Below are 48346 nucleotides of genomic sequence, written 5' to 3'. Positions count from 1 at the left end.
ATTGGTTATTGGTTATTGGTTATTGGTTATTGGTTATTGGTTATTGGTTATTGGTTATTGGTTATTGGTTATTAGTTGTTGCTCCTTAGTTATTAGTTGTTGTTATTTGTCATTGTTCTTGGCTCAAAGAGAATTGGAAGTCTATTGCGGTTCGATCGCGTGGTGAGGTATGCCCGGTTTGGCCGGTTTGGCCGGTTTGGCCTATGCCCGAAAGCACCTCATCTTTATGAGAAATGCTATATCGTTATTTGTCCGTGCGGGCAAATCGATCAACCTAAATACAAGTTGACAGCTAGGGTCATTAAAAATGTTAGTTGAGCAGCCAAGACAATTAAGTAAATTACGGCTCTACCTTTAAAAATAGAGAGCATTAAACCGATGCCTTTGAGGTCAATCATCGGGCCGAAAACGAGAAAGGCTAACAGCGAACCGCTGGTAAATGTGGCGGCAAAAGACAGGGCAAAAAAAGCATCTACTGTAGAACAAATCGATACGACTGCGGCTAATAGCAGCATGGCGAGAATCGAGGAAACCGGGCCTTGACCGAGGTTGAGAATTAGTTCGCGGGGTGCGCCAACTTGAATGATGGCGGCGATCGCGCTTCCGATGACCAAAACTCCTCCCAACTCCCGCAACTCCTGTACCATACTATCTAAAAGCAGGCGCAGACGCTCTCTAGAAACGCGGTGAAACATCGAAGAAGGTTTAGAGGTTTTTTCGGTTTTGCCTGTTGCTAAGGGCTTCCACTCCTCTTGTAGCAAAGATTCGATCGGCACTGCACCCCCCTGACCGAGCATAAATGTTCCAGACTGCAACAATAGCGGAGTGCTGTCTTGGGCGAGGTTTTGTTCGGAAAACTCTGGTTTTGGGAGGGGAATTGCGCGGGCTACAGAGGGGTGTAACAGAGGCCGCAAGTCTGCTTGGGCGCTGAACACCCAGCCGATGATTGTGGCGATAAACAGAGAAAAGACTACCCGCAAAACTACTATTTCTGGCTGATCGCGAAATGCTGTCCAAGTCGCCCAAACTACGATCGGGTTGATGGTGGGGGCTGCTAGCAAAAAGCCGATCGCCGCTGGTGCGGGTACTCCCTGCATCAGCAACCTGCGGGCTACGGGCACGTTACCGCACTCGCACACGGGAAACAAAAAGCCGATCGAACTCCCCATCAAAGCGCCCAGCAGGGGGTTTCGCGGGATGCGGGATACGAGCTTGCGTTCGTCTACAAACCCCAGCAGCAAACCTGAGAATAAAACTCCCAGCAGCAGAAAAGGTATTGCTTCTACTAACAGGCTGAGAAAAAGGGTAAAAGCATTGTTTAACTGATTCGTTAGGGCTGGTTGCATCGATCGCCTACTGGTAAATTGGTATTTAGTTTCACGTATTTGGCGGACTCCCTGTCGATCATACCTTCTGCACAGCACTAAGTTTAAAATTCCGTTGAAACTTTTTGGCGATCGTCCTCAATGTTATAGAAACCATTAAAAGTTGCAGATTCCAGCACCGGACACCGCAATATCCGATCCCTAGCAATGGTCGCCTATAATATCTATATCTCCACAGGAAAATAATAGTTGTTAAAATTAATTTTATATTTTTCCTATCAATCGGATAATTATTGATTTAACTGGCGCGAATTATCACAAAAAGTCACAAAAATTTAATCAATTAAAACATCACCAAATATTGCGCCAAATTGGCCTGTTGCAACGAACAAATCATAAAAGTAGCAAGCTTGTTTAGACAGCCAGACTCTATGGGTAAACCGAGCAGGGGTATTTGAGAATCGCGCCGCAATAATGATTTTCCTGTATCATCAATTAATGATAACTTCCAGCGCAATCGGGTTATTGTTAACGACAGGTTAAGCTTTTTAGCCCAAGGTTAACGAATAGTTAAATACTCTAAATAACAGTTAATACGCCTCAAGCCAATATAAAATAAAGTCAGGCATAATTACCAAGGCGCATCTATCTCGGCCATCCTCAAACTTGCCTAATACTTGGAGTGGTAAAATCCCCTTTGCCACAAACAGTTTTTTGTGTAATTTAAAATGCCGTTTGCCAGAGGGATGTCGGCAAAAGCACTCAGCTACTCACCGACTGAGCTTTGGTAACTGAATGTCTGCTGGCAAATAAAAACCAAAAAAGCGTGCTGATGAATTTATGTTAAATACTTCTTGCGTAGAAATACCAGTACAACCCGTGTCCGAAGCTGACTCTGGAGAACTTCGTTTAGACTCTACTCTCCAAGAATTATCGCTTTACGATTTTCAAGTAGAAGCTATGGATTTCGGGATGAAAATTTCCCAGATGTTAGAAACTAATCCGCTGTTACCGGGAGTCATTTTGACAAATCAAGGTAAATTTGTCGGCATGATTTCCCGGCGGAGATTTTTAGAATTTCTCAGCCGTCCTTTTGGAAGAGAATTATTTTTAAAACGACCTATCAAGGCTTTATATCGCTTTGCTGAAATTGAGACTTTGATTTTTCCTAGCAATACTTTAATCGTGGATGCAGCGCGGAAGTCGCTGCAGCGCTCGAAAGAACTGCTTTACGAGCCGATTGTGGTTCAAGTGTCGCCCCAAACTTATACTTTGGTAGATGTACGCGAACTGTTAGTGGCCCAGTCAAAAATTCACGAATTAGCGACAAAATTGCTGAGGCAGCAAACTCAATCTCAACTAATTCAAACCGAAAAATTAGCCAGTTTGGGGCAGATGGTAGCTGGAGTAGCTCACGAAATTAGAAACCCTGTCACCTGCATCAGCGGAAATCTCGGCTTTTTGTCTAACTACTCGAAAGACATCATGGAGTTGCTGTCTGCTTACGAGCAAATTGTCGGGCCTAGCGAAAAAATTGACGCACTCAAAAAAAATATAGAATTTGATTTTTTGCACGAAGATTGGGTGGAAATTCTCAAAAGCATGAAGGCTTCATCAGAGAGACTGAGGGAACTTGTCACCAGCCTGCACACCTTTTCTTACATGGACGAAACTCACTTGAAAGAAGCTAACCTCCACGAATGTATTGACAGTACGCTGCTAATTATGAAAAGCCGTCTGAAGTACGGGTTTAAAGTAGTTAAAAATTATGGGGATTTGCCTTTGGTCAAGTGTTACTCTGGTCAGTTGAGTCAGGTGTTTATGAATATCATCAGCAATGCGATCGATGCTTTGGAAGAAGTAAAAGAAGAAACAGGTTTTGTCGCTGCGATTACGATTGAAACTGAGGTAATAGACAGTTCTGACGGAGACTTCGTGAATTCGGAATTATTGCAAAATTATGTTTTGGGCGATCGACCAAATGCAAAACAGCTATCATCCGCCAGCCAAAACGCCGGTTTCAGCCCAGAAGCAAGCGAAAAAAATCAAAATAACGCTTGGATAGCGATCAGAATTGCCGATAACGGGCCGGGAATTCCGCCAGAAATTCAGCGCAGGATTTTTGATACATTTTTCACCACTAAACCTGCTGGGAAAGGTACGGGTTTGGGGTTGGCAATTACTCATCAAATTGTGACGGAGAAGCATAAAGGCAAGTTGAATTTGCATTCTACGCCCGGTACGGGGACGGAATTTGAGATTTTGTTGCCATTGATTTGAAGGAAGAAGGAAGAAGGAAGAAGGAAGAAGGAAGAAGGAAGAGGGAAGAAATAGAAACTAATACCATTTTTCTTTCATATGTGGTATAGATGAAGTCTTAGCCCCCCCGAAGTCGCGGGGGGGGGTTGGGGGGGTAATATCTAGCGCTACTTTATGAAATTGGTATAATTACAGCAGATTCCACATTTATGAAGTACGCCGGCCTATCCTCAACTCCGCGTAGGGACACGGCACTGCCGTGTCCCTACACTTCACAAACCTGGAATACGCTGTATGTAGGGTGCTCTTCGGCGCACGGCCGTGCGCCGAAGAGCACCCTACTGTTACGCTCTTAGCTGAACGGGCATCACCAAAAATGTAGCATTGACTCCGCCCAAAGGTTGAAAAATTACAGGAGCCAGAGCGCCGTTTAATTGCAGTTGAATTTCGGGAGACTGAGCTGTTTTCAAAATGTCAATTAAGTATTTCACGTTGAAAGCAATATCGATGCTGTCTCCCGAAATCTGCGCCGGCATTGACTCTTTGCCGCTACCGACATCTTTGGCATCTACCGATAAGGTGATTTCCTGATTTTCCTCGTCGATGCTGCATTTGAGGATATTATTTTTTTGGTCGGCAAAGACTGCTATTCTTTCGACGGCTGCTAAGAGCGATCGCCTTTCCAAGGTAATTTGCCGCTCAAAAGACGGTGGAATCAACTGCCGGTATGCGGGATATTGCCCTTCTAAGGTGCGAGTTGTCAACCGCTGGTCTGCCCATTCAAACACTACTTGACCATGTTCAAAATGCAGCGTAACTGGTTCAGTCCACTGCCGCATTACTAGCATTCTTTCTACTTCCCGCAATGCTTTAGCCGGAACTGTCACCTCAAATTCTTCTTGGGTTTCTTCGCCTTCGACTTTTTCATTTACAGTTTGAACTACTGCCAATCTGTGGCCGTCTGTCGCTGCAAATTCCAAGCAATCTTGCAATACCTTTAAATGCACGCCTGCAAGTACCTGTTTTGCTTCGTCGGGGCTTGTGGCAAATAAAGTTCCTTTGAGTCCTTCTATCAAGGCTTCGGGTGGCAGTTTGAGGATTGTTCCGGCTTCGATTGCTGGCAATTCTGGAAATTCTTCCGGGCCCATGCCTCTGACTTGGTAGCTGCCTGAACTGCAAGTGAGATATGCTACGGTGTCTCCCGCTTCATCTTCTAAAGTAATCTCTCCATCTGGGAGTCTCGAAACAATATCGTTGAGCAATTTAGCGGGTATGGTAAAACTGCCGCCGCCGGTCACTTCTGCTGCGAAGCTGGTGCGAATTCCTAAACTGAGATCGAAAGCTGTCAAGCTAACCCGCTGATTTTCCTCATCCGCTACTAAGAGCACGTTGGCTAGTACCGGATGTGTCGGGCGGGAGGGAACGGCCCGACTTACCAACGAGAGGTTGGCGTTGAGGTCACTTTGGGTGCAAACCAATTTCATGGGAGGTTAATTAACCGGATTTGAGACGAAACCAAATCCTATCACAGAAAGTCGGCGGGCTGACTTTTCTCTGTCAGGGCTTATTTCTGGGGCTAGAAACCGGGTTTATGGGCAAAATTTTGTGAAGGAAGGAGAAATATACTTAGAAATCGGGTTTCTGAGGTTAACGCGCTGAGGACTAGATTTTTTTTAATTTGTTGAATTATTTTTATGTCGATCGCCCTGTGGAAACTGTGGAAAAAAAAGTTAACTGTTTGCGGGATATGACTTGTAGTTTCCAAAAACTGTGGAAAACTTGTGGAAAAGCTGCTAAATACGATCGCCCATTTTAGTAAAAAAATGGTTTTGGGCGATCGAGTAAAGTTTTCCACAAACAAAGGGCAAATTTTCCACAGGTTTTTCCACAGGCAGGGGGCAGAGGCATTGGAATGACTGCTGACTAATGACTAATGACTGCTGACTAATGACTAATGACTAATGACTACTGACTTTTTATTAACTTTTGCGACTGACAACGTTAATTCGATCGCTCAACTGACGCAAAGTTTGAGCCAAATTCGGGTCAGTGTTCCGCAACTGAGCAATTTTGTCGCAACTGTAAAGCACCGTCGTGTGGTCTTTTCCGCCGAACACTTCGCCAACCTTCGGCAAACTCAAAGCAGTATGCTGCCGAATTAAATACATCCCTATTTGACGGGCGAGACTAATTTCGCGCCGGCGGGAAATACCTTTCAAATCTTCGACAGAAACATCAAACGCCTCAGCCACCACTGCAATTACCGCATCGGGAGTCGCCTGTACCGTTTCAGTTTGCGGATTCAAAACCGGGGCGATATTCTCAACTGTCATCGGCAAACCGGTAATGGAAAGATATGCTACGGCCCGAATCAAAGCTCCTTCTAATTCCCGAACATTGGAAGTATAGCTAGAAGCAATGTATTCAATCACATCTCGCGGCAACCGCATATTTTCGTACTCACCTTTTTTCTGCAAAATTGCCATCCGCGTTTCCAAGTCGGGCAATTGAATATCAGCAATTAATCCCATGGAAAATCGGGAACACAAACGCTCTTGCAGGCGGGGAATTTGCTGCGGCGGGCGATCGGAAGCTAAAACTACTTGATTTCCAGATTCGTGCAAAGTATTAAACGTGTGAAAAAATTCTTCTTGAGTGTATTCTTTGCCTTCAATAAATTGAATATCATCTATTAATAAAACATCCGCTGCCCGATAATGATCGCGGAAACTTTGCATACTGTCTTTGCGAATTGCGACAATTAAATCGTTAGTAAATTTTTCAGTAGAAACGTAAAAAATCTTGGCGTTGGGGTCAATTTCCAAGCGATAATGACCGATCGCCTGCATCAGATGAGTTTTCCCCAAACCAACGCCGCCGCACAAAAATAAGGGATTGAATTCTCGGCCCGGAGACTCGGCTACTGCGAGGGCTGCTGCGTGAGCCATGCGGTTGTTGGAACCGACGACAAAGCGGGAAAATACGTATTTGGGGTTTAAATTAGCGGGTTTAGGCGGGTGAAGCGATTTGTTTTCGGGGACATCGGTGGCGATGGGGGAGGGCGAAATTGTGGCGGAGTCGCTGCTGTCGCCTGTTTCATTTCCCCCGGCAATTGTCAAGTAAATGTCTACGGGATAGCCGAGAATTTCTTCGACTGCATCAGCAAGGATTTCTCTGTAATATTTTTGCAACCAATTGCGAGCAAAGGGGTTGGGGGCGCTGACAATCAAACAGTTATTTTCGAGTTGTTCGGCTCTGGCAGTTTTGATCCAGGTCTCAAAGCTAGGTCTGCTCAGTTGTACCTGGAGACGTTCAAGTATCTGTTTCCACAGATTTTCGAGGGGAATGTCCATCGATTACCTCTGCCGATCGGCATTTAAGAGATTTTCAAGTCCAAACAGTTCAGTTTAGTCGAGTTGGTGGTTGGGAAGCTAGAGCGGCCCAAGATTGGGCGGTTTCAACCGTATCTCTTAGCAAAATCAGCGAAAATCGGCAATCAAAAATCCAAAATGAGAAGCTGAATGTTAAAGTTTAAGGGAGTCTGCCGTAGCTTGCGGGGCTCCCAGCCATCGCCCAAAAATTTTGCGGCTCTGCGGCGATATAGCAGGTATCAAAGAGCTGCTAAGCAAATATTTAAATGTGGCAGGAAAGCCTAAAAACGTGGCTATGAAGAGTTCTACAGGCAAGTTTTGGAAGCAACCGGCAATTTACATATTGCTGCTGGTAACGGGGGCCGGAGCCGCCATGTTGGGCGATCGGCTGACGGTTTCTCAATTACGTCCTAATTCTGGTGATTCGAGACAAGAGGTGATGCAACCGAAATTGCAACTGCCTCCTAAGACGGAGGTTAAAGGTAGCAAAGTATTGCCGCAGGTTCCTTTGTCGGGCGATGCAGCTAATGTGAATTTCATTGTGGCTGCGGTGGAAAAAGTAGGCCCGGCGGTGGTGCGGATCGATGCTTCGCGCTTGGTGAAACCGACAAATAGATCGCTTTCGCCGGAAGATTTTTTTGGTGCAGAACCGAATTCGGGCGGCAGGGGCGGGATCGAACGGGGTACGGGTTCGGGTTTCGTGATCGGGGCCGACGGCGTGATTCTCACTAACGCTCACGTTGTAGAGGGTGCAGATACGGTAAATGTAACTCTCAGGGACGGCCGCAGCTATCAGGGGCGGGTGTTGGGGGCGGATAAGGTGACGGATGTGGCTGTGGTGAAGATTGAGGCGACTGCTCTGCCTGTGGCGGCGATCGGCAATTCTGATAAGCTGTTGCCTGGGGAATGGGCGATCGCCATCGGCAATCCTTTGGGTTTGGACAATTCGGTGACTGCGGGGATTATTAGCGCTACAGGGCGATCGAGCTCTGATGTGGGCGTACCCGACAAGCGCATCGGTTTTATTCAAACAGACGCTGCAATCAATCCGGGGAATTCCGGCGGCCCGCTGCTGAATGCTTCGGGGGAAGTTATTGGGATGAATACGGCGATTATTCAAGGCGCTCAAGGATTGGGCTTTGCGATTCCGATTCAGGCGGCGCAACAGGTGGCGAAGGAACTGATTTCGACGGGGAAAGTCGAACACGCTTATTTGGGAATTGAAATGGCGACGCTGACTCCTGATGTTAAGCAGCAAATTAACAGCAATGCTAACAGTAATCTGCGAGTTGCAGTCGATCGGGGTGTGGCTATTGTGAGCGTTGTTCCTAATTCTCCCGCGGCGGCGGCAGGTTTGCGGGCTGGAGATGTGATTCAAAAGATTAACAATCAGCCGATTATTCAGTCGGAAGCTGTTCAGGATTTCGTGCAAAATGCCAAGGTTGGCGGCCTGTTGCAAATGGAGATTAATCGCAACGGGCAAATAGTTAATTTGACTGTGAAACCGGGGAGTTTGCCTGTTCAACAAGTTCGATAATTTGTTAGTTGTTAGTTGTTAGTTGTTAGTTGTTAGTTGGTAGGGGCGGTGGATGGTGCGTGCCCGCCCTCTTAGTTGTTAGTTGACTGTTGTTATATCAAATCCGGTAGCATCGGAATGATTCAGATATATATATTCTCGGACTCTGTGTACTCTGTGTTCTAGCGCCGGTTAAATCACCTGACGATGCAAGCGGAAACGATATTAGTTGTTATTAATAGGAATAAATTCTTAATGAGTCTCTCTACAAAATGAACACCAACTAATAATTGATGATAGAGATTGTAAAACAGAGACCCGAACCAAGGATTTTTCTTGATTTCTTTATGGAATAGTTCAATCTCAATTGTTTATTGATTTTCACGAGTAAAGACTAATAACCAATAACCAATAACCAATAACCAATAACTAATAACCAACAACCAACAACCAATAACCAATAACCAATAACCAACAACCAATAACTAAAAAATATGTCAGAAATATTGCAAATTTCACAATTAGGAAATCCGGTATTACGCCAACCGTCGCAAGTTGTCGAGAATGTTAAGGACGATCGCATTCAACAGCTCATCGACAACCTAATCTCTACTGTCCAACAGGCGAACGGAGTAGGGATTGCGGCCCCCCAAGCGGCGAAGTGCGATCGGCTGTTCATCGTCGCATCCCGCCCCAACCTGCGCTATCCCCAAGCCCCTAAGATGGAACCGACGGCGATGATTAATCCCCGGATTCTCGCTGCATCCACAGAAACAGTCAAAGACTGGGAAGGCTGTTTGAGTATTCCGGGGATTCGCGGGTTGGTGCCCAGAAGTAGGGCGATCGAGATAGAATACACCAGTAGAGACGGCAAAGTCCACAGACAAGAACTTACAGACTTTGTAGCCCGGATTTTTCAACACGAATACGACCATTTAGAGGGCATCGTATTTTTAGACAGGGTGGAAAATACCCGAGAACTGATGTCAGAGGATGAGTACCAGCAGCAATTTGTCAAGCTCCTGTGATAATTGATATAATGGCGATCGGTAACTAAGATTGATGTTGTGAATAGGAGGGCGAATGTCTATTAACTTGGAAAAAGGCGGGAGAATCAATCTATCTAAAGAAGCACCGGGGCTGAAAAATGCCGGGATCGGTTTGGGATGGGATACCAATGCTACAGACACCGGCGCAGCGTTTGACTTAGATGCTTCCGTGTTTATGTTGGGTTCTGCTGGCAAAATTCCCAGCGAAAAATACTTTGTTTTCTACAACAACAAACAGTCGCCGGACGGTTCTGTAATACATCTGGGAGATAGCACAACCGGAGAAGGATTGGGCGATGATGAAACCGTTACAGTCGATTTAACCAAAGTCGATCCTTCTGTAGAAGAAATTGTGTTTGTTGTCACCATCCACGAAGCCGAATCGAGAAGGCAAAACTTCGGTCAAGTGCGGAATGCTTTTATCAGGATTTACGATACCACTACTAACACAGAAATCACGAAGTACGATTTGGATGAGGATTTTTCTCGCGAGACTGCGGTGGAGTTTGGCAGACTCTACAAGAAAGATGGCGAGTGGAGGTTCCAAGCAGTTGGAGATGGCTACAATTCAGGCTTGCAAAGCTTTGTAGACAAGTATGCCGGATAAAAGGTCGATATAAAACAATACGGTTCAGATCAAGTCGATCCCCCCTTAGCTTTCCCCCTACTCCCCCTTAAAAAAGGGAGGGGACAAGAGAGTTATCTTTCGTCCCCTTTCTTAAGGGGGATGCTGCAAGGGATATCCTGGGAATAAACAAATCGGACGTACTGTTGAAACCGCCCGGTCTTTTGATCAATCCCATATTGCACGATAAACCTTACAAAATCACAAAACAATGGCTATCAACTTGACAAAAGGACAATCAATTGTTCTCAGCAAAAGTGAATACGACTTATCCCGATTGACAATGGCTTTGGGCTGGGATGTCGCGCAAGTTAAAAAAGGTCTTTTCGGCAGAAGTAGCGGTGCAAATTTTGACCTAGATTCCTACGCTTTGCTACTGGGGGAAAATGGCAAATTAAAAGCTTACAAAGAAGATGTAATTTATTACTCTCATTTAGAATCAAAGGACAAAACAGTTGTACACTCCGGCGACAATCTCACCGGGGAGGGAGACGGCGACGACGAACAAATATTGGTGAAACTCAGCTCGTTGCCAGCACAATATCACAAAATTATCTTGGGTGTAAATATTTACAATGGTAAAGAAAGAAAACAGCATTTTGGCATGGTAGAAAATGCTTACGTCAGGGCTGTAGATGCAGCCGGTAAAGAAATCGCTCGCTATCGCTTGTCAAATGACCCTTCCTATGAAGGCAAATTAAATATGTTGATGGGAGAAGTTTATCGAGAAGGTAGCGAGTGGAAATTTAAGGCTTTGGGAAATCCTTTGACTGAAGATATGAACGGTGTTGTCGGTTCGTTTATGCGGTGAGATTAAAAATGTTTTTCAACCGCAGATAAACGCGGATAAACGCCGATGTAATTTCATCGGCGTTTATCTGTGTTAATCCGCAAATATCTGCGGTTGAAAAAGTAACTCTAATCGGGAGCATCTCACTTTTGCAGCCAAGCTAGAAATTGGAGGTAGGAGGCAGGAGACAGGAGACAGGAGGAAAGAGGAAGAAAGAAGGAGTCAAAAGAAGTCTTTTTACAAATATGAGATGCTCCCCTCTAATCAATCTTTGACAGGCCGCATTGTTGGGAACATCACGGCATCTCGGATGCTTTGAGTATTGGTTAAAAGCATTACCAATCTGTCTACACCGATGCCCATTCCGGCACAATTTGGCATTCCTAAAGATAGCGCTTGGATGAAATCTTCATCCATTGGATGCGCTTCGTCATCTCCTGCATTTTTCTGTGCTAATTGTTCTTCAAACCGCTTTCTTTGCTCTTTCGGATCGTTCAATTCTGAGAATCCGTTGGAGTATTCTGTGCCGTTGATAAATAGCTCGAAACGCTCGACAAATCCGGGTTTGCTGCGGTGTCCTTTGGCGAGGGGACTGACTTCGACTGGGTAGTCGATGATGAATGTAGGTTGAATTAGTTTGGGAACAACTAATTTGTCAAAAACTGCGTAGAGCACGTAGCCTAAACTCTGTTTTTCTAGCTGAGATAGGTGCATTTCTAGTTTGGTTGCGGAGGATATTGCACTTTCTAAGTCCAAACTGTCAAAATCCAGTCCAAACTCGTCTCTGACAGCTTCTACCATTGTTTTCACTTGCCAGTGTTTGCCGCTAAAACCGGGATATTTTTCGCTGTAGTCGTATTTACGTTCTAAACTGATTGTTTCTCCCTGATTTTCTATTTCCCGCACATCGCCAAATACTTCTGCTGCTGCGAAACAAATCACGTCTTCGACAACTGTTAAAATGTCGAATACATCTGCATAGGCTTGGTAAACTTCTAAGGAGGTAAATTCGGGATTGTGGGTGCTGTCAATGCCCTCATTTCTAAAGGCTTTTCCTAGTTCAAATACTCGCTCGAAACCGCCACAAATTGCTCTTTTTAAGAACAATTCGGGGGCGACGCGCAAATACAAATCTACTTCTAAAGCATTGTGGTGGGTGATGAATGGTTTCGCGGCTGCACCGCCGTAAATAGCTTGCAGTGTTGGCGTTTCTATTTCGTAAAAGTTGGCTTTCCAAAGATAGGAACGGATGCTTTGGACGATGCGGCTGCGTAGCATGAAACGGTTGAGGGCTTCTTGGTTGCTTGCTAAGTCCATTTCGCGGTGGCGGCGGCAAACTTCGGGGTCGTTGATGCCGTAATAAGCATCGGGAAATTGGATCGTAGCTTTTGATAAAAGCGTGAATTCCCGGACTAAAATAGAAAGTTCTCCCCTGGGGGTGCGGCAGCCGATACCTTCTACGCCGACAAAATCGCCGACATCAAGCAATTTTTTGATTTGTTCAAAGCTCAAACCGACTTCGCCGGTGACGATGGCTTTTTCGATTTTGAGTTGAATTTTATCTGTGGTGTCTTTTAAATCGATGAAGCCAATTTTGCCGCTGTCTCGCTTGGAAATAATGCGGCCGGCTAATCGCAGGGGAATTTCTTCGGGGTCGCTTTGTCCGTTTTCGAGTTCTTTTCCTGGCTGACTAAATATTTCGCGAACTTGTTGGGCTGTGTGCGATCGCGCGTAGGATTGACTGGGATACGGTTCTATGCCTTGCGATCGCAGTTCGTCTACTTTTTGACTGCGGACTTCGGCTTCACTCAGAGTCATTAGTTATTGCCTAGTTAAAATTACCAATATCTTAGATCTTGCACTGCATTGTCACATTCACAGGCTTTCTGGTCTGTTCCACAACTCAATTCTTTGGTGGGTAGGCCGAGGGCGGATGCCCGAAAGCTCGATCGCAACAGGTGCAAGATGTCAGAAACACCAAACTCTATCATAACTGAGCTGCCTGACGGGGCCAATTTGCTAAATAATTCAGATACACGCTGCTTTTTGTACCCTGGCTGCTGAAATATTTGCGATCGCAAATTGTTATCGACAGCATAAAGCGGGCGAAACATTAAAAAATTAAGTTGTCTGTCGGTCGCAACAGGTGAGATGATATGTAGTGCAGTCTCACGGCAGTTCCACAGAAACTCAATAGCAGACACGCGAGCGATCGAACTCGACTCATCGCACTTCTGCCAAAATTGACCACACAGATCGTGTCCGGTCGGTCGATCGTACTATTTGGTTTGGGGCGTTTACTAAAACTCTGGTTTTGATGAGGATTATTGGTTAACTCGCCCCTACAACAATCACGGTCAATTGACCGAATATGAGCTCGCACACACTCTCTCATACATATAAAAACCAGAATTATGGCTGTTGCAACCCAATCAATCGAAGAACTCTGCATTAACTCTATCCGCTTTCTCGCCATCGATGCGGTAGAAAAAGCAAAATCAGGACACCCAGGACTACCGATGGGCGCTGCGCCTATGGCCTTCGTACTGTGGGATCGCTTCATGCGGTTCAACCCTAAAAACCCTAAGTGGTTCAATCGCGATCGCTTCGTACTCTCCGCCGGCCACGGCTGTATGCTGCAGTACGCCCTCATGTACCTCGCCGGCTACGATAGCGTCAGCCTCGACGACATCAAGCAATTCCGTCAGTGGGAATCCAAAACCCCCGGACACCCGGAAAACTTCGTCACCGAAGGCGTAGAAGTCACCACCGGCCCCCTGGGACAAGGCATTGCTAACGCCGTCGGTTTGGCAATGGCAGAAGCTCACCTCGCTGCCAAGTTTAACAAGCCCGATAGCACCATTGTTGACCACTACACCTATGTCATCATGGGTGACGGCTGTCACATGGAAGGTATTTCTGGCGAAGCTTGTTCTTTGGCCGGACACCTCGGACTTGGCAAATTAATCGCCCTCTACGATGACAATCACATTTCCATTGAAGGCGACACTAACTTGGCCTTTACTGAAGATGTCGGCAAGCGTTTTGAAGCCTACAACTGGCACGTCATTACAGTAGACAATACCAACCTAGACGAAGATACTAACGCAGAAGCAGTTCACAAAGCTATTGAAGAAGCCAAAAAAGTCACGGACAAACCGTCTCTGATTAAAGTCCGCACAGTCATCGGTTATGGTTCTCCCAACAAGCGCAATTCTTACAGTTCTCACGGTGCTGCTTTGGGTACCGATGAAGTTAAAGCAACTCGCGATTTCTTGAAGTGGGAATACGCACCGTTTGAAATTCCTGATGATGCTTTGGCTCACTTCCGCAAAGCAGTCGATCGCGGTGCTGCATCCGAAGAAGAATGGAATAAAACTTTTGCAGATTATAAAGCAAAATATCCCGCCGAAGCAGCAGAATACGAACGCACGGTTGCTGGCAAACTTCCCGAAGGTTGGGATAAAGTTCTCCCGACTTACAAGGCAGAAGATAAGGCTGATTCGACTCGGAATCATTCTGGAAAATGTTTGAATGCTTTGGCTGCTGTCCTACCTGAATTGATCGGCGGTTCGGCTGACTTGGCATCTTCTAACATGACTCTGCTTAAGGGTGAAAAAGATTTCCAAAAAGGTCAATACGAAGGACGCAACCTGCGCTTTGGCGTGCGGGAACACGCTATGGGCGCGATCGCCAATGGTCTGCTACTCCACGGCGGTTTGATTCCTTACTGCGCCACATTCTTGGTATTTGCCGACTATATGCGCGGTGCAATTCGCCTCTCCGCACTCTCGGAAGCTGGAGTCATCTATGTCATGACTCACGACTCCGTAGCTTTGGGCGAAGATGGCCCCACTCACCAACCAGTCGAAACCATCGCTTCCCTGCGCGCCATCCCCAATTTGTTGGTGATGCGCCCTGCGGATGGAAACGAAACATCCGGTGCTTATAAAGTGGCAGTTGAAAGCCCCAAACGCCCCACATTAATGGCTTTGTCCCGTCAAAACTTGCCGAATTTGGCCGGAAGCTCGATCGAAGGAACAGCCAAAGGCGCTTACATTTTGTCCGACGACGGCGGCACTCCCGACATCATTTTAATCGGCACCGGTGGCGAAACATACCTCTGCGTTGATGCCGCTGAAAAATTGCGCGCCGCAGGCAAAAAAGTCCGCGTCGTTTCCATGCCTTGCTGGAAATTGTTCGACGCACAAGATGCCGCTTACCGCGAATCTGTACTCCCGAAAGCTGTTACCAAACGGTTAGCAGTTGAAGCAGCTTCTAGCTTCGGCTGGGGACGTTATTTAGGTTCCGAAGGCGACAGCATCAGCATCGACACCTTCGGCGCCTCCGCACCAGGCCCCGTTGCTTTAGAAAAGTTTGGCTACACCGTTGATAATGTGGTGGCTAAAGCTAAGGCACTCTTGGGTTAATCGCAGTAGCATAATGAATGATGGGGCGGGCTTTTGGCTCGCCCCTTTTTTTTATAGGAGAAGGAAGAAGGAAGAAGGAAGAGGGAAGAAGGAAGAGGGAAGAAGGAAGAGGGAAGAAGGAAGAGGGAAGAAGTCATTAGTCATTAGTCATTAGTCATTAGTCATTAGTCATCAGTCATTAGTCATTAGTCATCAGTCAGTAGGGGCGGTGGATGGTGCGTGCGGGCCCTATACGTTGTCATTAGTCATTAGTCATGTTTTGCTTTCCCCCCGGAGCTTTCCGTCCAACGTCATCAGGAAAACGGAAGACTGAAGACTGAAGACTGAAGACGGAAGAAAATCAAACGTTAACCCGCTGCGGTGGGTTTCGTTTGTTTGGCGTGCGAATTCCATTTGCCCGGTCTTATGTATATTTCAAAAATTTGAGATAAGTTATAAGTTATTGGGTTAAATTCCCCGTTACTCAATTACCAATTACCAATTACCAATTACCCATTACCCCTTCCCGATTCCCCATTACCCATTCCTTTATCATGTGGACTTTTTTAAATAACCTGTTATTCACTAGCAACTATATTTCTCACGGCCACTGTTACCTTTGGCAGCGAGATCTAGTCGCGCTCCACGTAGTGTCAGACTCTATAATTGCCCTGGCTTACTATTCAATACCCGTATCGCTAATTTATTTTAGCACTCAAGGAAAAGACTTGCCCTTTCGCAACATTTTTTTGCTGTTTGGAGCCTTTATTTTCTCCTGCGGCACTACTCATATAATGGAAGTTTGGACGCTTTGGCATCCTGTTTATTGGCTTTCTGGGAGCTTGAAACTGATAACCGCAGTCATTTCTGCTTACACAGCTTTCGCATTGATTCCGTTAATTCCTGAAGCATTAGTTTTCACGAGTCCCGCTCAATTAGAGATAATTAATCAAATACTGCAAACAGAAATCGTCGAACGCCGAGAAAGTGACGCTCGCTATCAAACTTTAACAGAAGCTTCGCCAGTTGGAATATTTTATGCTGACGATGCCGGAGACTGTTTGTATGTCAACGAACCCTGGTGTCAAATTGCTGGAATTACCGGCGATGAAGCTTTGGGTAAAGGGTGGTTGCGAGGCATTCATCCAGACGATCGCGAGAGCGTTTTTGCTCAATGGTATAGCGTCGCGCAGGAGCAATTGCCGTTTAAATCTGAGTACCGTTTTCAACGTCTTGACGACGGTCAAGTGAAGTGGGTTTTCGCTCAATCTGTAGGTCAAATCGGAGAAAATGGGGAGGTTAAAAGCTATGTGTGTACGATTACTGATATTACAGAACGCAAGCTGGTAGAAGAGGAAAATCGACTGCTCAATGAAACTCTGGAAAATCGAATTGCCGATCGCACTGCTCAAATGGAAATTTCCAAGCAACAATTGCAAAACGAAGTAGCTTACAGACAAAGAATTGCGATAACTTTGTTGGAATTGACGCAACTACAAAATGCAATTCTTAACAGCGCTAACTACACAATTATTTCCACTGAACCAGACGGTAAAATTAAAATATTCAATCGCGCCGCCCAGCAACTTTTAGGCTATTCCCCCGGAGAAGTGGTAGGCAAAGTCACGCCAGCCATCATTCACGATCCTCTGGAGATAAGCAAAAGAGCGGAAGTTTTGTCTCAAGAATTGGGAGTAAAAATAGAGCCAGGAATGGAAGTTTTTTTTACTTTGCCGCGCGGGGGAATGGCTGACGAAAATGAATGGACTTACATTCGCAAAGATGGTTCGCGGTTTCCGGTGCAATTGTCGGTGACAGCCTTATTTGATACTGAAGGAAATATTACTGGTTTTTTGGCGATCGGTCAGGATATTAGCGATGCCGTGGCGACAGCTACCCAACGCAAACAAGCTGAAAAAGAGCTGCGCGACCTCACCAATGCTCTGCAAAATGCGGTGGAAGGCATTTCGCTGCTGGACATTGACGGACGCTATGTGAATGTTAACCGAGCTTACGCTCGTAAATGTGGTTACGAACCGGAAGAAATGCTAGGCATGGAATGGCAGCTTACCGTGCATCCAGACGATGTTGAGATGTTGACATTAGCTTATCAAGAAATGCTAATTTCGGGCAAAGTAGAAGTTGAAGCTAGAGGTGTGCGGAAAAAGGGTTCATTTTTTCACAATCAATTAACAATGGTCAAAGCTTGCGATGCCGAAGGAACATTTAACGGCTATCACTGTTTTATGAAAGATATCACCGAGCGTAAACTAACTGAAACAGCGTTGCAGGAAAGCGAATTCAAATACAGGCAAATAGTTGAATTAGCAAAAGAAGGTATTTGGGTAATTGATAACAATGCCGTCACGACTTACGTGAACCGCGCAATGTCGCGAATGCTCGGCTATAGTGAATTAGAAATGTTCGGTCGGCCGCTTTGGGACTTCATGGATGAACCGGAAAAACAACAAGCTCTCGATAATTTCGAGCGTCGCAAGGAAGGGATCGCTGAACAACATGAATTCAAATTCAAAACTAAGGATGGTAAAGATATTTGGACGGATATGTCTGCCAGTCCAGTCATGGACTCCCAGGGAAATATGCTGTCATGCTGCGCCTTAGTTTATAACATTACAAAACGTAAAAAATCAGAGCAACAAATGCTGCAACTTACAGAAGATTTGAAGCGTTCTAACGAAGAATTAGAACAATTCGCTTATGTGGCTTCCCACGATTTGCAAGAACCGCTCCGAGCCGTTACCAGCTACGCTCAATTGCTCGCCCACCGCTATCAAGACAATTTGGATGCTAAAGCAGATAAATATATTCATTATATTGTTGACGGCGCTACCAGAATGCAACAATTGATTAATGATTTGTTGGTCTATTCGCGCCTGGGAACCCGAAGTAAACAATTTGAGCTAGCCGATTGCAACGCTGCTGTCAACCAAAGTTTGTCTAATTTGCAAATTGCGATCGCCGAAACAAAAGCTGTCATCACCTGCGACGCGATGCCAACCGTGATGGCGGATGAATTTCAACTGGTGCAGTTATTCCAAAATTTGCTCGCCAATGGTATCAAATTTTGTCGCGAAGATATCCCGTTGATTCATATCGCTGCGGGCCGGCAAGATAGCGAATGGGTGTTCAGCGTGCGCGATCGGGGCATTGGCATCGATCCGCAATATGCCGATCGCATTTTTATTATTTTTCAACGCCTGCACTCTCGCCGCGAATATTCCGGTACTGGCATAGGTTTGGCGATGTGCAAGCGCATTGTGGAACGCCACGGCGGGCGCATCTGGGTGGAATCTCAAGAAGGAAAAGGAGCGACTTTTTACTTTACTATTCCTATAATTAGTATCTGAAGGCTTAAATTTCATTTATTTTTTTTATAGTCACAAGGATAAACAGGTTATGAGCGATCCCAGCACTGTTAGATTAGTTGAGATTCTGTTAATTGAGGATTCGCCCAGCGATGCCGATTTGGCAAGAGAAGTCCTCAGTCAGGGTAAAATATTGAATAACTTGCATTTTGTGGAGGATGGAGTCGAAGCAATCAAGTTTTTACGCAAAAAAGCACCCTATCTGGACGTACCCCGTCCCGATTTGATTTTGCTAGATTTGAATCTGCCGAAAAAAAGCGGTGTTGAAGTGCTAGAAGAAATTAAAACTGACCCGACGTTAAAATTAATTCCTGTCGTGATTCTCAGCACTTCTGCTGCTCCCGAGGATATTGTCAAGTCCTACTCGCTCCATGCCAACTGTTATATAACTAAGCCTGTAGACTTTGTACAATTTACTAAAGTAGTCAGGTTAATTGAGGAATTCTGGCTCGCCGTTGTCCACCTTCCTGTAATTTATTAATTGATTGAGGATTGGTGGCTGGCGGTAGTGACACTTTTACAATAATAGCTTAACAAATAAAAATTGCATAAAAAAACCAAAAAGTTTAACCTGAGATTGATACGCAGTGAAAATGTTACAGTCAAAAATCTTTAAGCTATGTGGATTAAGATTCTGTTAGTAGAAGACAATCCGGCTGATGCTGATTTGCTTGCAGAACTGTTGGAAGTATCTGTCGGAGTGGAGTGGGAACTCGTGTCTGTTGAATTCCTGCAGGAGGCGATCGCCCAACTGGGCAAGCAATCCTTTGATATAGTTTTACTAGACCTTTCTTTGCCCGACAGCCACGGTTTGGAAACGCTAACTCGACTGCGAGAAGTGGCTCCCGATGCGGCAGTGGTGGTAATGACAGGCTTGGACGATGAGGCGATCGGACTCGAATCAGTACGCTTGGGAGCCCAAGATTACATTGTTAAAGGTCAAATTACCACCCAATTATTAGTGCGGACGATCCGCTACGCGATCGAACGTTCTCAAACATTTCAAATGCTGCGGGAAAGTGAGCGGCGTTTTAGGGCGATTTTTGACTCTTCCTTTCAGCTTACCAAACTGCTGACTCCCGAAGGAATCGTGCTGGAAGTGAACCAGACAGCCCTAGATTTTGCCGGAGTTCGATCGCAAAATATTGTAGGCCGCCCGATTTGGGAACAGTTGATTTGGCAACAATCACCAAATGGTAAAGAACAATTAAAAGAAGGTCTCGCCAAGGCTGCTAAGGGTGAATTTTTTCGCCGCGAAATAGACTTGTTAGGCAAAAGTGGCCAAATTATCACAGTTGATTTATCACTGAAACCTGTTAAAAATGACACGGGACAAGTTTTGCTGCTGATTGCTGAAGCCCGCGACATTAGCGATCGCAAACGAGCCGAAGCAGAAATTCTCAAAACCCTCGCACGAGAAAAGGAACTTTCCGAACTGCGAGCCAAATTTGTGACAATGGTTTCCCACGAGTTCCGCACCCCCTTAACAACCATCCAATTTTCGAGTGGATTGCTGCAAGACTACAGTTCTAAGTGGACTGAAGATAAAAAATCTACTCATTTTGCGCGGATTCAAATAGCAATTAAACGCATGACAGAGTTATTAGAAGATATTCTAGTAATTGGCAAAATCGAAGCAAACACCTTGCAGTTTCAACCAGTTTCCTTAAACCTCGAAAAATTTTGCCGTCAACTGGTAGAAGAACAGCAGCTCAACGACAGCAACCAACACCCGATCGCCTTTAAACATGAAGGCGACAACTGCAACGCTCAAATGGATAAAAAACTGCTGCGGCAAATCTTGGGAAACATTCTCTCAAATGCCATCAAATATTCCCCCGCCGGCAGTACAATTTCCTTACAGCTCAACTGTCAAAACCAAAAAGCTGTTTTCCAAGTTCAAGACCGTGGCATCGGGATTCCCCAAGCCGATCTAGAGCGAATCTTGGAAACTTTTTACCGCTCTACAAATGTCGGCACTATTTCGGGAACAGGCCTCGGTTTAGCGATTGTGAAACGGGCTGTAGAACTGCACGGCGGCCAACTAGCGATCGACAGCCAAGAAGAAAAAGGTACAACTTTCACTATTACCTTGCCTTTGATTTCACAAACACAATAATCGCTTAATGCTTAACTATAAACATCAACCACTCACCTAAATTTTATCCAAGAATAACAAAATTATCAAGGTTCGGAAAGCAAAATTTTCCAACCAATTATTAATCAAAAGGAGTAACGACCGTGGCAAAAATTTTGGTAATAGAAGACGAAGAATCGATTAGAGAAAATATTTTAGATTTACTTGAAGCCGAGAATTTTCAAGGAATTGGAGCCACCAACGGCCGAGCCGGCATCAAATTGGCGATCGCCCAAATCCCAGATTTAATTTTGTGCGACATGATGATGCCGGAAATAGACGGTCACGCCGTCCTCAAAGCCTTGCGCTCCGAACCCCTAACTGCCACAATTCCATTTATTTTCCTCACAGCCAAAGCCGATAAAAATGACATTCGCACGGGCATGGAACTGGGAGCAGACGATTACATTACTAAGCCTTGTACGCCGCAAGAACTGCTAAAAGCAATTGCTATTCGACTTGAAAAATATAAAACCATTAGCAAGCAGTCTCAAAAAACCCTAGACGAATTGCGGACTAATATTAGTATGTCTCTTCCCCACGAATTGCGGACTCCTTTGAATGCCATTCTGGGTTTTTCTGAGCTAATTTTATCCGAATATCAAGTTTTTGAAAAAGCAGAAATATTAGAAATGATCGGTCAAATTAACACTTCCGGTCATCGCTTGTATAGGCTGATTCAGAACGTTTTGCTCTATGCAGAACTGGAAATAGCTGCCACCAATCCCGAACAGCTAAAAGAGATGCGTAGCAGCGAATTTAGCTGCGTCAAATCTTTGCTGACTGAAAAAGCACGGCAGCAAGCAAAACAAGTGAATAGAACCGACGACTTACACTTAAATTTGCAAGATTCGTCAGTTGCTATCGATTCTATAAAACTCACAAAAATTGTTGAGGAACTGCTCGACAATGCCTTCAAATTTTCTGTAGAAGGAACTCCAGTTTTTTTAAGCACTTTTGTCGAAGATCGGACGTTTATTCTCTCTGTACAAGACCAAGGACGCGGTCTGACTCCCGATCGCATTGCACAGCTAGAAGCTTACAGACAGTTCGATCGCAAACTTTACCAACAAGCAGGTTTGGGATTGGGCTTAGCCATAGTTCAACGCCTTGCAGAATTGCACGGAGGAGGATTTAAAATAGAAAGTTTACCGCAGCAAGAAACAATTGTTTGCGTTTCCCTGCCCATCTAAAAAACAATTATATCCTGTCCTATCGATTCATATCAAATCCTCTCTTCCTCGGAGTAGTAAATTAATAGTTAACAGTTAACAGTTAGCATCATGTATGAGTGCAACCGTATTTGTTATGGTGTTCAGCCGGACATGATATAGTTCCCAACTCTTACGCAATCAGTAGACTTTTTGCAAAAATTCTTTATTATTGTTACAACTTTTTTTATTCATTCTCATTTTTTCAATCTCAAATCCTTCGACGTTAGCGCTCACACCGCAGTCAAAAAGTTTAAATAATTTTATATAGAATATATCGCCCGTTTCACACATCGCTGCATATAAATTTTAGCTACCTTATCCTCATGGTTGATTTGTTTGCACTGCGAAAACAATCTTCTCGCTTCGACAAACCTATTATTATTGTACAATACTAAACCTTCCTCAAAGATTGTCTTTGTATCTAATTTTTTTTGTCGCACCTCCGGCGGATCTCCCGTGAATATTTCATAAACTGTTACCAATTGCGACTTACCTTTCACTGTAACGCGATCGATCAATCTAAAATCATAAATATCGTTCAACTGTATAAAAGTATTGTGAGTAATTAACATCGAAACTCCATACTCTTTCGTCAAGTCTTCCACGCGGGAAGCTAAATTTACTGCATCGCTAATCACCGTGCTGTCCATCCGACTTTGGCCGCCAACCGTACCTAACATCAAAGAACCGGTATTGATGCCAATGCCAATTTGCAGCGGCGGGCGATCGGGTTGATGACGGCTGACATTGTACTCGTTAAGCTGTTCTAACATACCAATTCCAGCTTTCACAGCATCGTCCGCACTGCCATTAAACAACGCCATAATCGCATCGCCAATGTATTTATCAATAAACCCAAAATTTTCAGTAATTACTGGTTCCATCCGCGACAAATAAGCATTAATAAATTGAAAATTTTCTTCAGGATTCATAGTTTCAGAAAGAGTAGTAAAATCGCGAATATCTGAAAACAGCACCGACATTTCTTTCTGTACTTGATCGCCTAATTTTACGTCCAGAATACTTTCATATCCCAGAAAGTGGAGAAATTGGTGCGGCACAAACCGCCCGTAAGCATCTGTTAAATTTTCTTCCGCTGCTAAAGCTTTTTCGAGCTCGTTTGTGAATTTTTGCCGCTCGGTTTCTACCTCTTGACGCTCTGTGATATCTTGAAAAACCGCGATCGCGTAAACTATGTTTTTCCGTTCGTCGTAGATTGGAGTCGCCCAAACCTCGATCGGCACAATCTTCTCAGGGCCGTGAATTTCCGCATCGTCAACGTGCACCACTTCCCCCCGCAGCGCCCGTACAATCGGTTGGAGATCCTCCGGATACAGCTCATTGCTTCCAGCACAATAAATTTGATAAACTGCCGACAAATTGCTAGGAACAACATCAGAAACCAAGCCTTTGCCAAATATTTTTTCAGCCCAAGAATTCATATAGCAAGGTTTTCCGACATTATCTATCACAAATATACCCACCGGCACTGCTTCCAGCAATTGAGTCAGCCGATTTTCACTTTCTAACAGCGCTCCATTTAACTTTTCTTGAGCTACCAAAGCTTTTTCTAAATCATTTGTAAACTTGAGTCGTTCCACATCTACCAGTCTTCGCAAAGTAATATCCTCAGCAAAACCTTGATAGTAAAGCACATCACCGCTAGCATCAAAAACAGTGCGTGCGTCCTCAGAAATCCAGATAACACTACCATCTAGGCGATAAACTTCCGACTCAAACTCAGACACGCTACCGTACTTTTCCATCAGCGCCAAAAACTCTTGACGGCGATGCGGTTGCACGTAGAATTCCCGCTGAATATCATTAACACTTGCGATCAATTCTTCAGGGGAATCATAGCCGTAAATTTGAGCCAGAGCAGGATTAGCGCTGAGCAATTTTCCCCCCGGTGCAGTCTGAAAAATACCTTCAAGAGCATTTTTAAATATCTGGCGATACTTCTCTTCAGCTTGCACCAGCGCTGTTTCAGCTTGCTTGCGTTCTGTAATATCAGTAAAAGCAATAATCCCGTAGCAAATATCGCCAATAGAATCATAAATAGGAGTCGCCCAACTCTCCACCGGAATAATCTTATTTCCAGTCCTAATTTCTACACCCTCAGTCCGCACTGTTTCGCCCCGGAGCGCCTGCATAATTGGCAACTCTTCCACAGGACATCTCTCATTAGTTCCGGCTTTATAAAATTGATAAATTGCCGCTTTCTGCTCCGAATTAATATGCGGCACCGTGCCTTTACCAAAAACTTCCCGCGCCTTCTGATTTGCATAAAAAGATTGACCGTTAGCATCCAGCACGCACACGCCCAGCGGCATGGCTTCAAGATATTGCGTCAACCGACTTTCGTTTTCGTGGAGTTTGGAAATCAGCATCGCCTGCTTGCGGTTTAATCTGGCCAACTCCTGATTCATCTCCTGAAGTTCTATTTGCTTTTCAGCTAATTGTTTGTCTTGAAAATATCTATAAATCGCCTCAGTGACCGTTAATTTTAAATCATCAGATTGCCAAGGTTTAGCTATGTAGCGGTATAACTTAGCATAGTTAATAGCATTGGCTACCGCCTCCAAATCTGCCTGCCCCGTCAGCATAATTTTGAGAGTTTTCGGCGAAATGGCATGAACGCTCCTCAATAGCTCGTCTCCTTTCATATTCGGCATAATATGATCGGAAATAACCAAAGGAACTTCATACTGTTCTGCTAAAAGTTCGGATAGCAACTCTAAAGCTTCTTCGCCACTTTGGGCCGTTTCAATTAAATATTTATCTTCAAAGGCTTTGAGCAAGTCTATTTCCAGACTATCGAGTATAGTCTGCTCATCATCAACACAAATAATGACTGGCTTTTTCATAAATTTGCTAGACCAGACTTAATTGCTTCAATTAATTCTTGATTTTTCCAAGGCTTTTGTATGAAAGCATGAAGATTGGCTTGAGCTTTTGTGCGTTCGATTGCTTCTTTATCTGCTTGTCCCGTTAGCATAACTGTCACGATTTGCGGATATTTGTGATGAATTGCAATCAGCAACTCATCTCCTTTCATTCCGGGCATCAACCAATCCGAGACAATCACTAGAATGTTAACCTCATTTTCACATAGCTCTTCAATAATTTCCAACGCTTCTGCTGCACTTTCAGCAAATTCGCACAGATATTTACCGTTAAATGCCTGTTGCAGTTCAATTTCCAGACTTTCCAACACCGCTACTTCATCGTCAACACACAAAATTGCTGGTTTAGACATCGCTAGTTTCCTCCTTTAGTCTGGCTGAGTGAACCCCGACCTGTAAGCACATCGTTGTCTAAATTCTACATTCTGCGGGGTAGACTGCCAATTTTTAGCCCCAGATATAGTAGTTAGAGCAAAATATGAAGTATTGACCAATCAATCGCTCAATCCCTCAATCCCTCAATCTAAAAATTGTACGCTCGCATAGTCGAAATAAGTCGAATAATCTAAAATCTCACCTTTTTGATAAATCCTATAGATATCTGGGGAGTGTCAACTACTCCATTAAATTTATCGGTACAGACACTATAAATTCTGTTTGCCCTGGCACAGACTTTACATCAATTTTACCCTGATGTTTTTTAATTATTTTATCAACGATATCCAATCCTAACCCGCTGCCTTCTCCAGCAGGTTTAGTAGTAAAAAAAGGCTCAAAAATTCTCGGTAAAATCTCCGGTGTAATCCCCTTTCCACTGTCCGTGATTTTTACTACAACGTTGGTATCTTGCTGCTGGATCTCAATTGTTAAAGTTCCTTGATTGTCCATCGCTTGTAAGGCATTGTGAATTAAATTTGTCCAAACTTGATTGAGCTCGTCGGAATAACAAAATACCATAGGCAATTCAGCTTGATAGTTTCTGACTGTCTCCACACCCTGCTTGAGTTGGTTTTGATAAAGAGTCAATACAGTTTCAATTCCATCCGTAATATTCACCTGTATTTTTTCGCCATTGACATCGTAACGCGCATAATGTTTCAGGGCAAAAACGACTTTAGCAGCGCGTTCTGTAGCGGTAGCTATGGTTTTGGCGCTTCTGTGAATGCTAGCAAAATCGTAGGCGGTTTTGATGATATTTTCGCTTTTAGGATCTTTCAGCAATGGCAAGAATTTGTCCAAGTTTCCGTGCAATCCAATATTTACTAAAATGTTAGCAAGACTGTCAGCATTATCAATTTGTTCGGAGTCTAGTTGCTGCTTTACGCCTCTTTTTAATTCCCGTTTTTCTCGCGTAGATAAAGAGTAATTTTGTTGGCGGGCACTGTACATCAAACTTAAAAAATCGTGCTGGCGTTCGGCTGACAGTTCTTTAAAAAAAACTGGTAAACTTTCGAGATTGTTATCCAAAAAGTTGGTAATATTGCCAATAGACGATCGAATTGCGCCCAGTGGTGTATTGATTTCGTGAGCAATACCGGCAATCAGTTGCCCTAATGCGGCCATTTTTTCTGATTGAACTAATTGATGCTGAGTTGCTTGCAGTTCGTCTAAAGTGACTGTCAGTTGATCGTTTTTCTCTTGGAGTTTTTTTTGCAAGTGGCACATTGCTAAATGGGTTTCTACCCTGACTAGAACCTCTTCCATTTGAAAGGGCTTGGTAATATAGTCTACCCCTCCAACAGCAAAGGCTTTTACTTTATCTAGTACGTCATTAATCGCGCTAATAAAAATCACCGGAATGTCGCGAGTGCGTTCGTCTGCTTTGATTTTTTCGCAAACTTCATACCCGTTCATTTCGGGCATCATAATATCCAACAAAATCAAATCGGGAGGCATACCTTTTGCAGCAGAAAGCGCTAATTCACCGTTAGGTACGGGGCGGACTTTATAGCCCTTACCGTTCAAAATTCCAGCTAGCAGCCGCAAATTAGCTGGGGTGTCGTCAACTACTAAAATATTACCGCGATCGGTGCTAGGAATGTTGTTATTCATGTGATTCTGCTTGAGAGATTAACTTTAAAACTTTGTCGTACTCGAAATTTTCTATACAATGGGCGATCGCACTAGCGGTTACTGTATCCTTTTCTCGAATTTGCTCGATGGATATTTCAATTAAATCCATATCTACATTCAGTATGGCGAGCTTTAAATCCGCTACCAGCGACTCAGGCAATTTTACGAAATCAGCCTCAATCATTTCGCGATCGCGCTCTGGGATTGCCGATAAATTAGCTTGACCCGGATCTTCATAAATATAGCGCACTCCGATATGTTTGTGCATAGCATCAAAAATATCGGCTTCCCGGAAAGGTTTCCGCATAAAAGCATCGCAGCCAGCCGACAAAATAACTGCCCGTTCTTCCTCCAAAACGCTCGCTGTCAGCGCAATAACAGCAGTAGCTTGACCTTTAATCGTGCCTTTAATGTGTTTTGTTGCTTCGTAACCGTCCATCACTGGCATTCTCATATCCATCCAAATTAAATGGGGTTCCCAAGAGTCCCAAAGCTCAATAGCTTCTTCACCGTTAGTAGCTTCTTTTAGTTGAAAATTTAGAGGATGAAGAAGTTTGATTAACAGTTGGCGGTTGAGCGGTTTATCGTCTACAATTAAAATTCGATAAGGGTGTTGATTGGGTGCGAGTGCAATCACATGGCGGGTAGGCTTTTGACTTTCAATATCAGTCGCATCGACCGCAATCACTTGAATATCAAACTTAAAATTAGTTCCCTCCCCTACAGCCGAACTGACGCTCATTTCACCGCCCATTAATTCCACAAATTTGCGGCTGATTGGTAATCCCAAACCTGTACCTTCTTGCGAATCTTTGCCTGATTGGGTTTGCACGAAAGCTTCAAAAAGATTGTCTAATTCATTGGTCTCAATACCTAGGCCAGTATCTTTGACTTCAAAATGAAGAAATAAGGAAGAGGTAGAACCTAAACCGTTATCTGTGGTTGCATAAATCGGGTTTTCTGAATATTTATTTTGGTTGGTTTCATAACTATTAGGTGCGAAAATTTCGTTATTTTCTGAGGATAATGAAATATCAATGCTTTCGCCTTCTCTCTTGTTATTTGTGTCGGATGATTGCTTGCTAACTCTGACCGCAACGCCGCCTTCATTTGTGAATTTTAGAGCGTTGTTGAGCAGATTGATTAAGATTTGCCGCAATTTCAACTCGTCAGTTTCTACATATTGCGGCACGTCGGGACTGCGCTCGAAAACTAGCTGTAAGTGCTTGTCATCTGCTTTAAGCTGAAACATATCTTCCAAGTCGTTTAGCAGTTGATAGAGGTCAAATTTTTTGGGATTGAGGGTGGTGCGCCCCGATTCAATTTTAGATAAATCGAGTACGTTATTAATCAGGGTGAGGAGGTGTTCTCCGCTGCTACTAATTATGCTAATATTTTCTTGATGTTCTGGGGATAGATTTTGGCTGCGAGTCATCAGTTGGGAAAAGCCGAGAATTGCATTGAGTGGCGATCGCAATTCGTGACTCATGTTAGCCAGAAAGGTGCTTTTAGCTTGATTTGCTACTTCGGCTTTGTCCTTAGCTACAGCCAATTCAGCAGTCCGCTCTCGCACTCGCTGTTCTAAAGTTTCAAAAGATTGTTGCAGTTGTTGAGCCATGCTGTTAAAGGACTGGGCTAATTCCCCCAATTCGTCGGATCGTTGACTTTCTACTGTTTTATCCCATTCACCTTTAGCAATATTTTTGGCTGCTGTATTTAAGCGCAAAATAGGATTTGTTACCCAGCGAGAAGTTTGAATACCAATGGATACAGCTACTACTAAAGCTGCGAAACAAAGCAAAATCGTCAGACGGGTATTGGCATCGATTTCTTCGGTAAAATCTGCTTCGGGAACTACTACTACAATCAGCCAGTCTAAGCCTTTGCCGTCTTGGAATGGCAGGACTTTTAAAAATTGTCGCTTGCCATTTATTTCAAATTTTAATAATTCCGTTTTTTTAATATTTAATTGTTTAAATTGTGTAGTTAAATATTTGGCTGTAGCTTGAGTAAGAGGGTTACTACTTTCTTTTACTTTAAATATCTTTTTTTCCTTACCGCTAGTGCGAAATGGTTTTTCTGTGGTAGAAGTTGCTAACAAATTACCTTGGCGATCGATAATAAAGGCTTGTCCCGATTTTCCAATTTTTAGACTGTTGAGAAATCTGCCTATATAGTCGATACGCAAAGCAGCAATCAATACTCCTTCTAGCTGATTTTTTTCGCTGTATACAGCTTGGACAGCGCTGATAATTAATGTCGGCTCTAGGAAGGAAACGTAAACCGGACTCCATGTCGGCTTGCCTTCTTTTACGGCAACTTTGTAGGAAGAATGTTGTCTACTGTCAATATTCTTAATAACTGTTACTATGGTAGTGCGATCGCCCGTATCATTAGTATTGTAAGAATAAAAATTTCCTCCAGTAGATTTCTCGATCGCATTCATCGTTCGGGAGCCGTTAGAAAGTTGTTCTCCGGATCGATAATCTCCCTTTTCGTTGCCAACGGCAGTAAAATTGATATAGGGATATAGTTTTACTTGCCGCCAAAGATATTTCTCCCATTTTGACAAATCATCCATTCTTAAAAACCCGATCTTCACTGTATCGAGCTTGCTTTGATTGATTTGATGGGGAGTTCTCAGGTAAACTTGCAGGTTTTGCTCGACACGCAAACTCACCTCGCTCATTAACTGAGTGGCTAGGTTGTTAACTGCTTTTTGTCCGTTTTTAAAAGACAAATATCCTACGAGTCCCACTGCTCCGACGATTTGCAGTACAAATGGAACTATCAGAACTGTTCGCAGCGGTAATTTGTCTAAAATTTTAGAAATCATCAGATTTAGAGGTTTGGTGAACTTAGCCTAGAAGCGTCCTTGCAGAGTTTGTCTTGACAGCAGCGCCATCCCCGATGAGCTAGAGGGAATTCATGGGGGCTATATTAGGTGTGGTAGATGTTTAACGGCGATCGAATGCGAACCTAATCTTTGCTATATGAGAGTATATTATTTTACCTATTGTCGTAATTATTGACGATATAGGCAAAATTTGCAGTCTCTGGCTTCGATAACTGGCTGATGCGCCCTCTGTGGGCGAGTTCCCTAGGGAGTGAGGGGTTTGGAGACTGGCGATCGAATTTGGTTGATCCACTAGCCATTTTCGGCAAGACGTGTTATGATGGCAAAAGTCGAGGGCACGTAGCTCAGTGGATAGAGCATCAGGTTCCGGTCCTGAGGGTCGGGGGTTCAAATCCCTCCGTGCTCATTTTATATGTCTTTTTCAGAGCAAGGGTTTCAGGTTCATTGTATTGCCGATCGTCCTACTTTCCGCTCAAATTTCGCTCCTGTCGGTTTCAAGTATCTCCAAAACCACTTCCATATCTGCCAAGTTTGCCCCGGACTTTTTGCGTCTGGCTTTCAACTGGTTGAGCAAGTCTGCCGGCTCTGGAAAATCCGCGTCGGTCGGAGCTGAGTTTTGATTTGCTTCCCGATCGGCGCGTTCTTTCTTGAGTTCTTGCCTCAGCATCTGAACTTCTAAGACCAAATCGCCGTTGCGCTCGTGTAACTGATTGAGTTCTGCATCCCATTCTGCAAGTTGCTTGTTGGCCGCTTTCAATTCCTGCCTGAGTGATTCATCGTTGCCATCACTCAGGCACTCAATTTTCCCAAGCGTTCTTCAATCCCTGCAAACTTAGCTGCTAGTAGTGTATCTAGTTTACCGTCTAGCAATATGTCTAGCACGGGTTCTATATCTCGAATTGCGGGCATTGGTTCGGGTAGAAGTTCAGATTTTGTGATCGGAGTTGCAGAAGAATTGGCTGCTGTTTCTAAAGTCCGCACCACCCAAGCATTAACGCTCAAGCCCTGCGCTGCTGCTACCTCTTTAATCGTTTCCAGTAAATCGCGCCGTCCGTCTAATCTCAAATTAAGCTGCACTCTGTCCGTCATGTCTAATGCTTCTAATTACCACTAGACACATACTAGCTCTATGTCTAGTTGCTGTCTAGTGTTTTTAGAAATTAGTTTCAACTTGTCTAGCGTTTGTCTAGCGCATAATTGGCACAATTTTAAAAAACTGGCACACCGAACCGACCCCAAAATCTAAGCCAATTGGCACAAGGCGATCGGCGGGGATTTTGGGAGAGCAAGTAGAATCTCAAAATCCCAGAATTGAGGGATTCTAGAGCTTCATCAGGTTGGAGCCTTCACATTCTGTCTGCCGAATATTCCTCACAGGCTTGTCGAATCTGACAATGTAAGTCTCACCAGCGCGACCGTGCCAGACATCCGAAATCTCACCGCGAACACCTTGGAACATACCGCCCACATCTTTAATTACAACTCGATCGCCTTTCTCAAAGGTTCTGAGATTTTTGGTAGTGGTTGCTGTAGAAACCTCTATTTCTGTAGTACAGCTCATCATTAAGGATTTTGAGTTTTTGGAAGAAGGTGTTTTTGTATCCACAGTATCCACACTTAGCTCTAAAGTCTTATCTGGTAAAGGTTTAAAGGTGTGGATAGGGTTATCCACAGTGTATCCACACTTATCCACACTTTTGTCGTTAAATGTGGATAAGTGTGGATAAGGTAATTTGTTACTGTAGATAACCTGAGCGCTTACTATGTCTTGGTTAGAGTCTAGTGTGGATACTGTGGAGTGTGGAGTGAGGGTAAAGGTGATTTTTTGCCCTTTAGATGTAACTTCGCCATACTTCAAAACAACTAATTCTCGAAACCAATCGCGTATTTGCTGCCCTGTGGGACGATGTTTTGAATCAAAAGATAGGCTGATATCTCGAGCTGATACCATCCCACCCTTGCGTTCTGCTAGCGAAATAATTTTTGCCAAACTAGGAGCCAGCGCTGTTGAGTCGCAAATTTCTAGATTTAAACTCAAAGCTTGGTCTGTGGTGTATTTCACGAATTTGATAGCAGCTCGGATAGTTTCAGCAGAAATAGCTGAAGAAATCTCGACACTCTGAAACGCACCATGAATGCAGTGCAGTATAGTTGCCAGCTTGCCGACTTTCTCAGGAGCTTTGCCAAACATCGAGCGCATTCCTTGCTTAGAACTTGCTATCCGATCGCGTTCGCACTGATTGTAATAAGCGATAAAAAGTTTTCTAGCAGCCTTGTCTAGCTCAAATTTTTGGGGAGGCAATGTGTCTAGCCTTCCATACAGCGAAGTTAGCATTGGAGTTAGGTCAACGCTTGGCGCATCCTCAAAAAGTTCTGTTGCGGCTAGTGGCTGTTGAACAAAATCAAAGCGGGCAAATTTGCCGTTGTCATCATTGCCTTCTCCCAAGAACGTTGCCAAAACTTTTGGCTGAATATTTCCAAATATTGAAAGACCGACATTCCTTGCATTCACGGCTAAGCCCGCAGCACGTAAAACGGCAGAACCGCCACCGCTCCAATATTCAAGTAAATTTTCTTCATCAGAACCCTTACCCCCTCGGTACTGGTTAGCGGATTTGAAAGCACCCGCAAGCTCGTCAGCTACCCAAAGTAAAGATTGTTGTGGCAACCTGCCTACTTGTGCAGCAATGCCTTCTCCTGTTGCTGTTGTAAAATGGTAAATTTTCTGAGCTGGTGGCTTAGGCATCGGGCCTTTATCGGGTTCCTTGTCAGCCTTCCAGTGATTTAAATCTTCTTCGTAAGCAAGCCTAGCTTTCTCAAACTCTTGGTCACTAACAACTTTTAATGCTTCCATCGGGTCAATGATGACTGCACGAATAACCGGAGTTTTCTTTTGAGAGCTTTCTGAAACCAGGGCACCGAAATAATTCGGGCATACCCTGAAGTTAGTTTGAGGGTAAAGCATTGTGGTTGTGCTGGCTTTCAGTAGAGTTGATACCTGTGTAAACAAAGCCAGCGTATAGCCTTCAGGCTTTAAATTCAAAGTTGTAGCTAGTCTTACAATTGCCTCTGCCAAAGGTTGTGGCAAAATTTCAAACAAATTGACATTAGTAGCTTTTGAGGCGAGTAAGCGGGCAACTTCGGCCGCTGTATCTTCTTGATCAGATTCTTGCTCTAATTCCTGTTCGCGAGTGCGGTAAATTTTCCAAATCTCAGCAGAAGTAAATCGGTAAGTCTGAGCTAGCTCTGAAATCTTGATTTGAATCTGCGACTTCCTTAAGTCCAACTCAAGCAATTCATCAATTTTGGTTGCCAGGTCGGAAAAATTGGGGGCTTCAAATTTTGGATGAGTAACGATTTTTTGCGTCTGCCGGAGAGTGTCAAAAGTTTTCTTGTCTCCGATCGCCGCTTTGATATCGTCCGCAGTTATTTTGTGGTGTTCAACCCAGTCGGCAATGTCTAGCCCCTTGCTTTCGGGTAAGTTTTCCCAAGCTTTAGATTCAGGGAAAGGGTAAAGCCACAACGCGCCGGGGAATTCTTGATGCAATAGCTCAGCGTGTTTGATGCCTGGTTTATCGCGGTCAGGGCAGATTACGACGTTAGCGCCCTCTAAATCACTTGTGTCAGTGTTTCGCCACTTGCCGGAACCGCCAATATTGCAGGTAGCGGCCAAGCCTAAATCCCAAAGTACATCGGCGCAAGATTCCCCTTCAACTATGAAAATCAGTTCATTATTTGCGATCGCTTTCTGGACATCGGTATAACGATAAATGGGGATATTTTCACGCGCCACCCCCTTAGTTCCAGCTACCCAGCCTATCTGTCGAGAAGCCTTACATTTACCCCAGCTTTCTTGAGCCCAGTCAGTTTTGCCTTCACCATTATCAAATCGAACAACCCGAACCAGTGGCAAGCCGTCGCGGGTGAAATACTCCCAGTAGCGAGTCTTGCGAGGGCGAATACTTTTTTTCTGTTGGATGGGGGCATAGTAAATTTTGCCATCCTTATCAGCTTTCGATGTTGCTTCCCAACCAGTAGCGGGTGGCTGGTCGCGATTACATACTGAAAGTTCGCCGATAAAGTAGCACCAGTCGGGCTTACCACAGTGCGGGCATTGATTTTCTTTGGTTGCGCGGGTAAGATTTCCGCGATTGCTTGTAACTTGACCGCCGATCGAAGTAGAATCGTTGTACACGAAATTTAGCTCGCTCACAGCGAGTTGAATGTGGATGAATCCTCAAAACTGCTGCACCCTAGGTTCCAATTAGAAGGCAGCGGTTTTTTGGCGTTTACTTTTTTGAAAAATTTAAAGCTTAAATGGAACCAGCTTGTATCGCCATGCAAAATCAAGCATCAAAGGAATGCGTTTTGCTTGCGATAAAAAGCCAGTCACCTCGTGCAAATGAGAGTCCAGCTTACCTCTGGTGGGTCGTATGCACTCACGGCGCTTATCACCGGGCCGTCTGTTTACCGGGTTTTAACCCGCCCTTCCTAGCAACCTACTTTGGGAGATTCCCGAACCCATTCGTCGCCATCGACCGCGACAGATTCGCCTACTCTTTCTCTTGTCAAAGCATTTCTTGGGCTGCCTACCGGATGCACCTCAATTGCTCAAGGCTAGAGTCCCACCAATTTAAATCCTACATCTTGCCGGAAAGTTGCGGCTATTTTTCCGAAGTTCCGGCGGAATCTGTGCAACTTCGGCAGAGCTTGCTAGCGGAACATCGGAAAAATCCCGCTAGATAAACCCAGGAGCTTAAAGAAGGAATCAAGTAATCAGAAAACATATCAAAATAGATGATAAATCGTTTGTTATCTATTTTTTGCCATTTTTCAACTAACATTATCTATTAAGCTTTTTTTCTACTTGTTAAAGAGTGTACCGGGTATTACTCAGGTCCGGTTGCCTGCGGCGCCTTAAATTCTAGAGGCACGGCCGGGGGGGCGGGCCATAAACCAGCTCCCCCCCCGGCCCGCGTTTTCACTTTTCCTCTTCCTCCTGTTGACTAACAGTTCGCGGGCGATATTGCCAGCAGTTAAAGCACAAGCAATCGCAGCCGTTAAGCTTAGCCCCCTGCAAGGTTTTGTGAATGTCTAGCTTTTTGTCTAGTGCTGCTAGTGGTGTCTACAAAAGTGTCTACACTGTCTAGCATTATGTCTAGCACTGTGTCTAGCGACTCGCTATCAACTAGGTAAAGTTCTAGCAGCGCTTCCCAAGTAGCAGTCTTGGAAAGCTTCCCGAACTGCTTAGCGTCTTCGTTGGTGAAACCACAGGCAAAAGCCAGAGCCTTGAGTTGGTCAATCCGCCGACAACTAGCAGCAGGTTTAGTCATTCCCGCCCCCAGCACTAGCGGCCAAAATGAATTTGATTGATTGCAAAGCTTCCTCTAATCCATCTGCAAGCTCCTCACTCGCGTCGGGCCAAGTGTCCGTCCATGCGCCCAGTAGATTAAGGGCTTTACCGTTTTCGGGGTTGTCCAGACTGGCAAGGTAGTTCTTTGTGGCAAACACAAAAATATCGTTGTCGCACAAATACTTAAAATTGGCGCTGCACCCATTCAGCAAGGCAAAAATGTGCTCAAGGGTTGCGCGGTCAATAGTAACTGTCTCTTTCGCCTTAAACGTAAAGAGTTGCGATCGTCCGCAAAGACAATCGTCTGAAAATGTCATAATTATTCGGCTCCAAACGTTCCAACACAACGATTTGGGGAAGTCGTGACTTGATTAGCATTGGAAGTGCTAGTCAGTCGCGCATCAATCTTCCTTAGTTACTCACGATTGCAGACTTACAATCCCTTGTCAACGCAGGAACTGTAAAGTTTTGTTTCAAATTATTCGGCAAGCAACTCCATCACTTCGTGGGGTGTAATGCCGTAAATAGCGGCTAGCAATTTGACATTTTTCGCATCACTACCTAACTGCTTAAGTGCCCCAATCGCACTACCCAAAGGAATAGCTTCCTTCGTAGACTGAGTTAATAAATCAATTGTTGTCTCAGTGTTAGCGCGACGCTTGTAAACAGTTTCATTCATCTGTGGTGAATGCCCCAAACTTTTAGCTCTTGTTTCCTGAGACATCCCAGCCATTTGACCGCTGAGATTAGCAAGATGGCGTAAAGCGTGGGTTTGAGTAAAACCTTTATTCCATCTTCTTAAAATATTTTGAGCGCGGTCACTATATAGTCCCGCAATTGTTTTCGGATTACTTGATAGCGTGCCAATCTCAGGCAATTTACCTGACTTAATTTCTAAGCACTCTATCAAGTCAAGATGAGTAGGGGGAAGCATCGGCACACACAGTCGGTAGCCAGTTTTGGTCGTCGTGTCGAGTAATGTCTTGTCACCAACAACAGCAATCATCTTTATGTTGCTTGGCTCACTCAGTGCCGGGATAATAACGCCATCCTTTGTTTTAAAAGGTTTGTCGATGTTCTGAATAGCAAACACTTCGTGAACCCGAAAGCCATACACCATCTGCATCGAGAACACCCACAGCCACCGTTTGCGTGATTCCAGATGGTAGCGCTTGTCATCTGAGACACTGAGAACCTGAATGCGAAGCTTTAGAAAATCATCGACTGATAAAGTTTGAAGGTCTTCCCGGAATTCTGTTTGCGTACCGTCAATTTCTTTAAGTCTACACAACAACTCAGTATCGCCAATAGTCTCAGCTAGTTTCTTCATGGCACACAAACAGTTCTTAAAGCATTTAGTTCCTTGCTTCTTAATGTGAATGACAGACAAAATATCTACTGAGTTTACGATTGCCTCCCTTGGTAACAGTTTAAAATATTGTCCGTAAACACATCCCCAGGAGCTTTGATGGCTAGCATTACCCCTGTCACGTTGTTGACGGCGTTTAGTACGTCCTTCCCAGTATTCTTTCTCTACTTTTGCTATCGCCTCACCAAACGTTATCAAATCATTCTTGATGACATGTTTGTCCAAAATAACATCATCATACCAGGCTAAAAATCGACTCTCGCTAGAGAAGGATTGTAAAGCGCTAGCAACTAGATGAGCTTTCCTCAAAGCATCAGTGATACCTTGCATCGTCAGGTAGCACCCACAAGTTTTGTTGACCCGCTTGTTACCTAACTTGAATTGCAGCGTTATGTAACCACCGCTGGCTTTCCTGTCTCTTTTTAGTCCTACGCCCTTGGGGCATTCTTTCTGTGCTTGTTGGAAGTAGTCTAGAATCCGCTCGTAGCCAACAAGGTAGTCTGCGGTGGTATTCGCTGTGACTGGATTAGATTTTTCGCTCATCTTTCGCTCCCTACTCTGATAGTGCTGAGTTTGACTGATGCACTAAGCCTACAGCACGTCGCTCAGTGTTCGCTCAAATCAAAAACAGGACTTTCAGAGTGGGTGCAAAAAATGGCTAGAACGACGGAAATTCGTAATTCAAGAGCGAGGCTTTGATTCAAATCCCACCTTCTCCGTTTTTGAGAACTAGCAAAAGAACAGCCAAAAAAAACACCCCCGCAGGAGTGCTGTTGCTTACCAGGTAAAATTTCTAGCCAACTAATTCAACTCAAACAACTTCCTCATCGGCCGGGTCGCCGTAGGGGTCTTCGCTGGCCGGACGCACGTTGCCGAACTGTCCGGCATCCGCTACGTTGTCGGCCGGGTCGCCGTAGGGGTCTTCGCTGGCCGGACGCACGTTGCCGAACTGTCCGGGATTTGCGCGATCGTCATAATTGGCATCAGGATCGACTTGCTCGCTGTCTGGCCCGACGATCGCATCTTTTAACTTGCGGAAAAATCCGTCTACCATGATAAAATTCCTCTGTTTTATGGGTTGAAAAACTGGTGTTTTAGATTTGGAATACCAGATTTAATTAAAAATCGCGGCAGTGACCATCTCAAATGATGAGGCTACTGTGCCGGAACAGGACTTGTAGCTTCCGGCAAGCTTCTGAGGTCTCGGCCGCTAGTTTGGTTGTTGTACCCCTGGAATTCGCGGTAACGCGCCGCCTCGGACTCAGGAACTGTAATTCCTTCAGGCGGGGGCGTTACCCAGTGAGCGCGATTCTGGGCATCGCGGTAGTAAACGCGACCGTTTTTAGAAAGGTAATACTTTCCCTGCGGCCCCTGTTCTTGCTTGTTTTGGTGCTGGCGGTAGAGGTAATAAAGAGCTGCTGCTCCTACTAAAGTAATCCCTACTTTTTGAGCATTGTTCAAGCCTTTTTTTGCTTGTGGCAAAGGAGTCTGGGCGCGATTAGTTTGCACTCCTCCAGCACGAGTGTCGTCAACGGTCGGCGGGGGGGTGGAACTTTGCTGGCTAGAACCGCAAGCATTCAAAAGCGGAAATGTCAGTAGCGTTGTCAGCAGCAGAGCCATGAAGCGCGATCTTCTGGGTTCGGGTTTGATTGTGTTCATTGCCGCTCCGAATTATCGGGATTACAGATAGGGTGTGTTTTGGCTAGGTTGGGAAACCTGAGCTGCTGCCAACGGTTTTTTAAGTAAATTCATCGATCGCAGCAATTTTGCCAAAATTAGTTGCCGAGAACTTCCAACAGCGCAGGTAAAGTATTTCCTTTCTGTTTAATCATCTTCACATCTGTCTAAGATCGGCTCACTCCAGGGATATAAATAAAGTTTCTTTGATTTCAGTCCGCAGGTATATGCAAATGCACGCCCTCTGCTCAAAAAAAAATCCGTTTGCGGCCACAAAGCGATCCAAGTGAAGCCGACGGAGGCGAGCCGGAAACCCAAAGCAGCACTGGCGAAGGAAAAGAAGCGGGATTTATCACTCCCGCAGTGTTTAATTGCACCTCCGAGCTTGTCTGATATCGAGGCAATTTTTTCGTAGAAATTCTGGAGATGCCGATCGCACTCTTGTATTAATAATTAACCGCGATAGAAAGCCGCCGCAGCTTTTATGAGTTTTTATGAAAACCAAAAATATAGTTACCGTTGGATTGTCGATCGCAGTTTTATTAGCTGCGACCAAATACATACCTGATTTTAAGCAACAAAACCTAGTCAAGCAATTGCTCGAAACCAAACAGTGTCCCGAATGCAATCTCAGCAATGTCAACTTGAAAGCAATGGACTTGCAAGGATTTAACTTGCAGGGAGCCAACCTAGAAGGTGCTAACTTATCAGGAGCAAAATTGGCGAATGCCAACCTCAAAAATGCTAACTTGAATAAAGCCAACCTCACCGGAGCAGATTTAGGCTGTAGCGGCATAAGTTTCAATCTTGATACTAATGGTCAAGCAGCAAATATGGATTTTAAGATCAGTGCTGTTCCCGAAAAGAATAACCCAGAAAATGCCACAGTTGGTTTGAACATGAAATCAACAGACCGAGGAGCTACAATTCGTTTAAATCTGCCGGGATGCGCCGATTTCGAGAATACTAAATTGCAGGGCACTAAAATGCCCGATGGGAACATTCACCCTTAATCAAAGCAAACATAGCAATCAGCCCCACAATCATTTGTGAAATACTTGTCAATCTTTGAGTTCTCTGTTTTCTCAATCTCTGTGTCCTCTGCGGCCTCTGTGGTTCATCAAAAAAAAACCGCCATCTCAATAACAAACATCAGCCCCACAATCATTTGTGAAATTTTTGTCAATCTTTGAGCTCTGTGTTTTCTCATCAATCTCTGTGTCCTCTGCGGCCTCTGTGGTTCATCAAAAAAAACCGCCATCTCAATAACAGACAGCGGTTTTTTTTTAAACAACTAACAGTCGCCTAAAATTAGTGAGCAGAACCGTTACCGTGATACTTGTCGCTATCGTAGAATCCGTTTTTTGTACCGAAGAACAAACAGCAAACGGTGAAAACTGCTGTCAAGACTGCTAAAACTAACTTAACGTCCATAATTGAGTGTCTCCTGATTTAGTGAGCGAAAATACTCAGATTGTAGAAGATTTTTGGCTGGCGCGCCCGTCTACGGGCGTAGCGCCAGATTTGCTGGGCTGTGCTTTGGTGCGACAATTTCCTGATGGCGAAGAAATTCGAGGAATTATTGTCGAAACCGAAGCTTACGCCCCGGGAGATCCTGCTTGTCACGCTTACCGCCAGCGCACTCCTCGCAATCAGGCGATGTTCGGGCCTGCGGGTATCTGCTACGTTTACTTAATCTACGGGATGTATCACTGTTTTAACGTGGTGACGGATGTAGAGGGGGTTGCTAGCGGTGTGTTGATTCGAGCTTTGCAGCTAGATGTGCTTCCCAAGGGGTTCGCTGGAATTCCCGAAAAAAAGCGATCGCGCCTCGCCGCCGGGCCTGGGAAACTGTGTAAGGTGCTGGAGATCGATCGAACTTTCAGCGGTTCTCCCTTAGATGCAGGCCACGCGCTGCGGTTGGAACACCGGAGCGAGCAATTTCAGCAAGCCGTGGAGGAGGGTACAATAAATTTTGTGCAAACTACGCGGATCGGGATTTCTCAAGGAATTGATTTACCTTGGCGATGGTATGTAGGGAACTCTACGGCTGTGTCAAAACTCTAGTAATGTCAAAGGTATCAGTGTAAATTTTGTCGCTTATCTTAGTGAAATTATGGCTTACTCTTCTGAAAACCCGATCGTACAACTCAAAAAATGCCTAAGCCTGGTTCAGGATGTCAACACTCACACCGAAGCAAACCGAGCCTTCGAGCAATTGTGCGCGATTATCGATGCTGAAAACCCTATGGCGGCGCAACTTTTGGAGATTTTGTGGGAAGAAGCTATCATGGCGAGGCGATCGGCCTTATTTTGGCAGCAAATGAGCGATGTAGAGAAAGATATGGCTAATCGAATGATGGAAAACATGACGCAAATGCGGCAGAATTATTTGCGGTTGATGCAGGAAATGTAGGAAATAATTTCTCAATCCCGGTTTCTAGTGAGGACTTTAGTCCTTTCTTTGAAATGTAGGAAATAATTTCTCAATTGCGGTTCCTAGTGAGGACTTTAGTCCTTTCTTTGAAATAAAAATGTAGGGTGCATCAGACCTAATATTTGAAACTACTCAAATAGTTTGTATCTGACGCACCCTACAATAAATTTTCCTACTTCATTAAAGCAGCGCCACGGTTGTAAAGTTCCCGCGCGTAATCAGTCCAAGTTCCCTGTCCCCAATAGCGGAAACAGCTTGTTTGTAGCAGCAAGTTGTAAAGCAAAGCTTGTTGATATTCAGACTGCTTGGTAACGGAGGCATCTTGCTGTACCAGCGAGTCGTACTTTTGGTGAAATGCTGCGCTGAGTTGATTCATCGGTTCCAAGACGTTTTCGTAGCCTTTCACCCAACTTAAATCGTTAGTCCAAGAGGCACCATCCATATGAAAATTATGGTCGGTTTGCTTGAGTTGGGCGATCGCACTTTCGACCTTTTCCGGCGTCGCACTGTCGGGATTGACTAACTGCCAGATTTTGTGCTGGTTGACTCCCTGACAAATCGGATAATCATCAGGATTAACACCCGCCGCCTCAATTATCTCCAAATATTCAGTCCCATTTAAACCGACAACACCCGATTTTCCGCCGCCATCTTCGCGGTTTTCGTGCCAAGCTTTCATAAAAGCACTGGGAAATTCATTCATCATCACGCCGCCATTTTCGCCATCAGCAATCTGAGTGACTAAAGAAGGAACTGTGACATTGCCAATTTGCTGTTTTTGGCGGACTTTAGCTTCGTAATACGGCTGCATTTGACCGACCAACTTTGTATCGGAACCTTGGGTTTTAATCAAAGCCGTAATGCTGATGGTTTCGCCGCGAGAATTCCGGGCTTGCAAACGGTTGGGAATGTATTTTTGGTCTTGAGACAATCCCGAACCGTCGAGATTTTCTACAGAATGTTCCTGCACCATCAGCCAGCGGTAGCCGCATTCTTTCAAAGCTTTGATGTATTCGTAAAGCGTATCTGGGTGATTGGGAAAGTGCATTTCTGGGGGCGAAAAACCTTTGACGCGCTTGAGGGCATCAATGCCAAAAATGGATGCAAAATGATGTTGCCATGCTTGTATTTGGAGTTTAATGTCGGGAATGGGAGTTGAGGGAATGACGGCGTGACTCCACATTGTCCCCAGCCATTCTACGTAAGGTTGGTATTGAGGATCGCAGGTAATCCGCTTGAGATTGTTGAGGACATCATCGCGTCCCATTTGGCGCAATCCCCACAATAAATTGCCGGAATAATCGAGCATAATTCGCGGGTTGCAGCCTTCGGCAATTAGTTGGGGAATGAATTCGCCCATGCGGGAATAACACCAAGCAAAGACTCCGGCGTTGTGATTGTCTCCTTGGTTAGGATTTTCAAACATATTCTGCAAATTGCAGATTAGTTCGCCGTTTGCACCGGCTGGAATTGTGGGTTGGTGCATATGCAGGGCGCAGGCAAATCCGGCTTGAATATTTTCGAGGCGCAGATTTGTGGTAGGTAGAAAGACTGGTTCGTGGCTGTGGGCTGCGGCGCTAATTTCTGCTTCAAAACCGCAAATATTGGGTAATCCTGAGTTGATTTCGTTTAAAATTGGTAGGTTGGGAGATTGTGCGATCGCAGGCATAAGACTTTCCTCAGTAATTGTGGAGCTGTACTGTCTGCTATTGCTAAAATAGCTGTAAAATTTAATTTTAGCAGAATATGCATACCCAAAATAAGTTTATTAATTACCGATATGCTCTATTGGGTGCAAGAGCCTGAAAGAGTCTTATTCGTTGCAGTGGGGTTAAATAGTTACAGGGAGTTTTTTATCAGAGCGTTTATTTGAAGAAATTTAGGTAAGATCAGGAGGAAGAAACATCGCACAAAAATTTGCAGGCATGAAAGTGTCTGAGATTCTTAAAGGTAAAAAAGGTAGTATAAAACAAGCGCAATTTCCGGCAAATTCGCCAAGTTGGGAAGAGTTGAGCGAAATGATATGGGAGGAAATTAAAAGGGGTGTTGAAGATAATATTCTAGGTTTTAGTATGGTTCGCAAGTTGTTGAGCGATCGGAGATTTGATCGATGAAAAGTAATGAATTTGACCGAATACTTTTGTTTTTGCAAAGGCTGGGAAAACAGGCGATCGATTACAGTTTAGCCCATCACCGGGATGAAGCTGTGATGGTAATTGTGGCTGTACCTGGGGAACGGTGGGAAATTGAAATTTTGAGCGATGGTTCGGTGGAGGTAGAGAAGTTTTTCAGTAATGGAGAGATTGCTGGAGAAGAAGCTTTGAGTGAGTTATTCGATCGCTATTCGGAACGAGAGGAGACAAAGGGCGATTTGGCTCAAAAGATTGAGTTAACAAATGCGAGAAAATGAGTTATGTTTTGCGGAATTTGCGATCGAGCTACTGCATTTTTTACTGGCTAAACCGATGATTTGTGCTTGGAAGGAGAGCTTGCAGCTTAGCCTTGATGGTATCCTGCCGCGTTAGGTTATTGCCAGCGATCGACCGAATCGGCCTCAACTTTCGCAGCGCGGCGCGTATTTTCCCTGTATTCCCAATGGCCGACTTGCTTAGGAGCCGAGAAATCATATACTTTGTCAAGTTAAGAAAATATTTTTGGATTCAATCTAGGAGTAAGCAAAAAAAATGTACATCGTACAAATTGCCTCAGAGTGCGCCCCCGTTATCAAAGCTGGGGGTTTGGGCGACGTAGTTTACGGTTTGAGTCGAGAATTGCAGAATTCCGGCCACTGCGTCGAGATTATTCTGCCCAAGTACGACTGCATGAGGTACGACCACATTTGGGGGCTGCACGAGGCCTATCGGGATTTGGCCGTGCCCTGGTACGACGGCGAAATCCTTTGCGATGTCTACTGCGGCTGGGTGCACGGGGTGTTGTGTTTTTTCATTGAACCTCGATCGCAAGATAACTTTTTTAACCGCGGCTGTTATTACGGTTGCAATGATGACAATATGCGGTTTGCATTTTTCAGCAAAGCTGCTTTGGAATTTTTGCTCAGAAGCAACAAGCGCCCGGATGTGATTCACTGTCACGATTGGCAAACTGGTTTGGTTCCAGTCATGCTGTTTGAAGTTTACAAATACAATTGGATGGAAAATCAGCGAGTCTGCTATACCATTCACAATTTCAAACATCAAGGTATGGGCGGTAGCGAGGTTTTGCGGGCAACGGGTTTGAATCGAGATGATTATTATTTTCAGTACGATCGCCTCAGAGATAATTTTAACCCCTTTGCCATTAACTTTATGAAAGGGGGCATTGTCTACTCAAACTTTGTCACCACGGTGTCGCCGCACCACGCTTGGGAAGCTCACCTCGGCGAGTTCGGCTACGGTTTGGGCCACACTTTGCATACATATCAAGATAAGTTTCGCGGGGTGCTCAACGGCATTGATTATGATGTATGGAATCCTGAGAGCGATCGCTATATTCCGCATCACTATACTGAAAAGGATCTGGCAGGAAAAGCCAAAACTAAAAAGGCTTTGCGCGATCGGCTTTTATTGCGCGATGCTGACAAGCCTATGATTACCTTTATCGGTCGTTTGGACGATCAAAAAGGCGTTCACCTCGTCCACCACGCAATTTATTATTCTCTGAGTAAAGGCGCGCAATTCGTGCTTTTGGGTTCGGCGACGGAAGCAGGAATTAACGCACATTTTCAGCACGAAAAATGGTTTTTAAATGACAATCCAGACTGCCATTTGGAACTTGGTTTTAATGAGGAACTGTCGCACTTAATTTACGCGGGTGCGGATATGATCGTGGTGCCGAGCAATTACGAACCCTGCGGGCTGACTCAGATGATCGGGTTGAGGTACGGTACTGTTCCTGTGGTGCGAGGTGTGGGCGGTTTGGTGAATACGGTGTTCGATCGCGATTACGGCACCAGCCATCTCCCCGAAGAGCGCAACGGTTACGTGTTTTACCAAAGCGACTATTACGCTTTAGAGTCGGCGCTCGATCGGGCGATCGGATTGTGGTATGACTATCGTGATGAATTTGAAAAACTCGTAATTCAAGGTATGAATTGCGATAATTCGTGGAAATATCCAGCTAAAGACTATGTGGAAATTTACGAGCTAATTCGACACAAATGAATTAGTCAGTAGTCAGTAGTCAGTAGTCAGTAGTCATTAGTCATTAGTCATTAGTCATTAGTCATTAGTCATTAGTCAACAGTCAACAGGTAGGGGCGGTGGATGGTGCGTGCCCGCCCTCAAGCGTCAACTGTCAACAGTCAACTGAGATAATGTTTTGAGTAAAAATGCGGGGGTGGAAAGTACGAATGTTGATTGTAGGGTTTTCTTGCCTGTCGCACTCAAGTGCGATCGTACAAGATAGAAGTATAGAAATTAAACGGCTGGTGTTCGCCCGCCCTACAAAAAATGAATTCACAACTAGAACAACAAGTAACTATTCTGCAAGACGAAACAGTAGCGGCAGGCAATACAGCAAACCCAACGGTTGAAACACCTTTATTCGCCTCAGAATTTGCAACCGAAGAAAAAGTCAGAGTAGAAGAGTTTAAGATTAGCGCCGACAGTTTAATTGGTAAAGTCAAAGAACTAATTCAGCAAGGAAAACTGCGCCGCCTCGTCATCAAAAACTCGCAAGGACGGACTTTGGCAGACATTCCGCTGATGGCGGGATTGGTAGGTGGCGTTGCAGGCTCAGTAGTCTTTCCAATTGCTGCTGCACTTGGCGCAGTTGGGGCGGTTGTGGCTCATTTGACTGTAACTGTCGAGCGAAAAGAGTAGTCATTTGTCCGCAGTCATTAGTCCTTAAATCATCTAATTTGTAATTGCGCGACGAGAGAGCAATCCCAGAGTTGGGGATTGCTCTTTCGTCGCGTAATGGCATTACTCTCGTTACTACGATCTGCGAAAGTAAAGTAACGCATATCTTGAGGCTCTGCTTCGCTGTTTCGAGTCTCATTTTACCGGAGGCAGAGGCTAGGAAGCAGAAGATACCCTAATTTTTAGGGTGAAGTATTCTGCTAGTTTCAGTTTTTTTCCCAGATCGCTTTGCTAAAATAAAATGGGGCTACTGAAAAGTTTTACCCCATATAGTTGTCTTTATTTAAAAAAAAGTTATGCCAGAACGGATAACTCGTATCGATATAATACGGGAAGAGCTAGGAGTGTCAGCCTACAAAAACATTGCTGTTGCAGACTTTCAGATTGGGAATGATAGTGAGGAATTGATAGCCGTCAGCGGTCGATCGACTCGTCCCGGCACAGTTGGTTTACCAGACGAGCCATTATTTAAGACTTTTGAAGTCGCGCCCGGACATTCACGAGGCTATGACAGCGAATACAAACTTCTTGAGGAAGTGGCATTGAGATATGTTCAAACACCAGAGATTCAAGGTAACGTAAATCTATGGACGGAAAGAGAACCCTGCGATTCCTGTTGTTACGCAATCGAGCAATTTCGTAGGCTGTTTCCCAATATCAGACTGACGGTAAACCATACAATGTAAACTCAGCAAAATCTACGCACAGCCAGATTTTTAAAGTGGGAATATCTCAAGGTTGGCGTTGCTGAATAGGGTTCGGAAATCTGTAAGAGCAATCCTCCCAAGAATTGCTCCCATCGCCAACACACTCCGGGGCGCCCCGGAGGTATTACTTAAAGGATGTAGTAGCTATGTACTTAGATCGAGTTAAACAACAACTGATAGAACTAAAACTCATAAGGCAAGATGAACTTGTAGGCTGTACCCCCGATGAAGTAATGGCTATCCAGCAACAGTTGGGGATTTCTCTGCCCCTCGCCTATCAAGAATTTCTGTTATCTATGGGGCGTAGTGCTGGTAAATTCTTGCGGGGTTCGGACTGTTTCTTGAATCATTTACCTCAACTTCAGGAGTGGGCTGTTGAGTTATTAAATGAAAATAACTTTCCTGAATCCTTAGCAGATGATGCCTTTATTTTCTTGATGCACCAGGGCTATCAATTCAGCTTTTTTAGATTATCAGAAGGCGCAGATCCCCCGATTTACTCTTATTGCGAAGGGACTAACCAAATTGATTTCATTAAAAGCCATCAAAGTTTTAGTGATTTTTTGGTGACAGAGGTCGAAATTCATGCGAAGTATTTGATGCCTGTTGCTAGCAAGTAATGACTTCACATACAACAGAATCTCACCTTACTGAAGTCAGAGCCTCTTGGTATTCATTCCCAGGCCTAGCCTGGGAATGAGAGGAAGAGGAAATGATTTAATTAGATGCTTTCGCCGCAGGCTGGTCTAAATAATTGTATACAATCCGCGAAATTCGGCGCACAAAATCTCTGACAATTGGGTCATTGTAAGGACGTTTCACAAAAATTGCGGCTAAATAACGCTTGCCATTCGGCATATCAATAATCCCCGCATCGCCCACCACAAAACCGATATCTCCGGTTTTGTCAGCAATCACGGCTCCCGCCCCCAAACCCGAAGGTAGCAGCGTTCTAGTTGTGGTGCGCCGCAATAATTCTAAAGCTTGTTCTCGACTCGATTCCGAAACTAATTTCTCGCGAGACAGCATTGCTAGCAACTTTACCATATCCACAGAACTTGTGGTATTTGTTCCTTGAAAATCGCCTAACCAGTTGCGAATTCTCGTATCCGTTAATCCCCAACTGCGAAAACGTTCGTTGAGTTTAGCGATTCCTCCCAAACGTTCGATAATCATGTTGGTGGCTGTATTATCGCTGATCGTAATCATTTTATCTACGGTTTCTCTGATGCTAAACCGAGTGTTATCTGGTTCGTCCTGCATGGTTCCAGAACCGCTGGCCACTAAGTCCGACTTCATAATTAATGTTTCGTCCAGGCTAACTTTGCCCGCGTCTACATCTTGATAAAATGCAATTAGAATTGGCAATTTAATTGTACTCGCCGCCGGAAATACTCGATCGCCTTTGATATCCAAATATTCTCCTGTATCTAAATCCAGAAAAAACATTCCGGCACTCAGGGATCTGTATTGGGCGATCGCACTTTCAATCTGAGGCTTAATTGCGCTCATTTCCAAACCGGTTCGCATCTCCAAATCAGCGCCATGGTTTCTCTCAATTCCTGAAGCAACAGTAGGCGAAACTTGACGTGGTTTTTGTTCTACCTGGGTAATAGCTGTTGGTGGAAAAGACTCGTTGCCGGAGATTTGCTCTGGATTCGGCAACTGAAACGACCAGCGGGTTGCAGATTCTCTAATAACTCTGACTTTTTGCGGATCTAACTGATAACCGGGAGTTAATTGTATCACTAATCTGGTAGTTTCGCTATCAAATTGCCCGATTCTAATTTGTTGAATAGCTGAGTTGTAGCTTTGAGGACTTTCGGGATATTCCAAGACAATTCCCGGTAAATCAATTACTAAACGGGTGGGATTGGCAATAAGTTGAACTTGGGGTTGAACGCCTGAATCCGTGGTTAAGTTTAGTTGATTTTGGCTGGCATCGAAGTGCCATGATGTTAGTGTATCAGCTTTGACAGGCAGGGCGATCGACAAAACACTAATTAAAGAAGGCAACAGCCATCGCA

Annotated in this window: 40 protein-coding genes and 1 tRNA gene (1 of these 41 running past the window's edge); 22 read left to right on the top strand and 19 right to left on the bottom strand. The window is 44.6% G+C overall.

The window, feature by feature from the left end:
• Window positions 1-269 precede the first annotated feature (269 nt).
• Window positions 270-1346, bottom strand: coding sequence for a permease (locus QUA97_RS11135; RefSeq protein WP_194066446.1), 1077 nt, complete (start codon window positions 1344-1346; stop codon window positions 270-272).
• An 819-nt stretch (window positions 1347-2165) separates the two neighbouring features.
• Between QUA97_RS11135 and QUA97_RS11130 the strand changes: the two genes are divergently transcribed.
• On the top strand, window positions 2166-3605 hold the full coding sequence (locus QUA97_RS11130; RefSeq protein ID WP_194066445.1) for a sensor histidine kinase: 1440 nt from the start codon (window positions 2166-2168) through the stop codon (window positions 3603-3605).
• Window positions 3606-3928: 323 nt separating this feature from the next.
• On the opposite strand, the gene dnaN is transcribed toward QUA97_RS11130, so the two are convergent.
• Window positions 3929-5068 carry a DNA polymerase III subunit beta gene (dnaN, locus tag QUA97_RS11125; RefSeq protein WP_333194623.1) on the bottom strand — a complete coding sequence of 380 codons (1140 nt, stop codon included), beginning with the start codon at window positions 5066-5068 and terminating at the stop codon, window positions 3929-3931.
• Between the two features lie 197 nt (window positions 5069-5265).
• Between dnaN and QUA97_RS11120 the strand changes: the two genes are divergently transcribed.
• Window positions 5266-5400: a hypothetical protein gene (locus QUA97_RS11120; protein WP_255515812.1), complete on the top strand. Its 135-nt coding sequence runs from the start codon at window positions 5266-5268 to the stop codon at window positions 5398-5400.
• Between the two features lie 163 nt (window positions 5401-5563).
• Here the strand turns inward: QUA97_RS11120 and dnaA are convergent, their stop codons facing one another.
• Window positions 5564-6937, bottom strand: a complete 1374-nt coding sequence (gene dnaA, locus QUA97_RS11115; RefSeq protein WP_194066443.1) for a chromosomal replication initiator protein DnaA — start codon at window positions 6935-6937, stop codon at window positions 5564-5566.
• A 313-nt stretch (window positions 6938-7250) separates the two neighbouring features.
• On the opposite strand from dnaA, the gene QUA97_RS11110 reads away from it, so the two are divergent.
• The 4 genes from QUA97_RS11110 to QUA97_RS11095 all read left to right on the top strand — a co-directional run bounded on the left by QUA97_RS11110 (window position 7251) and on the right by QUA97_RS11095 (window position 10956).
• On the top strand, window positions 7251-8492 hold the full coding sequence (locus tag QUA97_RS11110; RefSeq protein WP_333194622.1) for an HhoA/HhoB/HtrA family serine endopeptidase: 1242 nt from the start codon (window positions 7251-7253) through the stop codon (window positions 8490-8492).
• A gap of 473 nt (window positions 8493-8965) precedes the next feature.
• On the top strand, window positions 8966-9499 hold the full coding sequence (def, locus tag QUA97_RS11105; protein ID WP_194066441.1) for a peptide deformylase: 534 nt from the start codon (window positions 8966-8968) through the stop codon (window positions 9497-9499).
• A gap of 55 nt (window positions 9500-9554) precedes the next feature.
• Complete coding sequence (locus QUA97_RS11100; protein ID WP_194066440.1) at window positions 9555-10127, top strand: TerD family protein; 573 nt, start codon at window positions 9555-9557, stop codon at window positions 10125-10127.
• 229 nt (window positions 10128-10356) lie between these two features.
• Window positions 10357-10956, top strand: a complete 600-nt coding sequence (locus tag QUA97_RS11095; RefSeq protein ID WP_194066439.1) for a TerD family protein — start codon at window positions 10357-10359, stop codon at window positions 10954-10956.
• Window positions 10957-11199: 243 nt separating this feature from the next.
• Here the strand turns inward: QUA97_RS11095 and lysS are convergent, their stop codons facing one another.
• On the bottom strand, window positions 11200-12753 hold the full coding sequence (gene lysS / locus QUA97_RS11090) for a lysine--tRNA ligase (RefSeq protein ID WP_194066438.1): 1554 nt from the start codon (window positions 12751-12753) through the stop codon (window positions 11200-11202).
• A gap of 596 nt (window positions 12754-13349) precedes the next feature.
• On the opposite strand from lysS, the gene tkt reads away from it, so the two are divergent.
• The 5 genes from tkt to QUA97_RS11065 all read left to right on the top strand — a co-directional run bounded on the left by tkt (window position 13350) and on the right by QUA97_RS11065 (window position 22060).
• Window positions 13350-15365, top strand: a complete 2016-nt coding sequence (tkt, locus tag QUA97_RS11085) for a transketolase (RefSeq protein ID WP_194066437.1) — start codon at window positions 13350-13352, stop codon at window positions 15363-15365.
• 533 nt (window positions 15366-15898) lie between these two features.
• Window positions 15899-18712, top strand: coding sequence for a PAS domain S-box protein (locus QUA97_RS11080; protein ID WP_442922505.1), 2814 nt, complete (start codon window positions 15899-15901; stop codon window positions 18710-18712).
• A gap of 49 nt (window positions 18713-18761) precedes the next feature.
• The gene (locus QUA97_RS11075) at window positions 18762-19211 is read left to right on the top strand and encodes a response regulator (protein WP_194066436.1); all 450 of its coding nucleotides are present in this window, start codon (window positions 18762-18764) and stop codon (window positions 19209-19211) included.
• 138 nt (window positions 19212-19349) lie between these two features.
• Window positions 19350-20849 carry a sensor histidine kinase gene (locus QUA97_RS11070; protein ID WP_333194620.1) on the top strand — a complete coding sequence of 500 codons (1500 nt, stop codon included), beginning with the start codon at window positions 19350-19352 and terminating at the stop codon, window positions 20847-20849.
• A gap of 122 nt (window positions 20850-20971) precedes the next feature.
• Window positions 20972-22060, top strand: coding sequence for a response regulator (locus QUA97_RS11065; RefSeq protein WP_194066434.1), 1089 nt, complete (start codon window positions 20972-20974; stop codon window positions 22058-22060).
• 281 nt (window positions 22061-22341) lie between these two features.
• Here the strand turns inward: QUA97_RS11065 and QUA97_RS11060 are convergent, their stop codons facing one another.
• The 4 genes from QUA97_RS11060 to QUA97_RS11045 all read right to left on the bottom strand — a co-directional run bounded on the left by QUA97_RS11060 (window position 22342) and on the right by QUA97_RS11045 (window position 29896).
• Window positions 22342-24948, bottom strand: coding sequence for a PAS domain S-box protein (locus QUA97_RS11060; RefSeq protein WP_194066433.1), 2607 nt, complete (start codon window positions 24946-24948; stop codon window positions 22342-22344).
• Window positions 24945-25340 carry a response regulator gene (locus QUA97_RS11055; protein ID WP_194008229.1) on the bottom strand — a complete coding sequence of 132 codons (396 nt, stop codon included), beginning with the start codon at window positions 25338-25340 and terminating at the stop codon, window positions 24945-24947. Before QUA97_RS11055 ends, QUA97_RS11060 begins: the two co-directional genes overlap by 4 nt.
• Window positions 25341-25602: 262 nt before the next feature.
• Window positions 25603-27039, bottom strand: a complete 1437-nt coding sequence (locus tag QUA97_RS11050; RefSeq protein WP_333194619.1) for a hybrid sensor histidine kinase/response regulator — start codon at window positions 27037-27039, stop codon at window positions 25603-25605.
• On the bottom strand, window positions 27032-29896 hold the full coding sequence (locus QUA97_RS11045) for a hybrid sensor histidine kinase/response regulator (protein ID WP_333194618.1): 2865 nt from the start codon (window positions 29894-29896) through the stop codon (window positions 27032-27034). The genes QUA97_RS11050 and QUA97_RS11045 overlap by 8 nt, the downstream gene beginning before the upstream one ends.
• A 354-nt stretch (window positions 29897-30250) precedes the next feature.
• On the opposite strand from QUA97_RS11045, the gene QUA97_RS11040 reads away from it, so the two are divergent.
• Window positions 30251-30323 (top strand) — tRNA-Arg (locus tag QUA97_RS11040).
• Between the two features lie 66 nt (window positions 30324-30389).
• Here QUA97_RS11040 and QUA97_RS11035 read toward each other — a convergent pair.
• The 3 genes from QUA97_RS11035 to QUA97_RS11025 form a co-directional block, all read right to left on the bottom strand.
• Window positions 30390-30674, bottom strand: a complete 285-nt coding sequence (locus QUA97_RS11035) for a flagellar alpha dynein (protein ID WP_333194617.1) — start codon at window positions 30672-30674, stop codon at window positions 30390-30392.
• A gap of 32 nt (window positions 30675-30706) precedes the next feature.
• Window positions 30707-31006 carry a hypothetical protein gene (locus tag QUA97_RS11030; protein ID WP_333194616.1) on the bottom strand — a complete coding sequence of 100 codons (300 nt, stop codon included), beginning with the start codon at window positions 31004-31006 and terminating at the stop codon, window positions 30707-30709.
• Window positions 31007-31238: 232 nt separating this feature from the next.
• Window positions 31239-34130 (bottom strand): DUF3987 domain-containing protein, encoded by a 2892-nt coding sequence (locus tag QUA97_RS11025; protein WP_333194615.1) that lies wholly within the window; start codon window positions 34128-34130, stop codon window positions 31239-31241.
• 104 nt (window positions 34131-34234) lie between these two features.
• Between QUA97_RS11025 and QUA97_RS11020 the strand changes: the two genes are divergently transcribed.
• Window positions 34235-34663 carry a hypothetical protein gene (locus tag QUA97_RS11020; protein ID WP_333194614.1) on the top strand — a complete coding sequence of 143 codons (429 nt, stop codon included), beginning with the start codon at window positions 34235-34237 and terminating at the stop codon, window positions 34661-34663.
• A 320-nt stretch (window positions 34664-34983) separates the two neighbouring features.
• Here QUA97_RS11020 and QUA97_RS11015 read toward each other — a convergent pair whose 3' ends face one another.
• From QUA97_RS11015 to QUA97_RS10995, 5 genes are all read right to left on the bottom strand, one after another.
• Window positions 34984-35250, bottom strand: a complete 267-nt coding sequence (locus tag QUA97_RS11015; RefSeq protein ID WP_333194613.1) for a hypothetical protein — start codon at window positions 35248-35250, stop codon at window positions 34984-34986.
• On the bottom strand, window positions 35243-35587 hold the full coding sequence (locus QUA97_RS11010) for a hypothetical protein (RefSeq protein ID WP_333194612.1): 345 nt from the start codon (window positions 35585-35587) through the stop codon (window positions 35243-35245). Before QUA97_RS11010 ends, QUA97_RS11015 begins: the two co-directional genes overlap by 8 nt.
• Before the next feature lie 161 nt (window positions 35588-35748).
• Window positions 35749-37182 carry a hypothetical protein gene (locus QUA97_RS11005; RefSeq protein ID WP_333194611.1) on the bottom strand — a complete coding sequence of 478 codons (1434 nt, stop codon included), beginning with the start codon at window positions 37180-37182 and terminating at the stop codon, window positions 35749-35751.
• Between the two features lie 268 nt (window positions 37183-37450).
• Window positions 37451-37693, bottom strand: coding sequence for a translation initiation factor (locus QUA97_RS11000; RefSeq protein ID WP_194066430.1), 243 nt, complete (start codon window positions 37691-37693; stop codon window positions 37451-37453).
• 101 nt (window positions 37694-37794) lie between these two features.
• On the bottom strand, window positions 37795-38298 hold the full coding sequence (locus QUA97_RS10995) for a hypothetical protein (protein ID WP_333194610.1): 504 nt from the start codon (window positions 38296-38298) through the stop codon (window positions 37795-37797).
• A 512-nt stretch (window positions 38299-38810) separates the two neighbouring features.
• Here QUA97_RS10995 and QUA97_RS10990 point away from each other — a divergent pair.
• Window positions 38811-39329, top strand: a complete 519-nt coding sequence (locus tag QUA97_RS10990; protein ID WP_333194609.1) for a pentapeptide repeat-containing protein — start codon at window positions 38811-38813, stop codon at window positions 39327-39329.
• Window positions 39330-39627: 298 nt separating this feature from the next.
• Here QUA97_RS10990 and QUA97_RS10985 read toward each other — a convergent pair whose 3' ends face one another.
• A complete protein-coding gene (locus QUA97_RS10985; RefSeq protein WP_096830678.1) occupies window positions 39628-39750 on the bottom strand; it encodes a hypothetical protein in 123 nt (40 codons plus the stop codon).
• Window positions 39751-39771: 21 nt separating this feature from the next.
• Here QUA97_RS10985 and QUA97_RS10980 point away from each other — a divergent pair, with 21 nt between their 5' ends.
• The gene (locus tag QUA97_RS10980; RefSeq protein WP_442922506.1) at window positions 39772-40383 is read left to right on the top strand and encodes a DNA-3-methyladenine glycosylase; all 612 of its coding nucleotides are present in this window, start codon (window positions 39772-39774) and stop codon (window positions 40381-40383) included.
• Window positions 40384-40432: 49 nt separating this feature from the next.
• Window positions 40433-40732 (top strand): hypothetical protein, encoded by a 300-nt coding sequence (locus QUA97_RS10975; protein ID WP_194066427.1) that lies wholly within the window; start codon window positions 40433-40435, stop codon window positions 40730-40732.
• Between the two features lie 193 nt (window positions 40733-40925).
• Here the strand turns inward: QUA97_RS10975 and QUA97_RS10970 are convergent, their stop codons facing one another.
• On the bottom strand, window positions 40926-42422 hold the full coding sequence (locus QUA97_RS10970) for a glycosyl hydrolase family 57 (protein ID WP_333194607.1): 1497 nt from the start codon (window positions 42420-42422) through the stop codon (window positions 40926-40928).
• 262 nt (window positions 42423-42684) lie between these two features.
• Here QUA97_RS10970 and QUA97_RS10965 point away from each other — a divergent pair, with 262 nt between their 5' ends.
• From QUA97_RS10965 to QUA97_RS10940, 6 genes are all read left to right on the top strand, one after another.
• Window positions 42685-42867 carry a hypothetical protein gene (locus tag QUA97_RS10965; RefSeq protein ID WP_194066421.1) on the top strand — a complete coding sequence of 61 codons (183 nt, stop codon included), beginning with the start codon at window positions 42685-42687 and terminating at the stop codon, window positions 42865-42867.
• Entirely contained in the window at window positions 42864-43163 is a 300-nt protein-coding gene (locus tag QUA97_RS10960) for a hypothetical protein (RefSeq protein ID WP_333194606.1), read from the top strand. Before QUA97_RS10965 ends, QUA97_RS10960 begins: the two co-directional genes overlap by 4 nt.
• Before the next feature lie 274 nt (window positions 43164-43437).
• Entirely contained in the window at window positions 43438-44913 is a 1476-nt protein-coding gene (glgA, locus tag QUA97_RS10955; protein WP_194066419.1) for a glycogen synthase GlgA, read from the top strand.
• A 288-nt stretch (window positions 44914-45201) separates the two neighbouring features.
• A complete protein-coding gene (locus tag QUA97_RS10950) occupies window positions 45202-45573 on the top strand; it encodes a DUF4342 domain-containing protein (protein WP_194066418.1) in 372 nt (123 codons plus the stop codon).
• Between the two features lie 335 nt (window positions 45574-45908).
• Complete coding sequence (locus tag QUA97_RS10945; protein ID WP_194066417.1) at window positions 45909-46298, top strand: deaminase domain-containing protein; 390 nt, start codon at window positions 45909-45911, stop codon at window positions 46296-46298.
• A 167-nt stretch (window positions 46299-46465) separates the two neighbouring features.
• Entirely contained in the window at window positions 46466-46939 is a 474-nt protein-coding gene (locus tag QUA97_RS10940; RefSeq protein WP_194066416.1) for an SMI1/KNR4 family protein, read from the top strand.
• 97 nt (window positions 46940-47036) lie between these two features.
• Here the strand turns inward: QUA97_RS10940 and QUA97_RS10935 are convergent, their stop codons facing one another.
• Window positions 47037-48346, bottom strand: the 3' portion of a protein-coding gene (locus QUA97_RS10935; protein ID WP_194066415.1) for a serine hydrolase. The gene runs 13 nt beyond the window's last position; the window shows 1310 of its 1323 coding nt (coding positions 14-1323); its start codon lies off the right edge, out of view; it ends in the stop codon at window positions 47037-47039.

It is taken from the genome of Microcoleus sp. CZ3-B2 (assembly GCF_036705055.1).
Taxonomy (GTDB): domain Bacteria; phylum Cyanobacteriota; class Cyanobacteriia; order Cyanobacteriales; family Microcoleaceae; genus Microcoleus.
The sequence above is the reverse complement of the archived record's forward strand: the minus strand, read 5'-3'. Positions and strand labels throughout refer to the sequence as shown.

What these genes read in the sequence shown, in the direction of transcription:
- QUA97_RS11015 (WP_333194613.1), bottom strand. Translation starts at nt 35,250, where the DNA reads ATGACTAAACCTGCTGCTAGTTGTCGGCGGATTGACCAACTCAAGGCT.
- QUA97_RS11010 (WP_333194612.1), bottom strand. Translation starts at nt 35,587, where the DNA reads ATGACATTTTCAGACGATTGTCTTTGCGGACGATCGCAACTCTTTACG.
- QUA97_RS10950 (WP_194066418.1), top strand. Translation starts at nt 45,202, where the DNA reads ATGAATTCACAACTAGAACAACAAGTAACTATTCTGCAAGACGAAACA.
- QUA97_RS11045 (WP_333194618.1), bottom strand. Translation starts at nt 29,896, where the DNA reads ATGATTTCTAAAATTTTAGACAAATTACCGCTGCGAACAGTTCTGATA.
- QUA97_RS11050 (WP_333194619.1), bottom strand. Translation starts at nt 27,039, where the DNA reads ATGAATAACAACATTCCTAGCACCGATCGCGGTAATATTTTAGTAGTT.
- QUA97_RS11020 (WP_333194614.1), top strand. Translation starts at nt 34,235, where the DNA reads ATGGAACCAGCTTGTATCGCCATGCAAAATCAAGCATCAAAGGAATGC.
- QUA97_RS10945 (WP_194066417.1), top strand. Translation starts at nt 45,909, where the DNA reads ATGCCAGAACGGATAACTCGTATCGATATAATACGGGAAGAGCTAGGA.
- QUA97_RS10970 (WP_333194607.1), bottom strand. Translation starts at nt 42,422, where the DNA reads ATGCCTGCGATCGCACAATCTCCCAACCTACCAATTTTAAACGAAATC.
- QUA97_RS11135 (WP_194066446.1), bottom strand. Translation starts at nt 1,346, where the DNA reads ATGCAACCAGCCCTAACGAATCAGTTAAACAATGCTTTTACCCTTTTT.
- QUA97_RS10940 (WP_194066416.1), top strand. Translation starts at nt 46,466, where the DNA reads ATGTACTTAGATCGAGTTAAACAACAACTGATAGAACTAAAACTCATA.
- QUA97_RS11060 (WP_194066433.1), bottom strand. Translation starts at nt 24,948, where the DNA reads ATGAAAAAGCCAGTCATTATTTGTGTTGATGATGAGCAGACTATACTC.
- QUA97_RS10960 (WP_333194606.1), top strand. Translation starts at nt 42,864, where the DNA reads ATGAAAAGTAATGAATTTGACCGAATACTTTTGTTTTTGCAAAGGCTG.
- QUA97_RS11030 (WP_333194616.1), bottom strand. Translation starts at nt 31,006, where the DNA reads ATGACGGACAGAGTGCAGCTTAATTTGAGATTAGACGGACGGCGCGAT.
- tkt (WP_194066437.1), top strand. Translation starts at nt 13,350, where the DNA reads ATGGCTGTTGCAACCCAATCAATCGAAGAACTCTGCATTAACTCTATC.
- QUA97_RS11110 (WP_333194622.1), top strand. Translation starts at nt 7,251, where the DNA reads ATGAAGAGTTCTACAGGCAAGTTTTGGAAGCAACCGGCAATTTACATA.
- QUA97_RS10975 (WP_194066427.1), top strand. Translation starts at nt 40,433, where the DNA reads ATGGCTTACTCTTCTGAAAACCCGATCGTACAACTCAAAAAATGCCTA.
- QUA97_RS11005 (WP_333194611.1), bottom strand. Translation starts at nt 37,182, where the DNA reads ATGAGCGAAAAATCTAATCCAGTCACAGCGAATACCACCGCAGACTAC.
- lysS (WP_194066438.1), bottom strand. Translation starts at nt 12,753, where the DNA reads ATGACTCTGAGTGAAGCCGAAGTCCGCAGTCAAAAAGTAGACGAACTG.
- QUA97_RS11130 (WP_194066445.1), top strand. Translation starts at nt 2,166, where the DNA reads ATGTTAAATACTTCTTGCGTAGAAATACCAGTACAACCCGTGTCCGAA.
- QUA97_RS10995 (WP_333194610.1), bottom strand. Translation starts at nt 38,298, where the DNA reads ATGAACACAATCAAACCCGAACCCAGAAGATCGCGCTTCATGGCTCTG.
- QUA97_RS11070 (WP_333194620.1), top strand. Translation starts at nt 19,350, where the DNA reads ATGTGGATTAAGATTCTGTTAGTAGAAGACAATCCGGCTGATGCTGAT.
- QUA97_RS11100 (WP_194066440.1), top strand. Translation starts at nt 9,555, where the DNA reads ATGTCTATTAACTTGGAAAAAGGCGGGAGAATCAATCTATCTAAAGAA.
- QUA97_RS10985 (WP_096830678.1), bottom strand. Translation starts at nt 39,750, where the DNA reads ATGGACGTTAAGTTAGTTTTAGCAGTCTTGACAGCAGTTTTCACCGTT.
- dnaN (WP_333194623.1), bottom strand. Translation starts at nt 5,068, where the DNA reads ATGAAATTGGTTTGCACCCAAAGTGACCTCAACGCCAACCTCTCGTTG.
- QUA97_RS10990 (WP_333194609.1), top strand. Translation starts at nt 38,811, where the DNA reads ATGAAAACCAAAAATATAGTTACCGTTGGATTGTCGATCGCAGTTTTA.
- def (WP_194066441.1), top strand. Translation starts at nt 8,966, where the DNA reads ATGTCAGAAATATTGCAAATTTCACAATTAGGAAATCCGGTATTACGC.
- QUA97_RS11080 (WP_442922505.1), top strand. Translation starts at nt 15,899, where the DNA reads ATGTGGACTTTTTTAAATAACCTGTTATTCACTAGCAACTATATTTCT.
- dnaA (WP_194066443.1), bottom strand. Translation starts at nt 6,937, where the DNA reads ATGGACATTCCCCTCGAAAATCTGTGGAAACAGATACTTGAACGTCTC.
- QUA97_RS11055 (WP_194008229.1), bottom strand. Translation starts at nt 25,340, where the DNA reads ATGTCTAAACCAGCAATTTTGTGTGTTGACGATGAAGTAGCGGTGTTG.
- glgA (WP_194066419.1), top strand. Translation starts at nt 43,438, where the DNA reads ATGTACATCGTACAAATTGCCTCAGAGTGCGCCCCCGTTATCAAAGCT.
- QUA97_RS11095 (WP_194066439.1), top strand. Translation starts at nt 10,357, where the DNA reads ATGGCTATCAACTTGACAAAAGGACAATCAATTGTTCTCAGCAAAAGT.
- QUA97_RS11000 (WP_194066430.1), bottom strand. Translation starts at nt 37,693, where the DNA reads ATGGTAGACGGATTTTTCCGCAAGTTAAAAGATGCGATCGTCGGGCCA.
- QUA97_RS11075 (WP_194066436.1), top strand. Translation starts at nt 18,762, where the DNA reads ATGAGCGATCCCAGCACTGTTAGATTAGTTGAGATTCTGTTAATTGAG.